Origin of the sequence: Pantoea sp. Morm (genome assembly GCF_016643525.1) — a bacterium.
GTDB classification, from domain to species: Bacteria; Pseudomonadota; Gammaproteobacteria; order Enterobacterales; family Enterobacteriaceae; genus Pantoea; species Pantoea dispersa.
The window spans coordinates 1-57,069 of the sequence record NZ_VOQX01000025.1 but is presented as its reverse complement, the minus strand read 5'-3'; the positions used below and the strand labels follow the sequence as shown (position 1 = coordinate 57,069).

The 57,069-nt window shown below is 55.4% G+C and carries 54 protein-coding genes, 2 tRNA genes and 2 pseudogenes (1 of these 58 only partly in view); 40 read left to right on the top strand and 18 right to left on the bottom strand.

Annotation, left to right across the window (positions count from 1 at the left end; translation table 11 throughout):
* A pseudogene (gene rnhA, locus FT726_RS11240) lies at window positions 1–62 on the bottom strand (ribonuclease HI) (it extends 506 nt beyond the left edge of the window).
* On the opposite strand from rnhA, the gene dnaQ reads away from it, so the two are divergent.
* Both dnaQ and FT726_RS11230 read left to right on the top strand, forming a co-directional pair.
* Complete coding sequence (gene dnaQ / locus FT726_RS11235) at window positions 16–747, top strand: DNA polymerase III subunit epsilon (protein WP_058776026.1); 732 nt, start codon at window positions 16–18, stop codon at window positions 745–747. The pseudogene rnhA and the gene dnaQ sit on opposite strands and share 47 nt — an antisense overlap.
* 134 nt (window positions 748–881) lie before the next feature.
* Window positions 882–958 (top strand) — tRNA-Asp (locus tag FT726_RS11230).
* Window positions 959–1,058: 100 nt separating this feature from the next.
* Here FT726_RS11230 and FT726_RS11225 read toward each other — a convergent pair.
* A complete protein-coding gene (locus tag FT726_RS11225) occupies window positions 1,059–2,552 on the bottom strand; it encodes an NCS1 family nucleobase:cation symporter-1 (protein ID WP_021507305.1) in 1,494 nt (497 codons plus the stop codon).
* A gap of 144 nt (window positions 2,553–2,696) precedes the next feature.
* Here FT726_RS11225 and FT726_RS11220 point away from each other — a divergent pair, with 144 nt between their 5' ends.
* From FT726_RS11220 to puuE, 3 genes are read left to right on the top strand one after another with little or no spacing between them, the layout of a single operon-like run.
* The gene (locus FT726_RS11220; protein ID WP_058758029.1) at window positions 2,697–3,419 is read left to right on the top strand and encodes a GntR family transcriptional regulator; all 723 of its coding nucleotides are present in this window, start codon (window positions 2,697–2,699) and stop codon (window positions 3,417–3,419) included.
* Window positions 3,416–4,147 (top strand): allantoin racemase, encoded by a 732-nt coding sequence (hpxA, locus tag FT726_RS11215; RefSeq protein ID WP_150058542.1) that lies wholly within the window; start codon window positions 3,416–3,418, stop codon window positions 4,145–4,147. Before FT726_RS11220 ends, hpxA begins: the two co-directional genes overlap by 4 nt.
* A gap of 35 nt (window positions 4,148–4,182) precedes the next feature.
* Entirely contained in the window at window positions 4,183–5,136 is a 954-nt protein-coding gene (puuE, locus tag FT726_RS11210; protein ID WP_021507302.1) for an allantoinase PuuE, read from the top strand.
* A gap of 74 nt (window positions 5,137–5,210) precedes the next feature.
* On the opposite strand, the gene hpxZ is transcribed toward puuE, so the two are convergent.
* Genes hpxZ through FT726_RS11190 form a run of 4 tightly spaced genes read right to left on the bottom strand, consistent with a single transcriptional unit; the run spans window position 5,211 to window position 8,774 of the window.
* Complete coding sequence (gene hpxZ / locus FT726_RS11205) at window positions 5,211–5,594, bottom strand: oxalurate catabolism protein HpxZ (RefSeq protein ID WP_058769325.1); 384 nt, start codon at window positions 5,592–5,594, stop codon at window positions 5,211–5,213.
* 2 nt (window positions 5,595–5,596) lie between these two features.
* Window positions 5,597–6,994, bottom strand: a complete 1,398-nt coding sequence (locus FT726_RS11200; protein ID WP_346302812.1) for an AtzE family amidohydrolase — start codon at window positions 6,992–6,994, stop codon at window positions 5,597–5,599.
* On the bottom strand, window positions 6,991–7,176 hold the full coding sequence (gene hpxX / locus FT726_RS11195; protein ID WP_058758026.1) for an oxalurate catabolism protein HpxX: 186 nt from the start codon (window positions 7,174–7,176) through the stop codon (window positions 6,991–6,993). The genes FT726_RS11200 and hpxX overlap by 4 nt, the downstream gene beginning before the upstream one ends.
* A gap of 11 nt (window positions 7,177–7,187) precedes the next feature.
* On the bottom strand, window positions 7,188–8,774 hold the full coding sequence (locus FT726_RS11190; protein WP_346302811.1) for a gamma-glutamyltransferase family protein: 1,587 nt from the start codon (window positions 8,772–8,774) through the stop codon (window positions 7,188–7,190).
* A 192-nt stretch (window positions 8,775–8,966) separates the two neighbouring features.
* On the opposite strand from FT726_RS11190, the gene hpxU reads away from it, so the two are divergent.
* From hpxU to katG, 10 genes are all read left to right on the top strand, one after another.
* Complete coding sequence (hpxU, locus tag FT726_RS11185; protein WP_021507298.1) at window positions 8,967–9,806, top strand: MurR/RpiR family transcriptional regulator HpxU; 840 nt, start codon at window positions 8,967–8,969, stop codon at window positions 9,804–9,806.
* 194 nt (window positions 9,807–10,000) lie between these two features.
* Window positions 10,001–10,786 (top strand): transporter substrate-binding domain-containing protein, encoded by a 786-nt coding sequence (locus FT726_RS11180; protein WP_282995761.1) that lies wholly within the window; start codon window positions 10,001–10,003, stop codon window positions 10,784–10,786.
* Window positions 10,787–10,798: 12 nt separating this feature from the next.
* Window positions 10,799–11,467 (top strand): amino acid ABC transporter permease, encoded by a 669-nt coding sequence (locus FT726_RS11175; RefSeq protein WP_021507296.1) that lies wholly within the window; start codon window positions 10,799–10,801, stop codon window positions 11,465–11,467.
* Window positions 11,464–12,120: an amino acid ABC transporter permease gene (locus FT726_RS11170; protein WP_141496656.1), complete on the top strand. Its 657-nt coding sequence runs from the start codon at window positions 11,464–11,466 to the stop codon at window positions 12,118–12,120. Before FT726_RS11175 ends, FT726_RS11170 begins: the two co-directional genes overlap by 4 nt.
* Window positions 12,101–12,832, top strand: a complete 732-nt coding sequence (locus tag FT726_RS11165; RefSeq protein WP_288421347.1) for an amino acid ABC transporter ATP-binding protein — start codon at window positions 12,101–12,103, stop codon at window positions 12,830–12,832. Before FT726_RS11170 ends, FT726_RS11165 begins: the two co-directional genes overlap by 20 nt.
* Window positions 12,833–12,853: 21 nt before the next feature.
* Window positions 12,854–14,089 carry an alanine--glyoxylate aminotransferase family protein gene (locus FT726_RS11160; protein ID WP_021507293.1) on the top strand — a complete coding sequence of 412 codons (1,236 nt, stop codon included), beginning with the start codon at window positions 12,854–12,856 and terminating at the stop codon, window positions 14,087–14,089.
* Window positions 14,086–15,345: an allantoate amidohydrolase gene (hpxK, locus tag FT726_RS11155; protein WP_132466329.1), complete on the top strand. Its 1,260-nt coding sequence runs from the start codon at window positions 14,086–14,088 to the stop codon at window positions 15,343–15,345. The genes FT726_RS11160 and hpxK overlap by 4 nt, the downstream gene beginning before the upstream one ends.
* Window positions 15,346–15,357: 12 nt before the next feature.
* On the top strand, window positions 15,358–15,852 hold the full coding sequence (uraD, locus tag FT726_RS11150; RefSeq protein ID WP_058758021.1) for a 2-oxo-4-hydroxy-4-carboxy-5-ureidoimidazoline decarboxylase: 495 nt from the start codon (window positions 15,358–15,360) through the stop codon (window positions 15,850–15,852).
* Window positions 15,849–16,184: a hydroxyisourate hydrolase gene (gene uraH, locus FT726_RS11145; RefSeq protein WP_058758020.1), complete on the top strand. Its 336-nt coding sequence runs from the start codon at window positions 15,849–15,851 to the stop codon at window positions 16,182–16,184. Before uraD ends, uraH begins: the two co-directional genes overlap by 4 nt.
* Window positions 16,185–16,478: 294 nt before the next feature.
* Window positions 16,479–18,677: a catalase/peroxidase HPI gene (gene katG, locus FT726_RS11140; RefSeq protein WP_282995764.1), complete on the top strand. Its 2,199-nt coding sequence runs from the start codon at window positions 16,479–16,481 to the stop codon at window positions 18,675–18,677.
* A gap of 41 nt (window positions 18,678–18,718) precedes the next feature.
* Here katG and FT726_RS11135 read toward each other — a convergent pair whose 3' ends face one another.
* The 5 genes from FT726_RS11135 to fadE form a co-directional block, all read right to left on the bottom strand.
* Entirely contained in the window at window positions 18,719–19,135 is a 417-nt protein-coding gene (locus tag FT726_RS11135; protein WP_288421352.1) for a type II toxin-antitoxin system HigA family antitoxin, read from the bottom strand.
* A complete protein-coding gene (locus FT726_RS11130; RefSeq protein WP_215480918.1) occupies window positions 19,132–19,443 on the bottom strand; it encodes a type II toxin-antitoxin system HigB family toxin in 312 nt (103 codons plus the stop codon). Before FT726_RS11130 ends, FT726_RS11135 begins: the two co-directional genes overlap by 4 nt.
* A 121-nt stretch (window positions 19,444–19,564) precedes the next feature.
* Window positions 19,565–20,335 (bottom strand): amidohydrolase, encoded by a 771-nt coding sequence (locus tag FT726_RS11125; RefSeq protein ID WP_166709622.1) that lies wholly within the window; start codon window positions 20,333–20,335, stop codon window positions 19,565–19,567.
* Complete coding sequence (locus FT726_RS11120; protein WP_346302810.1) at window positions 20,323–21,483, bottom strand: pyridoxal phosphate-dependent aminotransferase; 1,161 nt, start codon at window positions 21,481–21,483, stop codon at window positions 20,323–20,325. The genes FT726_RS11125 and FT726_RS11120 overlap by 13 nt, the downstream gene beginning before the upstream one ends.
* Before the next feature lie 184 nt (window positions 21,484–21,667).
* On the bottom strand, window positions 21,668–24,118 hold the full coding sequence (gene fadE / locus FT726_RS11115) for an acyl-CoA dehydrogenase FadE (protein ID WP_058776018.1): 2,451 nt from the start codon (window positions 24,116–24,118) through the stop codon (window positions 21,668–21,670).
* Between the two features lie 229 nt (window positions 24,119–24,347).
* Here fadE and lpcA point away from each other — a divergent pair, with 229 nt between their 5' ends.
* Together lpcA and FT726_RS11105 are read left to right on the top strand one after the other, a co-directional pair.
* Window positions 24,348–24,926 (top strand): D-sedoheptulose 7-phosphate isomerase, encoded by a 579-nt coding sequence (gene lpcA, locus FT726_RS11110; protein ID WP_021507284.1) that lies wholly within the window; start codon window positions 24,348–24,350, stop codon window positions 24,924–24,926.
* Between the two features lie 48 nt (window positions 24,927–24,974).
* Window positions 24,975–25,742, top strand: a complete 768-nt coding sequence (locus FT726_RS11105) for a class II glutamine amidotransferase (RefSeq protein ID WP_021507283.1) — start codon at window positions 24,975–24,977, stop codon at window positions 25,740–25,742.
* On the opposite strand, the gene dpaA is transcribed toward FT726_RS11105, so the two are convergent.
* The gene (gene dpaA / locus FT726_RS11100) at window positions 25,713–26,456 is read right to left on the bottom strand and encodes a peptidoglycan meso-diaminopimelic acid protein amidase (protein WP_021507282.1); all 744 of its coding nucleotides are present in this window, start codon (window positions 26,454–26,456) and stop codon (window positions 25,713–25,715) included. The genes FT726_RS11105 and dpaA overlap by 30 nt on opposite strands.
* Before the next feature lie 244 nt (window positions 26,457–26,700).
* Here dpaA and dinB point away from each other — a divergent pair, with 244 nt between their 5' ends.
* Entirely contained in the window at window positions 26,701–27,756 is a 1,056-nt protein-coding gene (gene dinB / locus FT726_RS11095) for a DNA polymerase IV (protein ID WP_058758014.1), read from the top strand.
* 100 nt (window positions 27,757–27,856) lie between these two features.
* Window positions 27,857–30,409 carry an Ig-like domain-containing protein gene (locus FT726_RS11090; protein ID WP_288421360.1) on the top strand — a complete coding sequence of 851 codons (2,553 nt, stop codon included), beginning with the start codon at window positions 27,857–27,859 and terminating at the stop codon, window positions 30,407–30,409.
* A 65-nt stretch (window positions 30,410–30,474) separates the two neighbouring features.
* Here FT726_RS11090 and pepD read toward each other — a convergent pair whose 3' ends face one another.
* On the bottom strand, window positions 30,475–31,935 hold the full coding sequence (gene pepD / locus FT726_RS11085; RefSeq protein WP_021507280.1) for a beta-Ala-His dipeptidase: 1,461 nt from the start codon (window positions 31,933–31,935) through the stop codon (window positions 30,475–30,477).
* Between the two features lie 254 nt (window positions 31,936–32,189).
* On the opposite strand from pepD, the gene gpt reads away from it, so the two are divergent.
* The 3 genes from gpt (at window position 32,190) to crl (ending at window position 34,527) form a co-directional block, all read left to right on the top strand.
* Window positions 32,190–32,648, top strand: coding sequence for a xanthine phosphoribosyltransferase (gpt, locus tag FT726_RS11080; protein WP_021507279.1), 459 nt, complete (start codon window positions 32,190–32,192; stop codon window positions 32,646–32,648).
* Between the two features lie 120 nt (window positions 32,649–32,768).
* Window positions 32,769–34,016, top strand: coding sequence for an esterase FrsA (gene frsA / locus FT726_RS11075; protein ID WP_058769336.1), 1,248 nt, complete (start codon window positions 32,769–32,771; stop codon window positions 34,014–34,016).
* A 109-nt stretch (window positions 34,017–34,125) separates the two neighbouring features.
* Window positions 34,126–34,527: a sigma factor-binding protein Crl gene (gene crl, locus FT726_RS11070; protein ID WP_288421365.1), complete on the top strand. Its 402-nt coding sequence runs from the start codon at window positions 34,126–34,128 to the stop codon at window positions 34,525–34,527.
* An 81-nt stretch (window positions 34,528–34,608) separates the two neighbouring features.
* Here crl and ompC read toward each other — a convergent pair whose 3' ends face one another.
* Window positions 34,609–35,691 (bottom strand): porin OmpC, encoded by a 1,083-nt coding sequence (ompC, locus tag FT726_RS11065; RefSeq protein ID WP_021507277.1) that lies wholly within the window; start codon window positions 35,689–35,691, stop codon window positions 34,609–34,611.
* Window positions 35,692–35,937: 246 nt separating this feature from the next.
* Here ompC and proB point away from each other — a divergent pair, with 246 nt between their 5' ends.
* The 17 genes and pseudogenes from proB to arsC all read left to right on the top strand — a co-directional run bounded on the left by proB (window position 35,938) and on the right by arsC (window position 50,609).
* Window positions 35,938–37,041 carry a glutamate 5-kinase gene (gene proB, locus FT726_RS11060; protein ID WP_058758012.1) on the top strand — a complete coding sequence of 368 codons (1,104 nt, stop codon included), beginning with the start codon at window positions 35,938–35,940 and terminating at the stop codon, window positions 37,039–37,041.
* A gap of 10 nt (window positions 37,042–37,051) precedes the next feature.
* Window positions 37,052–38,305 (top strand): glutamate-5-semialdehyde dehydrogenase, encoded by a 1,254-nt coding sequence (gene proA, locus FT726_RS11055; RefSeq protein WP_058769337.1) that lies wholly within the window; start codon window positions 37,052–37,054, stop codon window positions 38,303–38,305.
* A gap of 354 nt (window positions 38,306–38,659) precedes the next feature.
* Window positions 38,660–39,391 (top strand): S24 family peptidase, encoded by a 732-nt coding sequence (locus tag FT726_RS11050; RefSeq protein ID WP_031279669.1) that lies wholly within the window; start codon window positions 38,660–38,662, stop codon window positions 39,389–39,391.
* A gap of 413 nt (window positions 39,392–39,804) precedes the next feature.
* Window positions 39,805–40,083, top strand: coding sequence for a hypothetical protein (locus FT726_RS11045; RefSeq protein WP_021507273.1), 279 nt, complete (start codon window positions 39,805–39,807; stop codon window positions 40,081–40,083).
* A 178-nt stretch (window positions 40,084–40,261) separates the two neighbouring features.
* On the top strand, window positions 40,262–40,729 hold the full coding sequence (locus tag FT726_RS11040) for a glycoside hydrolase family protein (protein ID WP_059011010.1): 468 nt from the start codon (window positions 40,262–40,264) through the stop codon (window positions 40,727–40,729).
* 2 nt (window positions 40,730–40,731) lie between these two features.
* Window positions 40,732–41,076, top strand: coding sequence for a hypothetical protein (locus FT726_RS11035; RefSeq protein ID WP_190286078.1), 345 nt, complete (start codon window positions 40,732–40,734; stop codon window positions 41,074–41,076).
* Window positions 41,073–41,366 carry a hypothetical protein gene (locus FT726_RS11030; RefSeq protein WP_288421370.1) on the top strand — a complete coding sequence of 98 codons (294 nt, stop codon included), beginning with the start codon at window positions 41,073–41,075 and terminating at the stop codon, window positions 41,364–41,366. Before FT726_RS11035 ends, FT726_RS11030 begins: the two co-directional genes overlap by 4 nt.
* Window positions 41,314–41,517, top strand: coding sequence for a hypothetical protein (locus tag FT726_RS11025; RefSeq protein ID WP_336701382.1), 204 nt, complete (start codon window positions 41,314–41,316; stop codon window positions 41,515–41,517). The genes FT726_RS11030 and FT726_RS11025 overlap by 53 nt, the downstream gene beginning before the upstream one ends.
* 50 nt (window positions 41,518–41,567) lie before the next feature.
* Entirely contained in the window at window positions 41,568–43,313 is a 1,746-nt protein-coding gene (locus tag FT726_RS11020) for an amylovoran biosynthesis protein AsmF (RefSeq protein ID WP_021507268.1), read from the top strand.
* Window positions 43,314–43,511: 198 nt separating this feature from the next.
* A tRNA-Thr gene (locus FT726_RS11015) sits at window positions 43,512–43,587 on the top strand.
* 183 nt (window positions 43,588–43,770) lie between these two features.
* Window positions 43,771–44,934, top strand: a complete 1,164-nt coding sequence (locus FT726_RS11010; protein ID WP_346302816.1) for a phage integrase central domain-containing protein — start codon at window positions 43,771–43,773, stop codon at window positions 44,932–44,934.
* 224 nt (window positions 44,935–45,158) lie between these two features.
* Window positions 45,159–46,268 (top strand): hypothetical protein, encoded by a 1,110-nt coding sequence (locus FT726_RS11005; protein ID WP_288421373.1) that lies wholly within the window; start codon window positions 45,159–45,161, stop codon window positions 46,266–46,268.
* An 8-nt stretch (window positions 46,269–46,276) separates the two neighbouring features.
* Window positions 46,277–48,040 carry a hypothetical protein gene (locus FT726_RS11000; RefSeq protein WP_346302809.1) on the top strand — a complete coding sequence of 588 codons (1,764 nt, stop codon included), beginning with the start codon at window positions 46,277–46,279 and terminating at the stop codon, window positions 48,038–48,040.
* 130 nt (window positions 48,041–48,170) lie between these two features.
* Entirely contained in the window at window positions 48,171–48,521 is a 351-nt protein-coding gene (gene arsR / locus FT726_RS10995) for an As(III)-sensing metalloregulatory transcriptional repressor ArsR (RefSeq protein WP_112001143.1), read from the top strand.
* Between the two features lie 46 nt (window positions 48,522–48,567).
* A pseudogene (gene arsD, locus FT726_RS10990) lies at window positions 48,568–48,801 on the top strand (arsenite efflux transporter metallochaperone ArsD); the annotation flags it as partial.
* Window positions 48,802–48,881: 80 nt separating this feature from the next.
* Entirely contained in the window at window positions 48,882–50,171 is a 1,290-nt protein-coding gene (gene arsB, locus FT726_RS10985) for an arsenite efflux transporter membrane subunit ArsB (RefSeq protein ID WP_288421377.1), read from the top strand.
* Between the two features lie 12 nt (window positions 50,172–50,183).
* A complete protein-coding gene (gene arsC / locus FT726_RS10980) occupies window positions 50,184–50,609 on the top strand; it encodes a glutaredoxin-dependent arsenate reductase (protein ID WP_112001141.1) in 426 nt (141 codons plus the stop codon).
* A gap of 189 nt (window positions 50,610–50,798) precedes the next feature.
* Here the strand turns inward: arsC and FT726_RS10975 are convergent, their stop codons facing one another.
* The 4 genes from FT726_RS10975 to FT726_RS10960 are packed head-to-tail and all read right to left on the bottom strand — an operon-like array spanning window position 50,799 to window position 56,561.
* Window positions 50,799–53,321: a hypothetical protein gene (locus tag FT726_RS10975; RefSeq protein WP_288421378.1), complete on the bottom strand. Its 2,523-nt coding sequence runs from the start codon at window positions 53,319–53,321 to the stop codon at window positions 50,799–50,801.
* Between the two features lie 36 nt (window positions 53,322–53,357).
* The gene (locus FT726_RS10970; RefSeq protein WP_346302808.1) at window positions 53,358–54,803 is read right to left on the bottom strand and encodes a hypothetical protein; all 1,446 of its coding nucleotides are present in this window, start codon (window positions 54,801–54,803) and stop codon (window positions 53,358–53,360) included.
* The gene (locus tag FT726_RS10965; RefSeq protein ID WP_346302807.1) at window positions 54,803–55,648 is read right to left on the bottom strand and encodes a hypothetical protein; all 846 of its coding nucleotides are present in this window, start codon (window positions 55,646–55,648) and stop codon (window positions 54,803–54,805) included. Before FT726_RS10965 ends, FT726_RS10970 begins: the two co-directional genes overlap by 1 nt.
* Before the next feature lie 34 nt (window positions 55,649–55,682).
* The gene (locus FT726_RS10960) at window positions 55,683–56,561 is read right to left on the bottom strand and encodes a YafY family protein (RefSeq protein WP_288421381.1); all 879 of its coding nucleotides are present in this window, start codon (window positions 56,559–56,561) and stop codon (window positions 55,683–55,685) included.
* A 398-nt stretch (window positions 56,562–56,959) separates the two neighbouring features.
* Here FT726_RS10960 and FT726_RS10955 point away from each other — a divergent pair.
* Window positions 56,960–57,069 (top strand): transposase (locus FT726_RS10955; RefSeq protein ID WP_346302815.1); only part of this gene is annotated, 110 nt, incomplete at its 3' end.

The following is a 57,069-nucleotide window of genomic DNA, read 5'->3' as shown; positions in this document are numbered from 1 at the left end:
CATAAAACGAGTCCTATGAGCACTGCAAATAACCGCCAGATCGTCCTCGATACCGAAACCACCGGCATGAACATGATCGGGGTGCATTACGAAGGACATCGCATCATTGAAATCGGTGCGGTTGAGGTGATCAACCGTCGCCTGACCGGCAACAACTTCCATATGTATCTCAAGCCCGATCGGCTGGTGGATCCGGAAGCGTTCGGCGTACACGGTATTGCCGATGAATTCCTCGCCGATAAGCCGACCTTTGCGCAAATCGCCGACGAATTCCTCGATTACATTCGCGGCGCGGAGCTGGTGATCCATAACGCTTCGTTCGACATCGGCTTTATGGATTACGAATTTGCCATGCTGCAGCGTGACATCGGCAAGACAGAAACCTTCTGTCAGATCACCGATAGCCTGGCGATGGCGCGTAAAATGTTCCCGGGCAAGCGCAACAGCCTGGATGCGCTGTGTAACCGTTTCGAGATCGATAACAGCAAACGTACGTTGCACGGCGCTTTGCTTGATGCCGAGATTCTGGCCGAAGTGTTCCTCACCATGACCGGCGGCCAGACCTCGCTGGCGTTTTCAATGGAAGGCGAGCAGAGCAATCAGGTGGCAGGTGAGCATATACAGCGCATCGTTCGTCCGGGCGCCGGCCTGCGCGTGGTTAGCGCCAGCGATGAAGAGATAATGGCGCATGAGAGCCGGCTCGATCTGGTGCAAAAGAAGGGCGGCAGCTGCCTGTGGCGTGCCTGAAACCGCTGATTTTGCGTGGAAAAGCGTCGTTAAGCTGAAAAAACCGGCAAACGAGAGATTCCCCTGCAAAAAGCGTTGACGAGGGATGAGGCTGCCATTAATATGCGCCTCGTTCCCGACGGGGAACAAAGCGCGGAGCGGTAGTTCAGTTGGTTAGAATACCTGCCTGTCACGCAGGGGGTCGCGGGTTCGAGCCCCGTCCGTTCCGCCAATCTCTTTAAAGAAGCCGATGCAGCAATGCATCGGCTTTTTGCTTTTCTAAATCATACCCATCTGGCGTACGGTCGCCATTCATGGCGACCACCAGCACATTAATCCTTCTGTACCGCCACTTCCGCACGATAGGTGGCTTGCGGCACCTCACGTTCGGCGCGCGCCAGCCAGCGGTAGCAGCCAGCGCCCAGCGCCACGCCGATGAACCAGCTGAAGTTTGCCACCGCGTGCAGGGACGGAATAAAGCTAATCACCAGACAAATGCCAACGGAAGGCAGCAGTGCAGCAATCGCTTTCGGATTGAAACCGCCGCGATACCAGTAGCGGCCTTTTGGCGTATCGTTGAACAGGTCATCAACGTACACCTTGCTGCGTTTGATCAGGTAGAAATCGGCGATCAGAATGCCAAACAGTGGCCCGATAAACGATCCCAGCACATCCAGCGTGTAGTGAATCAGCTCCGGCGACTGGAACAGATTCCACGGCGTCAACAGCACTGAACCCACGGCGGCAATCATGCCACCGGCGCGGAAGCTGATCTTCTGCGGTGAGCAGTTAGAGAAATCAAATGCTGGCGAAACGAAGTTCGCCACGATATTGATGCCGATGGTGGCGGTAATCATAGTCAGCAGCCCGATAGCGACCGCCACATCGTTGCCTACCATGCTCACGGTTTCGATCGGGTCGGTGATCATTTTGCCAAACAGCGACTGAGTACCCGAGACAATGACCACGGTCACAATCGAAAACAGCAGGAAGTTGAACGGCAGGCCCCAGCGGTTGCCGCGGCGAATCTCACCCATGCTTTTGCCGTAGCGCGAGAAGTCACCAAAGTTGAGCAGCGGACCGGAGAAATAAGAGACCACCAACGCGGTCGCGGTAATCATCTGCCAGGTTTGCTCGCCCGCGCTCAGTGATTTACTGGCGAGGGTGAAGGAGATACCGTCAAAACCGGTTTTGTATACAATCCAGCCCGCCAGCGCCACCATCACCACGTATACCGCCGGACCGGCGATATCGATAAAGCGTTTAATCGCGCTCATGCCATGCCAGAATACCATCGCCTGCAGCAGCCACATTACGCCGAAACAGCACCAGCCAAGCTGCGACAGGCCGAGCCAGCTGCTCTGCGTCATGCTGCTTAACGACGGGTAGAACTTCAGCAGCACCAGCATCAGCGCATTCGCCGCCAGATAGGTCTGAATGCCGTACCAGGCGAAGGCGATCAGCCCGCGAATCACCGCCGGGATGTTGGCCCCGAACACGCCAAATGCCTGACGCGAAATCACCGCATAAGGCACGCCGGCCATCTGGCTCGGCTTTGCCACCAGGTTAGCGCACAGCTGCACGATGCAAATTCCCACCAGCAGACACAGCAGCACCTGCCAGCTGGCCAGACCGAGGGTGAAGAAGCTGGCCGCCACTACATAACCCCCCATGCTGTGCACGTCCGACATCCAGAACGAAAAAATGTTGTACCACGACCAGCTCTGGTTGCGGGTCGGCGCCAGGTCGTCGTTACACAGACGCGGGCTGTAATGGGCGTTGGCTTCAGAGGCCACCGCAGAGGTCACTTCAGAATGATTTGGCATGAAACCTGCTCCTCTTAACTTCATGGAAAAATAATGACAGCGTGAAACGGTATTGCAGGATCCAGGCCAGAATTGATTTCTTGTATACAAAAAATGAATTTCACGTATACGATGTCTGCATGCAGTCACTTGCCGGAGCGGGAAATGAAGAGTGAAACAGGCCAGAAAACGGCTGCCGATCTGAATGACAGAGACGAACCTATCTATCAGGCGTTGCTGAACGCCATCGTGGAGCACCAGCTGCCGCCGGGCAGCAAATTGCCGGAAGAGGCGCTGTCGGAGGTGTTTGGCGTCAGCCGCACCGGCATTCGTAAGGTGCTGCAGCGCCTCGCGGCGGTGCAAATGATCACCCTGTCGCCCAGACGTGGTGCACAGGTGGCGACGCCGGGCGTGGAGGAAGCGCGCGACATCTTCGCCACGCGCAGCCTGCTGGAGTGCGCCAACCTGCCGGCGGTGCTGGCGCATCTGCAGCCGCCGCATCTCGCCGCGCTAAGTGGCTTAATTGCCGACGAGCAGCAGGCGCACCAGCAGCATGACGGGGCCGCCGCCATCCGTCTGTCTGCGGCTTTTCATATCCAGCTGCAGGCGATTTCCGGCAACCAGGTGCTAACTGACATGGTGACGCGCCTGACGCAGCGCTCCTCGCTGGTGATCGCCGCTTACGGTGCACCGTGGCAGCGCGGCTGTCGTTGCGATCATCACGATCGGCTGGTGGATCTGCTGCGGCAAAACGATCTGCCGGCGTTAACCACGGCGCTGCAGCATCACTTCGAACATATCGTCGCCAGCCTGCACTTTGAACGCAGCGGCGAAACCCTGCCTGATTTCACCCGGTTATTTGCCGGTCATAAAGGAGCGGCATCATGAGCCTGATCCAGGTGATCAACCCGAATACCAGCGCCGCCATGACGGCGACCATCGGCGCAGCGGCGCGCGCCGTGGCCGCGCCTGGCACGGAGATTCTGGCGGTGTGCCCGAGCGAGGGCGTGCCCTCCATTGAAGGGCACTTTGATGAAGCGATTGCCGCGGTGGGCGTGCTGGAACAGGTAAAACGCGGCAAAGAGCAGGGCGTCAGCGGCCACATCATCGCCTGCTTTGGCGATCCGGGACTGCTGGCGGCGCGCGAACTGGCGAGCGGACCGGTGATTGGCATTGCCGAAGCGGCGATGCACACCGCGACGCTGGTGGCGACGCGCTTTTCGATTGTCACCACGCTGCCGCGCACGCTGGTGATCGCCCGCCATCTGCTGCAGCAATACGGATTCAGCCATCACTGTGCCGCGCTGCACGCCATTGACCTGCCGGTGCTGGCGCTTGAGGACGGCAGCGGCGTCGCGCAGGAGAAAGTGCGTGAGCGCTGTCTGCAGGCGAAACGTGAAGATGGCAGCGGCGCGATTGTGCTGGGCTGCGGCGGCATGGCGTCGCTGGCGCAGGACCTGACTAAAGAGCTGGGCCTGCCGGTGATTGATGGCGTCAGTGCGGCGGTGAAAATGGTCGAGTCATTACTGGCGCTGGGCTTTGGTACCAGCAAACACGGCGATCTGGCTTACCCGATTAAAAAACCGCTCAGTGCGGCATTTCAGCACCTAAACTAAGGGCTGGTTGAGGACTGATGACAGGAACTTGCAGAATGAGTGATGTATCTGAAAAGAAAGAGTACAGCTTCAACAAAAATTATCCGCGCGATCTGATTGGCTATGCGGGCCAGCCGCCGCACGCGCAGTGGCCGGGTGAGGCGCGGGTGGCGGTGCAGTTCGTGCTCAATTATGAAGAGGGCGCTGAAAACAATGTGCTGCACGGTGACGCGGGCTCTGAGCAGTTTCTCTCCGACATCATCGGTGCCGCCAGCTATGCCGATCGCCACATGTCGATGGATTCCCTGTATGAGTACGGCTCGCGTGCCGGTTTCTGGCGCATCCATCAGGAGTTTCAGCAGCGCGGCCTGCCGCTGACCATCTTTGGCGTCGCGATGGCGCTGGCGCGGCATCCGCAGATTGTCGAGGCCATCAAAGCCGCCGATTACGATGTGGTCAGCCACGGCTGGCGCTGGATTCACTATCAGGGGATGGATGCCAAAACCGAGCGTCAGCACATGCAGCAGGCAGTGGACGTGCTCACCGAGTTATTCGGTAAAGCCCCCACCGGCTGGTATACCGGGCGCGACAGCCCCAATACGCGGCGGCTGGTGGTCGAGCAGGGCGGCTTCAGCTACGACAGCGATTACTACGGTGACGATCTGCCGTTCTGGACGCAGGTTACCTGTCAGGACGGCACGGTGAAGCCGCATCTGATCATTCCCTACACGCTGGAGTGCAACGACATGCGCTTCGCCACGCCGCAGGGATTCAACACCGCCGAGCAGTTCTATACCTATCTGCGCGATACCTTTGATGTGCTGTATGAAGAGGGCGCGACGGCGCCGAAGATGATGTCGATTGGCATGCACTGCCGTCTGCTGGGGCGTCCGGGGAAATTCCGCGCGCTGCAGCGTTTCCTCGACCATATTCAGCAGCACGACAAGGTGTGGGTGTGCACGCGTCAGCAGATTGCCGATCACTGGATGAAGACGCATCCGGCTGCCTGAGCGGCCTTACCTTCCACGGATGTCAGGTCGTTTTTGCCCTCTCTTGTCAGGAGAGGGCAACACTCGCGCCCGCCTCAGCTCATCAAACTCACCTGCGCCGCCACGATGCGCCAGCCGCACGGCAGCCGTACCCAGGTCTGCTGCTGACGGCCGATCTTTTCTACGCCCTCGCGGGTGAACTCGGTGCTGCACACCGCATAGTCATCGCCAAAAGTGGTGATGACCGTATTGCGCAGCGTGCGATCGAGCCCCTTTGACGGACGCGCCGCGCGAAAGGCGCGAATCTCGTCAATCCCGTACAGATTCTCTCCGGCACCGAGTCGCACCGTACGCGCATCGTGCCAGAACAACTCGTCCAGCACCGCGACATCATTGCTCACCAGCGCCTGCTCGTAGCGGTAAAACGCGGCGGTGACTTCAGCCAGTATCGCCGGACGATCGATATGTTCAGGTGTCATCTTCAGGCATCCATAAAAGAGGTTTGTGGCAGCGTCACACCCTGCTGCTGCAGTACCCAGGCGGCGCGCAGCGCCAGCTGTTCGTTAAACGGCGCGGCAATCAGCTGCAGGCCAATCGGCAAACCGCTGGCGGTGAGCAGCGGTACGCTACACACCGGCAGGCCGAGGAACGAAATCGGCTGCGTCAACATGCCCATGCTGGCGCGTGTCGGCAAATCCTGACCGTTGATATGAATGGTTTCCTGGCCGATGGTGGTGGCGGTACAGGGCGTGGCCGGGGCGATCAGCACGTCATAATGGTCGAACAGCGGCAGCACCTGCTGCTGGAAGTGACGGCGAAAACGCTGGGCCTGCACATACCACGCGGCGGGCAGCATCGCGCCAGCCAGCAGGCGTTCGCGTGAATTCGGCTCAAAGCGTTCTGGCTGGGTGCGCAGCGCCGGCAGATAGTGATTGCCGCCTTCCGCGGCGGTCATGATAAACGCGGCCGAGCGCGCCAGTTCGGCCTGGAGCAGCGTCACTTCTTCTGTCGCGCCGAGCGCGCTGGCCGCTACCGCCACCGCCGCGCGCGCCTCATCGCTGCACCAGTCAGCAAAAAAGCCGCCCAGCACCACGCTGCGCAGCTTTTCGCTGCCTGCAGAGAGCCTGTCACTGACCGGTTCCGCAGGCCGCGCCGCCTGGAATGCATCGCTGGCGTCGCCGCCCTGCAGCGCATCGTAGACCAGACTCAAATCTTCCACCGAGCGGGCAAACGGACCGATGTGGTCGAGGCTGGCGACAAACGGATGGCTGCCGCTGCGCGACAGACGACCAAAGGTGGGTTTCAGGCCGAAAATGCCGCACAGCGAAGCAGGCACGCGAATCGAACCGTTGGTGTCAGTGCCGAGTGAAAAGTGCACCAGCCCGGCGGCGACGGCTGCCGCGGAACCGCCAGATGAGCCGCCGGCCACGCGCGACAGATCACGCGGGTTGCGGGTGGCACCATAATGGGTGTTCTCGGTGGTAAAGCCGTAAGCGTAGGCGTCCATATTCAGCATGCCGGAGAGCAGCGCGCCGCTCTGCTGCAACCTGGAGACCGCCCACGCATCCTGCTGTGCCACCGGCCGCTCGCTGAACAGGCTGGCACCGGCAAGCGTGCTGTGACCGGCGACGTCAAACAAGTTTTTTACCGCATAGGGAATGCCAGCCAGCGCCGGCAGCGGCTCGCCGCGCTGACGCTGCTGATCCAGCCGTTCGGCTTCCCGCAGCATGCGCTGCGCGGTGACGGCGGTCCAGGCGTTAATGGCCGGGTTATGCTGTTCAATGGCGGCCAGCGTCTGTTGTGCGATGTCGCGCGCGCTGAGATCGCCCTGCGCCAGTGCCTGCTGCAGCTGGCTAATCGATAAGGCTGCCAGCGTCATGGATGAAATACTCCCGCCACTTCCAGGCGATCGTCCAGCGGCAGCGCCATCAGCGGCTGCGCCATTGCGGCGATACGGTTAAACTGCGTCAGCAGCTCGGCGCGGCGCGTGTCGTCCAGCTCCAGCGCCAGAATCTGTTCCATTTGGGCGATATAGGCCGCCCAGTCCGGTTGTGCACTCATGATTGTCTCCGTTAAAAACCGGCAGCGCTGCCGTTGCTGCGCGGATCAAACGCGCCTTCCAGCATGCCATTGTTGTGTCTGACGATGGCGCCAGCGTGGCCCACCACTTCACTGTATTCAGCCAGCAGTTCGACCTCATGACCGAGCGCGCGCAGTTGCTGCACGGTTTCAGGCGCGATGCGCGCCTCCAGCTTGAGGGAGTCCGAGGATTGGCCCCACGTGCGGCCAAGCAGCCAGCGCGGTGCGCTGACCGCCTGCTGCAGCGGCTGGCTCTGAATGACATAGCGGGTAAAGATCGCTGCCTGGGTTTGCGGCTGGCCATCACCGCCCATTGAGCCGTACACCAGCGTGCGGCCATCCTTCAGGCGCGCCGCCGCTGGATTGAGCGTATGGAACGGCTGTTTGCCCGGTGCCAGCGTCAGCAGGTGATCCGGCTGCAGGCTGAACGCCGCGCCACGGTTTTGCCAGGTAATACCGGTGCCGGGCAGCACGACGCCGCTGCCAAATTCGTGGTAAATGCTCTGGATAAAGGAGACCGCCAGGCCGCTGCTGTCCATCACGCCCATCCACACGGTATCGCCCGGTCCGCGTCCGGTGCCCCAGGGCGCGGCGCGATCGTCCTGCACCTGCGCGGCCAGCGTGCCGAGATAATCGGCATTCAGCAGCGACTGCACATCAATCGCCATGTGACGCGGATCGGTGATGTGTTGATCGCGCAAGGCAAAGGCCTGTTTGGTGGCTTCAACGATGCGGTGCACCGTCTGCGCTTCACTGGCGTCGGCCATCGCCAGACGATCGGTGATCCCGAGGATCGCCAGCGATACCAGCCCCTGCGTTGGCGGCGTCATGTTCCAGATATCGCCTTCGCTGTGCGCGAGGTGCAGCGGCGTGCAGCGCCGGGCGCGCTGCCGGTGTAAATCGTCCAGCGTAATCGGCATGCCGAGCGCGCCCATTTCGCGTGCCAGATGGTGCGCCAGCTCACCGCGATAAAAGCTCTCCAGCCCTTGCTCGCTCAGCACGCTCAGCGTCTGCGCCAGCGCCGGCTGGGTAAAACGACTGCCGGCAGCGGGCGGTGCGCCATCAGGCAGAAAGGTGGCAGCAAAACCGGGCTGATGTTGCAGCTCATGCTGTTTTGCCGCCGTCGCTGCCGCCTGCGAGGCGGTGACCGGAATGCCATCGGCTGCATAGCGAATCGCATCGCGCAGCAAACGGCTCAGCGGCAGCGGCGTCGCGCCCAGTTCGTGCGCCAGCGCCAGCGCTTCCTGCCAGCCGCTGACGGTGCCGGCAACCGTCAGTGCCGCTTTAGGGCCGCGATGCGGAATGTGGCTCTCACCGTGATAGAAGTCGGGGTGCGCCAGCGAACCGGCGGCGCCGCTGGCATCGATAGCAATCGGATCGCCACCCGGCGGCACTACCAGCCAGAAGCCGTCGCCGCCGAGGCCATTCATGTGCGGATAGACCACCGCAATGGTCGCCGCGGCGGCCACCATCGCTTCCAGCGCGTTGCCGCCTTCACGCAGAACCGCCAGTGCGCTTTCGCTGGCAAGGTGATGTGGCGTCACCGCCATGCCCATCGGGGCCATATTGCTCTGAATCATAGTGAACTGTTCCCGGATTATTCTTTTGTAGCGGCGCGATTTGGCGCGCTGGATAGGGAAAACAAGCGCAACAAATTGCGCCACTACCAGTCTGTACCAATGGTAAAGCAAGAGCCGTTCCAGTTTTGGTGTTACGCCAGCCTGGATCGATTTATGCTAGCTTGTGATGAAACGAAAGTTACAGGACCGATGATGAAACAGCTCGATGAACGCCTTCGCAGTCACTATCCGCAACTGTCGCCGCAGGAGCAGCGCATTGCTGACTTTGTGTTTGACCATTTTGATGATCTGATTAGCTATAACAGCGCTGAGCTGGCGCGGCTCAGCGGCGTATCAAAGGCCACGGTGAGCCGGCTGTTCAAACGCCTCGGCTATGAAAAATACAAAGACATGCGTGACGAGCTGCGCACCCTGCGCCAGAGCGGAATGCCGCTGACCGATAACCGCGACGCGGTGCAGGGCAACACGCTGCTGTCGCGCCATTACAAGCAGGAGATGGCGAACCTGACGCAGTGGGTCAACAGCATTGACGCCCGGCAGTTTAGCGAGGTGATTGCCGCGCTGGGCGCCGCACGGCGGGTGTTTATCATTGGGATGCGCAACGCGTATCCGGTGGCGCTGCACCTGCGTCAGCAGCTGCTACAGGCGCGCGCCCAGGTGCAGGTGTTGCCACAGCCAGGCCAGACGCTGGGCGAAGAGCTGGTGGACATGACGCCAGAAGATGTGGTGGTGGTGATGGCGTTTCGCCGCCGGCCACGCATCATTCGTCCACTGATGCAGCAGCTACAGCAGAGCGGCATTCCGGTGCTGGTGCTGTGCGAACCGCAGGCGCAGGGCATTCTCACCCTGGCGCGCTGGCAGCTGTGCGCACCGCTCGACAGCGTTTCCGCCTTTGACAGCTACGCCTCGGCAATGAGCCTGATCAACCTGCTGGCCAACGCGCTGCTGCACGAAATGCTGTCGCAGGGGCGTCAGCGCATCCATCAGATTGCCGATCTTTACCAGCAGCTCGACGAGCTGGAACACCGCTAAAGGGCACCGTTTTGGTGCTTTGCACCTTTTTTGATCGCGTCTGCTAACGGGGTGCTCCCCGTTAAGATGCGCCCCTAATCGCCTTAAATCCTCCGCTTAGCCGCTGCGTTTGCTGCCCGTTGTGGTTGGCACATTAGTTGCAAATCAATTTATCAAGAATCTTTTGTTTCACCATTAACTCACCGGGGTGCATAATGAACAAAGTTTTACTGGCAGTAGCAGGTGCAGCATTACTGATAGCGCAGGCTGGCAGCGCGATGGCCGATCAGCTGCAGGATATCCAGAAGCGCGGCGTGATTCGCGTGGCGGTGCCGCAGGACTTCCCGCCGTTTGGCTCGGTCGGTACCGATTTGCAGCCGCAGGGCTATGACATCGACATGGCGAAATACCTCGCGAAGCAGATGAAACTGAAGTTGCAGCTGGTGCCGGTGACCAGCGCTAACCGCGTACCGTATCTGCAGACCGATAAAGTCGACCTGGTGATCTCCAGCATGGGCAAAAACGCCGAGCGCGAAAAAGTGATCGACTTCAGCCGCGCCTACGCACCGTTCTTCCTCGGCGTGTTCGGCCCGAAAGGCGAGACGCTGAAAGATGCGGCGGCGCTGAGCGGTAAATCGATTGGCGTGACGCGCGGTGCGGTAGAGGACATGGTACTGAGTGATGTTGCTCCGAAAGATGCTCAGGTGAAGCGCTACGAAGATAACAACACCACGCTGTCCGCCTATCTCTCCGGTCAGGTGCAGTATGTCGCTACCGGTAACCTGGTGGTCGCGGCGATTGCGCGCCAGAACGCGGAAAAAGCCCCGGTGCCGCAGTTTATGCTGAAAGATTCACCGTGCTTTATCGGCCTGAAAAAGAATGAGCCAGCGCTGAAAGAGAAAGTGAACGCACTGATTGAGCAGGGTATTAAAGACGGCACGCTGAACAAGCTGTCGGAAGAGTGGCTGAAAGCGCCGCTGCCTGCCAACCTCGGCGCATAACAGGAACGGCCAATGATTGGGCAACTTAACTTTGCAGATCTCTGGCCGCACTGGCCAGAGCTGCTGGCCGGACTGTGGGTCACGGTGCAGCTTACGGTGCTGGCAACGGTGGGCGGTGTCGGACTGGGTATTCTCGGCGCGGCGCTGCGCAGCGGCAAACCGGGCTGGGCCAGCCGCCTGTGGGGCATCTACGTCGAGCTGATTCGCAACACGCCGTTCGTGGTACAGCTGTTTTTTATCGTGTTTGGTCTGCCTAATCTCGGGCTGAAACTGACGGCCGGTGAAGCGGCGCTGCTGGCGATGCTGATTAACCTTGGCGCCTATAGCACTGAAATCATCCGTGCCGGTATCCAGGTCACGCCGCGCGGGCAGTGGGAAGCGGGGCGCGTGCTCGGACTGAGCCGCACGCAAACCTTCATCCGCGTGGTGCTGCCGCCCTCGCTGCAGCGCATTTATCCGGCGCTGGTCAGCCAGTGCATTATTGTGATGCTCGGTTCGTCGGTGGTGTCGCAGGTCTCGTATGAAGAGCTGACGTTTGCCGCCAACCTGATTCAGTCGCGCACCTTTTTGAGTTTTGAAGTTTATCTGGTGACCACGCTGATCTATCTGGCGTTGTCGATTGCCATGCGTCAGCTGCTGCTGGCGCTGGGTCGCAAATGGTTTGGAGCGCAGCCGGCATGACGATGTTTACTGACTGGGACATCCTGCGCAACCTGCTACTGGCGGCGCGCTGGACGATTTTGCTGTCGCTGGTGGCCTTTTTCGGCGGCACGCTGGTGACACTGCCGCTGCTGTTTCTGCGTCTGCTGCAGCGGCGCTGGCTCACCCGCCTGATTCGCTGTTATACCGAGCTGTTTCAGGGCACGCCGCTGCTGATGCAGCTGTTTCTCGCCTTCTTCGGCGTTGGCCTGTTCGGCATCGACGTCGCGCCCTGGACGGCGGCGTCGCTGGCGCTGACGCTGTATACCAGCGCGTTTTTACTGGATATCTGGTACGGCAGCATTCGCGCGCTGCCAAAAGGGCAGTGGGAAGCGTCGCGCTGCCTCGGCCTGAACTTTGGCCAGACGCTGTATCGCGTGGTGGCACCGCAGGCGATCCGCATCGCCATCGCGCCGACCGTTGGCTTTGCCGTGCAGGTGATCAAGGGCACCGCGCTGGCGTCGATTATCGGCTTTGTCGAGCTGACCAAAGCCGGCACCATTCTCAACAATGTGACGTATCAGCCCTTCAAGGTGTTTGGCCTGGTGGCGCTCGGTTACTTCCTGATGTGTTATCCGCTGTCGCGTTACAGCCAGTACCTGGAGAAAAAATTCAATGCCGCTCATCACCATTAATCAGGTCCAGAAGTACTACGGTGATAACCACGTACTGAAAGGGGTCGATCTGGATATCGACAACGGCGAAGTGATTTCCATTATTGGCCGCAGCGGCTCCGGTAAAAGTACCCTGCTGCGCTGCATGAACGGGCTGGAAGGCTATCAGGAAGGCAGCATTAAACTGGGTGGCATGACGATTACCGATCGTGAATCGCAGGCGCGTGAAATCAGCCGCTCGGTGGGCATGGTGTTTCAGAACTTTAACCTGTTTCCGCACATGACCGCGCTGGAAAACGTGATGCTGGCACCGCGCCGCGTGCTGAAAAAGAGCGAGGCGGAGTGCCGCACGCTGGCTAAGCAGATGCTGGAAAAAGTCGGGCTCGGCGAACGCCTCAATTACTACCCGGCCAATCTGTCGGGCGGTCAGCAGCAGCGCGTGGCGATTGCCCGTGCGCTGGCGATGCAGCCAAAAGTTTTACTCTGTGACGAAATCACCTCGGCGCTCGATCCGGAGCTGGTGGGTGAAGTACTGAAAGTGCTGGAGCAGCTGGCCGCCGAAGGCATGACGCTGATTCTCGTCACCCATGAAATGAACTTCGCCCGCGACGTGGGCGACCGCGTGGTGTTTATGCATCAGGGACGCGTGTGGGAGCAGGGCGACAGCAAAACGCTGTTTGCAAATCCACAAACCGCCGAGCTGAAGCAGTTTATTTCGACCGTGCGTCTGTAACCGAACAATAAGGAACCCCTCATGGATATCAGCCAGTTCTCGCAAATCAATCCGCCACAGCGTCTGCTGATGGGACCGGGCCCGATCAACGCCGACCCGCGCGTGCTGCGCGCCATGTCGAGCCAGCTGCTTGGGCAGTACGATCCGGCGATGACGCACTATATGAACGAGGTGATGGCGCTGTACCGTGGCGTATTCCGCACTGAAAACCGCTGGACCCTGCTGATTGATGGCACCTCACGCGCCGGTATCGAAGCCATCCTGCTGTCGGCGATTCGTCCGGGCGATAAAGTGCTGGTGCCGGTGTTCGGCCGCTTCGGCCATCTGCTGTGCGAAATTGCCCGTCGCTGCCGCGCGGAAGTCCATACCATTGAGGTGCCGTGGGGCGAGGTATTTACCCCGGATCAGATCGAAGATGCGATCAAAAAAGTCAAACCGCGCCTGCTGCTGACGGTGCAGGGCGATACCTCAACCACCATGCTGCAACCGCTGGAGCAGCTCGGCGCCATTTGTCGCCAGTACGGCGTGCTGTTGTACACCGATGCCACCGCATCGCTGGGCGGCAATCCGCTGGAAACCGATGCCTGGGGGCTGGATGCGGTCTCTGCCGGGATGCAGAAATGCCTCGGCGGTCCGTCCGGCACCTCGCCGATCACCCTGAGCCCGCAAATGGAAGCGGTGATCCGCCAGCGTAAGTGCGTGGAGCAGGGCATCCGCACCGACGCACATCAGGATGGCGACGACGAGATGATCTACTCCAACTACTTCGATCTCGGCATGATCATGGATTACTGGGGACCGGAGCGGCTCAACCATCATACCGAAGCCACCTCGGCGCTGTTTGGCGCACGCGAATGTGCCCGTCTGATCCTGCAGGAAGGGCTGGATAACGGCATCGCGCGTCACAAGCTGCACGGTGATGCGCTGCTGAAAGGTATTCAGGGCATGGGGCTGGAAACCTTTGGCGATCTCAGACATAAGATGAATAACGTGCTTGGCGTGGTGATCCCGCAGGGCATCAACGGCGACCAGGTACGCAAATTGATGCTGGACGATTTCGGCATTGAGATTGGCACCTCGTTCGGTCCGCTGCACGGCAAAGTGTGGCGCATCGGCACCATGGGCTACAACGCGCGCAAAGATTGCGTGATGCTAACGCTGAGCGCGCTGGAGTCCGTGCTGAATCACGTCGGTTTCCGCACCACTCAGGGCGCGGCGCTGCAGGCTGCCTGGGACCACTACGGGAGCCACGCATGAGTCATAGCCTGATGAGCGCCGGTGAGGCGCAGTCAGCGGCGGCGCGGGTGATGGCGCGCTGTGACGCGCTGGCAGCAATCAGTGAGAGCGAAGAGGGGCTGACCCGCGTCTATCTGTCGCCGGAGCAGGTGCGCGCCAACGCGCGCGTTGCTGAGTGGATGCAGGCGGCAGGTATGCACACCTGGCAGGATGCGGTCGGCAATATCTGCGGTCGCTATGAAGCGGCGGAGCCGGGCGCACCGGCGCTGCTGCTCGGCTCGCACCTCGATACCGTGCGCAACGCCGGACGTTACGACGGCATGCTGGGCGTGCTCAGCGCCATCGAAACCGTGCAGTGGCTGCACGACCATCAGCAGCGCCTGCCGCTGGCGATTGAAATTGTCGGCTTCGGCGATGAAGAGGGCACGCGCTTTGGCATCACGCTGCTTGGCAGCCGCGGCCTCACCGGCAGCTGGCCGGAGAGCTGGGTGTCACATCCGGACGGTAACGGTATTACGGTGGCGCAGGCGATGCAGGACCTCGGCCTGGACGCGGCGCTGATCCCGCAGGCGGCACGTGAGGTGAGCGACATTGTGGCTTATCTCGAACTGCACATTGAGCAGGGACCGTGCCTGGAACAGGACGATCTGGCGCTTGGTGTCGTGACGGCGATTAACGGCGCGCGCCGTCTTAACTGCCGCTTTGTCGGGGAGGCCGGTCATGCCGGCACGGTGCCGATGACGCACCGCAAAGACGCGCTGGCAGCAGCGGCAGAGTGGATGGTGTTTGTTGAACAGGCCACGCAGGATCAGGATCCGCAGCTGGTGGCCACAGTGGGCACGCTGAGCTGTCTGCCGGGCGCCGTTAACGTTATCCCCGGCGAGGTGCAGCTGTCGCTGGACGTGCGCGGACCGCAGGATGAACCGCTGGAACGTCTGCTCTCCAGCCTGCTGACCCAGGCGGAAGCCATCGCGTTGCGGCGCGGGCTCAGCTTCAGCGCTAACGAGTACTATCGCATCGCGGCCACCGCCTGTGATACGCGGCTGCAGCAGGCGCTAAGCCATGCGGTAGAAACCGTACAGGGGCGCAGTCTGGCGCTGCCGAGCGGAGCCGGTCACGACGCGATCGCGATGGCTGAGCGCTGGCCGGTGGGCATGCTGTTTGTGCGCAACCATCGCGGTATCAGCCATCATCCGGCGGAATCGGTGCAGGTGGCCGATGTGGCGCTCGGTGTGCAGGCCTATCTGCAGGCGGTGTGCGATCTGGCGCGCAGCTAAAGGAGCCGCGAAATGGATCTGAACGATTTTAATCAGGCAAGCACCGCGCAGGCGCAGGCGGCGATTGCCCACTGCGTAGCGATTCCCGCCTGGCAGCAGGCGCTGGTGGCGGCGCGGCCGTTCGCCAGCCTGACGGCGCTGTACACCACGGCGCAACAGCTGGCGCTGGCGTGGCAGGGCGACGCCTTGCGACAGGCGCTGAGCGCCCATCCGCGCATCGGCGAAAAAGCGCAGGGCGCGGGTAAAGAGGCCGCGCTGTCGCAGCAGGAACAGGCGGCGATGCAGCAGGCTAACGGCGCGCTGCAACTGGCGATGCTGGCCGGTAATGAGCGCTATGAGCAGCGCTTCGGCCGGGTGTTTCTGATTCGCGCCAAAGGGCGCAGCGGCGAGCAGATGCTGGCGGAATTACAGCGCAGGCTCAACAATGATGAAGAGACTGAGCAGCAGGAAGCACTGGCGCAGCTGCGGGAAATTACCCTGTTACGGCTTAAGGAGAGCATCACATGAGCACTATCACTACCCATATTCTCGACACCGCGCTGGGCAAACCGGCGATTGGCGTCGCGATGTCGCTGGAGCAGAACAGCCCTGAGGGATGGCTGCCAGTGGCCGAGGGCGAAACCGACAGCGACGGGCGCATCAAAGATCTCACGCCTGAACCGCTGGCGCCGGGCCACTATCGCTTAACCGCGGAGATCGGTGACTATTTCGCCGCCGACGGGCGTGATGCGCTGTACGTCAGCGCGCAGATTGATTTTGTGATTGGCACCGCCGGCAGCCATTATCACCTGCCGTTCCTCATTTCCCCGTGGTCGTGGTCGACCTACCGCGGGAGTTGATCCAGGTCGCCATAAATGGCGCAATGCTTGTCTGTTAAATTGTAAATCCGCTTAACAACGGTTGCGTTTTGGTAGCGGCGCAATTTATTGCGCGATAAATCGCGCCGCTACGAATCTTGTGCGACTTGCAGTACCGGCTTCATACCATCTCAGGCCCGCTGAAATTCGTGCTCTCTATCACAAACCTCGCGCTTGAAAGCCAGTAACTATCAAAACCTTCGGTCCATCCAAATATATTCTGCAACACGGTGCGGTTATCTTAACCGGACAACGTGAAGCCAATGGAGCCGAGAAATGAGCACGCCCGAAAATAATGATAATGCAGCCGCCTCAGGAAAATGCCCCTTTCATCATGGAGCATCGGAAGAGAAAAGCGTTTTAGCGCGTGGCGCCGGAAGCGGGACCACCAACCGCGACTGGTGGCCAAACATGCTGCGCGTCGATCTGTTAAACCAGCATTCCAGCCGTTCTAACCCCCTCAGTGACAATTTCAACTACCGTGAAGAGTTCAGCAAGCTGGATTACGCCGCGCTGAAAGCCGATATTCGTGCGCTGCTGACCGACTCGCAATCCTGGTGGCCAGCCGACTGGGGCAGCTACATCGGCTTGTTTATCCGTATGGCATGGCACAGCGCCGGCACCTACCGCACCATCGACGGTCGCGGCGGCTCCGGACGTGGCCAGCAGCGCTTTGCGCCGCTCAACTCCTGGCCGGATAACGTCAGCCTCGACAAAGCGCGTCGTCTGCTGTGGCCGGTGAAACAGAAGTATGGCCAGAAAATCTCCTGGGCCGATCTCTACATTCTTGCCGGTAACGTGTCGCTGGAAAACGCCGGCTTCCGTACCTTTGGCTTTGGTGCCGGTCGTGAAGATGTCTGGGAACCGGACATGGACGTGGACTGGGGACATGAGACCGAATGGCTGGCGCACCGCCATCCGGAAAGCCTGGCAAACGCGCCGCTCGGTGCGACGGAAATGGGCCTGATCTACGTGAACCCGGAAGGTCCGGAAGCCAGCGGCGATCCGCGCTCGGCGGCCCCGGCGATTCGCGCTACCTTCGGCAACATGGGCATGAACGACGAAGAGATCGTCGCGCTGATTGCCGGCGGTCACACGCTGGGTAAAACGCACGGTGCCGCTGCGGCCAGCCACGTGGGCGTCGATCCGGAAGCCTCGCCGCTGGAAGCGCAGGGTCTGGGCTGGCACAGCAGCTACGGCAGCGGTGCCGGTGCAGATGCCATCACTTCCGGTCTGGAAGTGGTATGGACGCAAACCCCAACGCAGTGGAGCAACTACTTCTTCGAGAACCTGTTCAAATATGAGTGGGTACAAACGCACAGCCCGGCGGGCGCTATTCAGTTCGAAGCGGTTGATGCCGAAGCGATTATCCCGGATCCGTTCGATCCAGAGAAAAAACGCAAGCCGACCATGCTGGTCACCGACCTGACGCTGCGCTTCGATCCGGAGTTCGAGAAGATTTCGCGTCGTTTCCTCAACGATCCGCAGGCGTTCAACGAAGCCTTCGCCCGTGCCTGGTTCAAACTGACGCACCGCGATATGGGGCCAAAAGCGCGTTACCTCGGTCCGGAAGTGCCGAAGGAAGATCTGCTGTGGCAGGATCCGTTACCGCAGGCCACGCATCAGCCGACGCCGGATGACATCACCGATCTGAAAGCGAAAATTGCCGCTTCGGGTCTGAGCGTCAGCCAGCTGGTCTCTGCGGCCTGGGCGTCCGCTTCCACCTTCCGTGGCGGCGATAAACGCGGCGGTGCGAACGGTGCCCGTCTGGCGCTGGCACCGCAGAACGGCTGGGCGGTCAACGCCAGCGTCTCCCGCGATGTGCTGCCGGTGCTGCAGAAGATTCAGCAGGAGTCAGGTAAAGCATCGCTGGCGGATGTGATTGTGCTGGCGGGCAGCGTCGGGATTGAGCAGGCGGCAGCAGCGGCAGGTGTCGCGGTGCAGGTGCCGTTCACGCCGGGCCGCGTGGATGCGCGTCAGGACCAGACGGATGTCGAGTCATTCAACGTACTGCAGCCGCTGGCCGATGGTTTCCGTAACTATCGCCGCGTACAGGGCGGTTCTTCCACCGAAACCCTGCTGCTGGACAAAGCGCAACAGCTGACGCTGAGCGCGCCAGAGCTGACGGTACTGCTGGGTGGTCTGCGCGTGCTGGGTACCAACTTCGACGGCAGCGCGCACGGCGTGTTTACCGATCGCGTGGGCGTGCTGAGCAACGACTTCTTCATCAATCTGCTGGATATGCGCACCGCATGGCGCGCCACTGATGAGAGCGCTGAGCTGTTCGAAGGCCGCGATCGTCAGAGCGGAGAAGTGAAGTACAGCGCCACTCGCGCCGATCTGGTGTTTGGTTCTAACGCCATCCTGCGCGCGCTGGCGGAAGTTTACGCCAGCAGCGATGCGAAGCAGAAGTTCGTTAACGACTTCGTGGCCGCCTGGACCAAAGTGATGAACCTCGACCGGTTCGATCTGTAATCCCCTGAGCCGCAGCGTCATGCGCTGCGGCTTATTCCTGCTTATACCTCACGAAATGCCTCAAACGGCAGATTAAAGCGTCGCGCCAGCGCCGCCTTATGCTTGTCCGTCAATCTGCGCTCGCCTTTCAGAATGCGATTCACATACGAACGCTGACCGATTTCTGCCACGAAAGAGGATTGATTCAGACCGTGCTGATCCATCAGCACCCGCAGCAGCGCTACGCCGCCCGGCAGCGCCTGAGTGCGTGCATTAAACGCGGCAAATTCCGCTGCGGTTTCTTCATACTTCGCGACTTTAACGGCCAGCATCTCGATCAGCGGATGCCCCGGCTGATGCTCAACTAGGTATTCCACCAGTTCAAGCGCCTGTTCATAATCGGCTCTGGACTGACTCCCGCCCAGCAGCGGCACGGCTTTAATCAGATTGTTGGAGGCCTGAATCGCTTCGCTAATCATTCTTTGTTCTCCCGGTAATGCTTAACCAGCTTGTCATACTCAGCATGCGTCACGATATGCTTTACGAAGACTCTTTTTGCCACAAAATCCGCAAAGAACATCAGCCGGAGATTGTTGCCGCCGACATTAATTACCCACCATTTTGCCCGATACTTCATGCGATCCAGGCTGGGAAACCAGGCTTTTAACGCCTGTGGATCGGCAAAATCATGGCCGCTTAATAGTCGGTAAGTGGCATCCAGCGCTGCGGCATCATTAGGAAATCTCTGTGTCGCTTCGTTAAACACTTTCCTTGAGATAATGTGCATCATTCCCTCGAACTGTTCCAGGGTGGAAACATTGTAACGCACAACATAGAATGTTTCCACACGGGAAACAACAGGGCGGGAGGAAATATGGAAGCCGCATCGCAGGGATGCGGCTAAAAGATTACTTCAGCGTATATTCATCCGCGTCGCGCCAGGCCGGGAAGCGTTCGCGATAGTCCTGCAGCGCCTCCAGTGATAACTCGGCGTCGAGGCGCGCGCGGGCGAAGGGTTCAGCGGCCGCGAGGATCTCACCCTGCGGCGAGATGATCCGGCTGTCGCCGCTGTATTGATGCTGATTGCCGTCACTGCCGACGCGGTTACACCCGGCTACATAGGCCTGATTCTCAATAGCGCGCGCCAGCAGCAGCGCCTGCCAGTGCAGCGCGCGCGGTGCCGGCCAGTTGGCGACGTACAGCGCCAGATCGTAATCATTCTGGTTGCGCGAAAACACCGGGAAGCGCAGGTCGTAGCAAATCTGCGGCAGAATACGCCAGCCGCGCCAGTGGAACACCTCGCGCGTTTCACCGGGCACATAGTGCTGGTGCTCACTGGCCATGCGGAACAGATGGCGTTTGTCGTACTGGTGCAGCGTGCCGTCGGGCTCCACCAGCAGGAAACGGTTTACCGCGCCCTGGTCGCTCTGAATCGCCGCGCTGCCGCCGACCAGCGCATTCAGGGCTTTGGCATGACCGTGCAGCCACGCCACTACCTGATCCTGCGGCAGCGAACTGGCCGCCGCCTCCATGGCGAAGCCGGTGGTAAACATCTCTGGCAGCAGGATGACATCGCGGCCCGTCATGCCCTGCAATACCTCATCAAAATGGCGCAGGTTGGCCGCGCCATCCATCCAGCTCAGGGTTTCCTGTAATACGGTAAGTTTTAAAGCTGACATAAACGCTCCGCAGCGGCGTCGAGCGTCGCTTCCTGTTTAGCAAAGCACAGGCGAATGAGCTTGTGCGGGAAAGGGTCCGCGCAGAACACTGACAGCGGAATCGCCGCCACGCCCACTTCGCGGGTTAACCACTGGCAGAAACTGACATCATCCAAATCGGAAATGGCGCTGTAATCCACCAGCAGGAAATAGGTGCCGGCACAGGGCAGCACCTTAAACCGGCTGGCGGCCAGCGCCTGCGTCAGGCGGTCACGCCGGGCGCGATAGAATGCCGGCAGCGCATCAATATGTTCCGGCTGCTGGCGCAGCATATCGGCAATCGCCAGCTGCGCCGGGGTATTCACTGAAAAAGTGAGATACTGATGCACTTTGCGGATTTCGGCGCTGATCGCCGCCGGAGCGATGCAGTAACCCACTTTCCAGCCGGTCATATGAAAGGTTTTGCCGAAGGATGAGACTGCGATGGCGCGCTGACGCAGGTCGGCATGTGCCAGCACGCTGGCATGGCCCTGCTCATCAAAACAGATGTGCTCATAGACTTCATCGCTGAGCACATAAATTTCCTGTCCGGCAATCGCCTGCCACAGCGCGGCGTAGTCGCTGGCGTGCCACACGGTGGCGGACGGATTATGCGGCGTGTTGACGATCACCAGCCGGGTGCGCGCGCTGAGCAGGCTGCTGAAGGCCAGCCAGTCGACCTGAAAAGCGGGCGGCTGCAGCGCGATGCGTTTCAGCACGCCGCCGGCCAGCTGAACCGCCGGCGCATAGCTGTCGTAGCTGGGATCGAAGCAGATCACCTCGTCGCCCGGCCGCACCAGCGCGGTGATCGCGGCATACAGCGCTTCGGTTGCGCCCGCCGTCACGGTGATGTCGCTGTTGATATCCGGCCGATAACCGTACATGTCTGCGGTTTTATCGGCGATTGCCTCGCGCAGCGGCAGGGTGCCAATCATCGGCGCGTACTGGTTAGCGCCTTCGCTGACGTGATGTGCCAGCCGCTGCTGCAAATAGCGCGGGCCGTCAAAATCGGGAAAGCCCTGTGACAGGTTGATGGCGTTGTGCTGGGCGGCGAGGGCGCTCATTTGGGTAAAAATGGTGGTGCCGAGCGCCGGTAGTTTGCTCTCGGGGATCAGGTTGGGCTGCGTCATTATCGGGTGCCTTAAGCGCGAATGTCGTTGCGGAGTAACCTTGTGCAGCAGCCACTATAAACAGGATGTTAACACTTGGCAATCGAGACGCTTAGACGTCTAAACGCGAATGGCGCAGGCGCTGAGCGTGCTTATCCGCTGCCGCAGGCCATAAAAAAAGCCTCCGGCTGGAGGCTTTTTACGGTTACGCCGCTTCGCTGGGGCGGGCGCTCGGTTTGGGTTTGCTGTCCGGTTTGGCCACCGCCAGCGCCTCGGGCGCAAAATCATCCACGTTGATGGCCTTCAGCCGGCTGGCTTCGGCCCGCGTCAGCACCTTCGCTTCACTCTCGTCAATCCAGCCTTCTTTCAGCGCGCGCTGGGCCAGCGCATCCAGCCGGGTGAAGGAGAAGTGTTTTTTCTGCTGCTGACACAGACGATCGTGAATCACTTCCGCCGCCATCACATCCTGCAGCGCCTGCTCCAGCTGACCGGCCGGGTTGTGCTCACTCGGCGTCAGATACTGGCCGCGGCCCAGACGGGTGCGGGTTGCGGACGGCAGCTGCAGCATTTTGGCCAGCTTATGATCCAGTTTATCGGACGGTGCCGGGCAGTGTTTGCCGCCGGCGAAAATCACCAGCCGCAGCGCACCCGCAACCAGGCGATTCGGGAAGTTGCGCAGCAGATCGTCCATCGCCACTTCCGCCTGATGCAGCGCATCCTGCACGCCCCAGTGCACCAGCGGCAGGTCCGCCTCGTTGCGGCCTTCATCGTCATAGCGTTTCAGCGTGGCGGATGCCAGATACATCTGACTCAGCACATCGCCGAGGCGTGCCGAAATACGTTCGCGACGTTTCAGGCTACCGCCCAGCACCGCCATCGACACATCTGACAGCAGCGCAAGGTTGGCGCTCAGGCGGTTCAGCTGCTGATAGTAGCGGCGGGTCGCGTCACGGGTTGGCGTAGCGCTGGTGCGGCCGCCGGTCAGGCCAAGCCACAGGCTGCGCACTTTGTTGCTGCCGACGTGGCCGATATGGCTGAACAGCGCGCGGTCAAAGGCGACGAGATCGTTCTTCGCGGCGGCGTTCATCTCTTCCAGCACCCACGGGTGGCAGCGGATTGCGCCCTGGCCAAAGATAATCATGCTGCGCGTCAGGATGTTCGCGCCCTCAACGGTGATGGCGATCGGGGCGCCCTGATAGGCACGCGCCAGGAAGTTGTTCTCACCAAGCATGATGCCTTTACCGCCGGCGATATCCATTGCATCAATGATGGCGCGCTGGCCGCGATGGGTGCAGTGGTATTTAACAATCGCTGACAGCACCGCCGGTTTTTCGCCCAGCATAATGCCGCTGGTGATCAGCGTCGCCGCCGCGTCCATCACGTAAGCGTTACCGGCGATGCGCGCCAGCGGCTCCTCAATCCCTTCCATTTTACCGATAGAGACTTTGAACTGGCGGCGAATGTGCGCGTAGGCACCGGTCGCCAGCGCCAGGCTTTTCAGGCTGCCGGTGGCGTTAGACGGCAGGGTAATGCCGCGTCCTACCGACAGGCACTCAACCAGCATACGCCAGCCCTGACCGGCCATCGCCGGACCGCCGATGATGTAATCGATCGGCACAAAGATATCTTTGCCGCGCGTCGGCCCGTTCTGGAACGGCACGTTCAGCGGGAAGTGACGTCTGCCAATCTCAACGCCTGGCGTATGGGTCGGGATCAGCGCACAGGTAATGCCCAGCTCTTCGGTTTCGCCCAGCAGATGATCGGGATCGGAGAGCTTAAAGGCGAGGCCGAGCACGGTGGCAATCGGCGCCAGGGTAATGTAGCGCTTGTTCCAGGTCAGGCGCATGCCCAGCACCTGCTGGCCCTGCCAGTCGCCCATGCACACCACGCCGGTATCCGGAATGGCACCGGCGTCGGAGCCCGCTTCCGGGCTGGTCAGCGCAAAGCAGGGGATTTCATCGCCGCGCGCGAGGCGTGGCAGGTAGTGATCTTTCTGCTCATCGGTACCGTAATGCTGCAGCAGTTCACCCGGACCCAGCGAGTTCGGCACGCCGACGGTGATCGCCAGGATCCCGGACACGCCTGCCAGTTTTTGCAGCACACGCGCCTGCGCGTAAGCGGAAAACTCCAGACCGCCGTACTCTTTTTTGATGATCATGGCAAAGAAGCGGTGCTGCTTGAGGTAAGCCCACAGCTCCGGCGGCAGATCGGCCATTTCATGGGTGATTTCGAAGTCGTTAGCCATGCGGCAGGCTTCTTCTACCGGGCCATCCAGAAACGCCTGTTCCTCTTCGGTCAGGCGCGGCTGCGGGTAGTTGTGCAGTTTCTGCCAGTCCGGTTTGCCGCGAAACAGATCGCCTTCCCACCAGGTGGTACCGGCGTCGATCGCCTCTTTTTCGGTGCGCGACATCGGCGGCATCACCTTCTGGAAGCTGTGCAGAGCCGGCTTAGAGAACATGCTGCGGCGCATCGCCGGCAGGTTGAAAGGCAGCAGAATAATGGCCAGCGGCAGCAGCAGCCACGGCGTCCACAGGCCGGTGGCGGCCAGTGCCGCGGTCCACAGCAGCACAATCGCACTGCTGAGCCGCAGTGAAACCTGATGGTAGAAGAGGGCGCTAATTAACACCAGCGTCGCGATGATCGAGGCAAGCAACATAATGAACCGCTCCGTAAGTTGTAAGAGGTCTGACCTGTTAGTGATAAGGTTTAGAGCAGCGCACGAAATTTATCAATCTGTTTACATCGCAATTACAACCGAACTCACAAAATCGCGCCGGCAATTAAACGTCAGCGCGGCGTCGCGCTTTTCCCTGCTGCGGGCGCTTTGCGGCTCTGGCCCATTCCGTTAAACTTGCTGGGTCAATTTTCCTCTAAAGGACATCCCTATGTATCAGGACATTATTCGCTCAGAACTCAATGAAGCCGCCGATACGCTCAATAAGTTCCTGAGTGATGAAGCCAACATTCACGCCATTCAGCGCGCAGCCGTGCTGCTGGCCGACAGCTTCAAAGCCGGTGGCAAAGTGCTCTCCTGCGGCAACGGCGGCTCGCACTGCGATGCCATGCACTTCGCTGAGGAGCTGACCGGGCGCTACCGCGAAAATCGTCCTGGCTATCCGGCCATCGCCATTTCGGATGTCAGCCATCTCTCCTGCGTCAGCAACGATTTTGGCTACGACTATGTGTTCTCCCGCTACATCGAGGCGGTCGGGCGCGAGGGCGATGTGCTGCTGGGGCTGTCCACTTCGGGTAACTCGGCCAACATCATCAAAGCCGTAGAAGCCGCGCGCGCCAAAGGCATGAAAGTGATTACCCTGACCGGCAAAGACGGTGGCAAAATGGCCGGTACGGCCGATATCGAAATTCGCGTGCCGCACTTTGGATATGCCGATCGCATTCAGGAGATTCACATCAAAGTGATCCACATCCTGATGCTGTTAATCGAAAAAGAGATGGTTAAGTGATGACGTGCTCCTCCCGCGCCCGCGGGAGGTTCTGATAAGGCGGTTGCTATGTGCGAATTGCTCGGGATGAGCGCCAATGTCCCCACGGATATCTGTTTCAGTTTTACCGGTCTGGTGCAGCGTGGCGGTGCAACCGGGCCGCACAAAGATGGCTGGGGCATCACCTTTTACGAAGATAAAGGCTGCCGCACCTTTAAAGATCCGCTGCCGAGCTACAACTCGCCGATTGCCCGCCTGGTGCAGGAGTATCCGATCAAGTCGCACTCGGTGGTGGCACATATTCGTCAGGCCAATCGCGGCCAGGTGTCACTGGAAAATACCCATCCGTTTACCCGCGAACTGTGGGGCCGCAACTGGACTTACGCGCATAACGGCCAGCTAAAGGGCTATCGCCAGCTGGAGACCGGGCATTTCCGTCCGGTAGGCGAAACCGACAGCGAAAAGGCGTTTTGCTGGATTCTGCATAAGCTGGCTGAGCGCTATCCGCGCACGCCGGGCAACTGGCCGGCGGTGTTTCGCTATGTGGCGGAACTGGCGACGGAGCTGCGCCAGAAGGGCGTATTCAATATGCTGCTGTCTGACGGACGCTATTTAATGGCCTTCTGCTCAACCAATCTGTACTGGATTACGCGCCGCGCGCCGTTTGGCAAAGCGAAGCTGCTCGATCAGGATGTGGAGATTGATTTTCTGCAGCAGACCACGCCGAAAGACGTGGTGACGGTGATTGCGACGCAGCCGCTGACCGGTAATGAAACCTGGCACCGCATCGTGCCAGGCGAGTGGGCATTATTTTACCTGGGTGAGCGCCAGGAATGATTTCGACGCCGCTTCCGGCGTGGTCATGACCGGCGTGTTGTTCACCGCATACTGACCGGTTGCCGTCACGTTGACCGTTGGCGGCACGTGGTATTTGGCGAAGTAAGCATAGCCCGGCTGCAGTTCACGCCAGAAGCTGATGTAAGTAGAGTAACGATGACGCTGCATGTTGCTGTCGGTCATGCGGAACGGGAAGATGTTGACCTGCACATCCTGCTGACCGTTACGCAGCGCGGCGTTCACGTAAGTGAAGATCTCATCCATCGATGCGTTGGTCATGGCATAGCATCCCACGGACACGCAATCGCCGTGAATCATCAGGTAGTTACCGTTATAGCCTTTGGCGCGATCGTACTGATTCGGGAATCCGGTATTGATGGCGCGATAAAAACGGCTGTCCGGCTTAAGCTGATTCATCTTCACGTTATAAAAGCCTTCCGGACTTTTAAAATCGCCCTGACGACGTTTCGGCCCGAGGCCGCCGGAGAAGTTACAGATGCGATAGCTGTCCAGCAGACGATATTCATTACCGATTTTGCCGTACAGTTCCAGCGTACGCTCTTCCTTGAAGATCTGAATAAATACCGGTGTACCCAGTAATTGTTTCTTTAACTCTTTGCTCACCGGAGCCAGCGGCTGCATTGGCTCAGGCGTCATTGCCCAGCTCAGGAGCGGCATAAGAATCATCGCAAACAATAATGCGATTCTGCCCATTCTGTGTGTACCTTGAAGTGAAGAGGAACGCTGACGCAGTGCGTCACTGTATTGCATTATCGGAAATATCCGCTACCGCAGCGCAACATTATCATTGTCTGGCGTTTAATCAAGCCGGAGTCCGAGAAAATGGTGCAATCCTAAAGGGAATACGACCACAAATTTGTAAACTTTAATCGCACGCGCCACAAATATTGCCGTTGTTTTTCTCTGCTGTATACTTATCCAGTATCCGGAGGGGCGTATGCGCAAAATCATTCATGTCGATATGGACTGCTTTTTCGCGGCAGTAGAAATGCGCGACGATCCTTCATTACGTGATATCCCGATTGCCATCGGTGGCAGCCGCGTGCAGCGTGGGGTGATCAGCACCGCCAACTATCCGGCGCGGAAATACGGCGTGCGCAGCGCGATGCCGACCGCCACGGCGCTGCGCCTCTGTCCCCATCTGAAACTGCTGCCCGGCCGCTTTGATGCCTATAAAGAAGCCTCGCAGCAGATTCGCGCCATCTTTACCCGCTATACGCCACTGATTGAGCCATTGTCGCTGGATGAAGCCTACCTGGATGTCACCGACAGTGAACACTGCCAGGGATCGGCCACGCTGATGGCGCAGGCGATTCGCGCCGATATCCTGCGCGAAACCGGCCTGACCGCGTCCGCCGGCATTGCGCCGATCAAGTTTCTCGCCAAAATCGCCTCAGACATGAACAAGCCAGATGGCCAGTATGTGATTACGCCGCAGGCGATGCCGGACTTTCTGCTGACGCTGCCGCTGAGCAAGATTCCCGGCGTTGGCAAAGTGGCCACCAAAAAGCTCGAAGAGATGGGGCTGCGCACCTGCGCTGACGTACAGCAGGCCGATCTGGCGCAGCTGCTGAAGCGCTTTGGAAAATTTGGCCGCGTGCTGTGGGAGCGCAGCAACGGCATCGACGATCGTGACGTAGTGGTGGAGCGCGAGCGCAAATCGCTGGGCGTCGAGCGTACGCTGGGCGAGGACATCCATCACTGGGAGCAGTGCCTGGAGATTATTGATTTTCTCTATGCCGAGCTCGATCGCCGTCTCAGCGCGATCCGCCCGGATAAGCAGATTGCACGCCAGGGCGTAAAGCTGAAGTTCAACGATTTCCAGCTCACCACCCAGGAGCATGTCTGGCCGGTGCTGAATAAAGACGACATGATCGCCGTGGCGCGTCAGGCCTGGGACGAACGTCGCGCCGGGCGCGGTGTGCGGCTGGTGGGGCTGCACGTCACGCTGGTAAATCCGCAGCTGGAACGCCAGCTGGTGCTGGGACTGTAACGCCGCGCCCGCTTCAACTCTCTTCGGGACGTTTCGTACATCGTTCCACTAATGAATCGCCAACAATGCACGCTTTTACACTCCTCACTCAAGGTGCAACATGGCAAATTATTACTCAACCCGCCCGACCATTACGTCAATCTATGATGATGTTGGCGAGACCGGCGTCGTTTCACGCGGCGGGTTCACTGACGACGTGCGTCCACGCATTACCGGTAAAGCGAATCCGGGCGCGATGATTTACCTCTATGACAACAATCGGGTTATTTACCAGTTTCAGGCCGGGCGCGACGGGACCTTTGACGTGACCCTTGGCTATGACTTACCGCAGGGAGCACACAGTTTCCGGTTATCCAGTCAGGGCCAGTACAGCGAGCCTTATGCGATCAACATCTCTTCAGTCAACGTAGAGTCGCCGAAAATCCTCTCACTGTACGATAACGTGGGTGAAACCGGTAATGTGCTGCACGGTGACAAGACCGACGATCGCCGCCCGCTGATCAAAGGCAGCGGCACGCCGGGGGCCACCGTAACGCTGCTGGATAACGGCACGGTAATCGGCCAGACCCGCGTTGATGCCAAAGGCAACTGGAGCCTGCAGCCGTCGCGCGATTTTGCGTTAGGTGAACATAACCTGACGGTGCAGAGCCAGGGCATGACCAGCAGCGGCTTTAAGGTCGAGGTGGTGCCGGTGAAAACCATCAAACCAGAAATTCTGGAAATCTTTGACCGCGTGGATGAAACCGGCCTGCTGAAGCCTGGAGATGATACCGACGACCGTCGTCCGCTGCTGAAAGGCGTGGGCACGCCGGGTGCGGTGGTGTGGCTGATGGATAATGGCCGCGGCATTACTTATACCGTGGTGGATAAGCAGGGCAACTGGACGCTGCAGCCGTCTAACGATTTGGCATTGGGTAAACACCACCTCGCGGTTTACATCAATGGCGTGGTCAGTGAACCGGTTGAACTCAACGTGGTGATCCGTGAAGGGTCTGAGCCGGTGATCGTGGCTATTCATGACAATGTGAATGAAGTGGGGGTGGTTGAGCCAGGTAAAGACAGCGACGATCGCCGTCCGATTGTCAGCGGCACCGCGCTGCCGCACACCACCATCTGGCTGCTGGATTCCGGCGGTATCCTCGGCAGCGCGCGTTCGGATGCGCAAGGTAACTGGAGCATCAAGCCGGATATCGAATTACGTTATGGTCTGAATAAGCTCTGGGTCAGCAACGGCGACTCGGTAAGCGACATCTATCCGATTAACATTGTGCCCATGCAGGGTCAGGCACCGGAGATCCACGCGGTGTATGACGATGCGGGCTACCATGCTGGTAATGTTGCCAACGGCAGCAAAACCGACGATGCACGGCCAACCCTGAGCGGCAAAGGCATTCCGGGCGAAACCGTCACGCTGCTGGCCAACGGGATTCAGGTGGCGAACACCCTTGTTGATGCGCACGGTAACTGGACGATGGAGCCTTACCGCGATCTGGATCCGGGCAGCTACAGTCTGGTGGTCGACAGCAACGGTAAGAAGAGCGCGCCGTGGAAGATTGACGTGGTGGCGGAAAACCGCATTCTGAATCTGTACGATGATGTCGGGATGGAAGGAACCATCGGCAATAATGGCGTCACCGATGATACGCGTCCCAAAGTAAGCGGCATGGGCCAGCCGGGCAGCCTGGTTAAACTGATTGTGGGCGGTACGGTATTAGGCAGTGCCATCGTCAATGAGAATGGGCTGTGGCAGATTGAGCCGGTGCGCGACTTACCGGTGGGTTCACATAAACTGATGGTGGTGAGCGACGGTTTTTACAGCCAGCCTTTCTATGTTGAGATCGTGGCCGCAATGGAAGACGCGCCGGAGATCCTGTGGCTGGACGATAACGTGCGCAACGTTGATTACATCTCTGAAAACGGCAACTTCTACGATCGTCGTCCGGTCATTACCGGCCAGGGGCGCGCTGGCGCGCTGGTGGAAATTTTCGATAACGGCGTGTCGATCGGTAGCGTGAAGATCCAGCCGGATGGCATGTGGCAATTCCAGCCGCACAGCGATCTCGCGGTGGGTGATCATGATCTGGTGGCGAAAGTCGCGGGTACAGCCGGCAACACCATGCCGATCACTGTCGTTGAGCTGAAAATTACTCAGGTGCTGGATGATGTCAACGAGCCGGCGCTGTTGCAGCCAGGCGATATCACCGATGACAGCAAGCCGCAGTTTAAAGGCACTGGCCTGCCGGGCGAATTCATTTATCTGCTGGATAACGGCGAGAAAGTCGGTTCCGCTAAGGTAAACAGCAAAGGCGAGTGGACGCTGGAACCCAAATGGCACCTTGAGCCGGGTGAACATAACTTTGAAATTCAGGGGCGTCATCTGAAGACCGAAGCGTTCAGCCTGGTAGTTGAGGAGCCGGTTGAAGAGGACTTCACGATGCTGGCGCTGGATGAAAGCTCGCTGACGCTGACGTCGCTGCTAAGCGATGCCGCGCCGCAGCTGTTCAGCGAGTCGCCGCAGCCTGCCTCTCCCGCCACGCTCAGCCTGGATAACCTCGATCTGCGCGTCGAGAGCGGCGTTCAGCTGGCACGCAGTGAGACGCTGCCGTCACTGGAAATGCTGCCGCTGGAAGAGAGCTACAGCGCGGTCGCCTGACGCGGCACCGTTACCGTAAATAAAAAATCCTGCCCGGGGGCAGGATTTTTTTTATCGCAACGGCGTTACGCTTTTTCCGGTACTACGTTCAGCAGCGCGGTCAGCAGTTTCCAGTACAGACCGACGCTGTCGATGTGCACCTGCTCGTCCGGCGAGTGCGGACCGGTGATGGTTGGCCCAATCGATACCATGTCCATGTCCGGATACGGTTTTTTGAACAGACCGCACTCCAGACCGGCGTGAATCACCTGAATGTTTGGCGTCTTACCAAACAGCGCTTCATAGGTCTTACGCGTCAGCGCCATGATGGGCGAGTCGGCATCCGGCTGCCAGCCCGGGTAACCGCCTTTCGGCGCGGTTTTCGCCCCGGCCAGCGCACCCAGCGAAGTCAGGGTTTCGACCACCCAATCTTTACCGGTGTCGATCAGCGAGCGGATCAGGCAGATGATCTCGGCGCTGTCCTGCTCCATCGTGACCACGCCGACGTTAAGCGAAGTTTCCACCACGCCTTTCGCCACGTCCGAGTTGCGAATCACACCGTTTGGCGTGCTGTTCAGCAGGTTGATGAAGCGATCGCGGCTGTCTGCGGTCAGCGCCTGGCCCTGATGCGCCAGCGGCTCGCTCAGCACGGCGACGTTCTTTTCTTTACTGCCCAGCTCATTCTGCAGCGTGGCCTGGAAATGGGCGGCAGCAGACTTCAGCGCATCTACTTTATGGCTGTCGATGGCCAGCGTAGCGAACGCCTCGCGCGGAATCGCATTGCGCAGCGTACCGCCGGTGAACTCAATCAGACGGATATCCAGCTCAGCCGCGTGCACGGCAAGGAAGCGCGCCAGCAGCTTGTTGGCGTTGCCGAGACCAAGATGAATGTCCGCGCCGGAGTGGCCGCCTTTCAAACCTTTCAGCGTCAGCTTCAGGGTTTCGAAACCGGCAGGCACGGCCTCGCGGCTCAGCGGCAGGGTAGTGATAAAGTCGATACCCCCGGCGCAGCCCATATAGATCTCACCTTCCTCTTCCGAGTCGGTGTTGATCAGGATGTCCGCCTGCAGCCAGTTTGGTTGCAGACCAAAGGCACCGTCCATGCCCGACTCTTCGGTCATGGTCAGCAGCACTTCCAGCGGACCGTGGGTCAGGCTGTTGTCCGCCAGCACCGCCAGCGCAGAGGCCATACCGATACCGTTATCCGCACCCAGCGTGGTGCCGCGCGCTTTCACCCACTCGCCATCAACGTACGGCTGAATCGGGTCTTTGGTGAAGTCGTGTACCGTGTCATTGTTCTTCTGCGGCACCATATCGAGGTGCGCCTGCAGCGCCACCGGAGTACGGTTTTCCATGCCTGCGGTAGCAGGTTTACGAATCAGGATATTGCCGACCTGATCGCGTTCAACCCAGAAACCTTGCTCTTTAGCCCAGCCAACAACGTATTCGGCCAGCGCTTCTTCATGGTAAGAAGGGTGCGGAATCGAGCAGATTTTTGCGAAGATATCCCACAGCGGCTGCGGGGAAAGTTGAGACAATTCAGACACAACGCGTCTCCTGTGTCAGCGCGGCGGACATACCGCTCGCACGCGGGTTTCCAGTGAAAGATCGCCGTCAGCACATCTGACGTGATGGGCCAGAGAATATCACTGTTTCCTGCCGGGTGCGCCATCGGGCGCGCTAAAAACCTGCAACCGATGTGACGGGTGCTGGTTTTTAACGCGTCAGATCCTTATAATCTCGCGCAACCTTTTCCCCCTTGCATATTTTTAAGCCAATCTCATTGGCCGGGATTCCTTTTATGAGCGAAAAATACGTCGTTACCTGGGACATGCTGCAGATTCATGCCCGTAAACTGGCCCAGCGCCTGCTTCCTGTGGAACAGTGGAAAGGCATCATCGCGGTCAGCCGCGGTGGTCTGGTTCCGGCATCGCTGCTGGCGCGTGAACTGGGGATTCGCTACGTCGATACCGTGTGCATCTCCAGCTACGATCACGATCACCAGCGTGAAATGAAAGTGCTGAAGCGCGCAGAAGGCGACGGTGAAGGTTTTGTGGTCATCGACGATCTGGTGGATACCGGCGGTACCGCGCAGGCGATTCGTGATATGTATCCAAAAGCGCGTTTCTGCACCATCTTCGCCAAGCCGGCTGGCCGCGCGCTGGTGGACGACTACATTGTCGATATTCCGCAGAACACCTGGATCGAGCAGCCGTGGGACATGGGCGTGGTGTACATTCCGCCGATTGTAAAAAGCTGATTGATGCAACGCAAACAACGCCCGGTTATGCCGGGCGTTGTGCTTTCTGCGCCTCGCGCCCGTGCGGCGGGTGCAGTACACTCTTAGCCATCTATGCGACTGCCGCAGGAGAAGCTTAAGATGGCCGAGAAAAATCTCAGCGAAGAACTGTTCAAACCCCGCTTCAAACACCCGGAAACCTCCTCGCTGGTGCATCGCCAGCACCACCCGACGGCGCAGGTGCACAATGCCCTGGAAGGCGATACCCAGCGCGGCTGGTATCGCATGCTGAATAAGCTGCTGTGGACGTGGCGCGGCCTGGCGCCGCAGGAGATCAGCGAAGTGCTGGCGCGCATTGCCGTCAGTAAGTTTGAACACACCGACGAAACGCTGCTGGACACGGTGATTGGCTATCGCGGCGGCAACTGGAACTATGAGTGGTCGAAGCAGGCGGCGCTGTGGCAGCAGCGCGCGATGCAGAACGCCGATCACGATGAAGCCGGCCAGCAGTGGCTGCATGCCGCCAGTCTCTACAGCCTGGCCGCGTATCCGTACATTAAAGGTGATGAGCTGGCGGATCAGGCGCAGGTGCTGGCGAATCGCGCTTATGAAGAAGCCACCCAGCGCCTGCCCGGCGAGCTGAAATCCCTGACCTTTCCCATCAGCGGCGGCAGTCCGGTCACCGGCTTCCTGCATATGCCGGCGCAGGCCAGCGCGCCGTATCCCACCGTGCTGCTGTGCGGCGGTCTCGACTCGCTGCAGAGCGACCATTACCGGCTGTTTCATGATTATCTGGCACCGCGCGGCATCGCCATGCTGACGCTGGATATGCCGTCGGTGGGTTTCAGCAGCAAATGGACGCTCAATCAGGACACCAGCCAGCTGCATCAGCAGGTGCTGCGCGAGCTGAGCAATGTGCCGTGGATTGACCACACGCGCGTGGCGCTGTTCGGTTACCGCTTTGGCGCCAACGTGGCAACGCGGCTGGCTTACCTTGAGGTGCCGCGTCTGCGCGCGGTGGCGTCGCTCGGGCCGATGGTGCATCACGTGTTTGTCGATGCGCAGCGCCAGCAGCAGCTGCCAGATATGTATATGGACATGCTGGCCAGCCGGCTGGGTATGTCGTCGACCTCCGACAGCAATCTGCGCATCGAGCTCAACCGCTATTCGCTCAAAGTGCAGGGCCTGCTGGGTCGCCGGACGCCGGTGCCGATGCTGGCCGCTTACTGGCCCAACGATCTGTTCAGCCCGGAAGAGGAGGCGCAGCTGATCGTCAACTCCTCGGCGCAGGGCAAGGCGCTGGCGATTCCCGCCACGCCAGTGTTTGCCAGCTTTGATAAGGCGCTCAATCAAATTTGCGACTGGCTGGCAAAACAGTTGCAGCGCTAACTGGCGAAATACGCAGACTCTGCTACAACTTATCTTCGGGAAAATACGTGCGGTGGCGTTTTGCCGCCGCGCTACGTTTTATACGGTTTATTTGAGGGAGAGAGTTAGCATGACGTTACCGAGTGGTCACCCCCGTAGTCGCCTGCTTAAGCGCTTCACCGAATTGGGGCCGTACATCCGTGAAGGACAGTGTGAAGAGACGCGTTTCTTCTTTGATTGCCTGGCAGCGTGCGTCAACGTCAAACCGGCGCCGGAAAGCCGCGAGTTCTGGGGCTGGTGGATGACGCTGAACGCCTATGAAGATCACTTCACCTACGAATACCACTTCGGCCTGTTTGATAAAGACGGCGACTGGAGCGTGGCCGCGATCAAGGGCAAAGAGAACAATGAGAAAGTGGAGAGCACGCTGCGTAATTTCCACGAGCGCCTGAAAGCCACGCTGCATGAGTTTAAGCTTGAGCTCAGGCCCGCGGCGGGGTTCAAAGAAGAGCCGGTTAAACTCAGCGCCTGAACCTGAGTCAGACCAGAATAAGAAAGAGCCGGTGATGAGCCGGCTCTTTTTTTACAGACACAGACAGGGTAATGCTGACGCTTAGAACTGGTAGGTCAGACCGACCGCCACCACGTCATCGCTGTTGATGCCCAGCGGGTTGTTGTCATCCAGCTGGTTGATTTTGTAGTCAACCATGGCCGACATGTTTTTGTTGAAGTAGTACGTCATCGCCACGTCGACATATTTCACGATGTCCGCATCGCCAATGCCTTCAATGTCTTTGCCTTTGCTCTGCACGTAGCCCAGCGATGGACGCAGACCGAAGTCGAACTGATACTGCGCAACCACTTCAAAGTTCTGCGTTTTATTCGCCACGCCGCCCGTGATTGGCGTCATGTTACGGGTTTCAGAGTAGGTCGATGCCAGGTAGATGCTGTTCGCGTCATATTTGATGCCCGCGCCCCAGGCTTCCGCTTTGTCACCACGGCCCAGACGGGTCGCCACGTCCTGCGAGTTGGTCCGATCAGCAGAGGAGATCGCACTCATCAGGCTGACACCGCTATCGCCGAGGGTGTAACCCAGTGACGCACCGTAACCGTCGCCGTTCTGCTTAGGAATCTCTGAACGGCCGTTGGCGCTGGTGGAATCGTTCTTGCCCTGATACTGCACCGCGAAACGCAGGCCATCCACCAGACCGAAGAAATTGCTGTTGCGGTAAGTGGCGACGCCAGAAGTACGGCCCAGCATGTAGGTGTCGGTGTAGGCGCTGTCGCCACCGAATTCTGGCAGCACGTCGGTCCATGCCAGCACATCGTAAACCACGCCGTAGTTACGACCGTAATCAACAGAGCCGTAGTTACCAAACTTCAGACCGGCAAAGCCCAGACGGGTTTTGTTACCGATGTTAGCGTCGGTGTTGGTTTCTGCGCGGTTACCCTGGAACTGATATTCCCACTGACCGTAGCCGGTCATCAGGTCGTTAATCTGCGTCTGCCCTTTGAAGCCCAGACGGATGTAAGTTTTGTCGCCGTCAGCGGCTGCGTTGTCGCTGAAGTAGTGCATGCCTTTCACACGACCGTACAGATCCAGTTTGTTACCGTCTTTGTTATAAACTTCTGCGGCTTGTGCGGTTGAGGCCAGAGCCAGCGCGGAAACGATGAGTGCCAGTGTGCTTTTCTTCATTTTGCTATCAATCCCAATGAGTAAAATTTGTTGTACCCGTGAAAAGGTTTGTAAAACACGGGACGTTTTACCGACTGGCAATGAAGGTTTTATGACATTTTTTCTGATTTCTTGTTAATCGCGAACTTTTGGTCTACCCGCTTGTCAGGCGTTTTTTGTGCTTTTCCCCTTGCCGCTGTTGGCTTCCTTGCTGACTCCTGTTAAAACGTCCCTTCGCAGATTTTTTTCTTACATGGCAGGAAAAACATGAGTGGCAGTCAGACCCTGGTGGTCAAATTGGGTACCAGCGTCCTCACCGGCGGATCGCGCCGGCTGAACCGGGCGCATATGGTGGAGCTGGTTCGGCAGTGTGCACAACTGCACGCCGCCGGTCATCGCATTATCATCGTCACCTCAGGCGCGATTGCCGCCGGTCGCGAACACCTTGGTTACCCGGAACTGCCACCGACCATCGCCTCAAAGCAGCTGCTGGCTGCGGTGGGGCAGAGCCGTTTAATCCAGCTATGGGAGCAGCTGTTCTCCATCTACGGTATCCATATCGGGCAGATGCTGCTGACGCGCGCCGACATGGAAGACCGTGAACGTTTCCTCTACGCGCGCGATATGCTGCGCGCGCTGCTCGACAACCATATCGTGCCGGTCATTAACGAGAACGACGCGGTGGCAACCGCGGAAATCAAGGTTGGCGACAATGACAACCTGTCCGCGCTGGCGGCGATGCTTGGCGGTGCCGATAAACTGCTGCTGCTGACCGATCAGCCGGGCCTGTTTACCGCCGATCCGCGCACCAATCCCGAAGCAGAGTTGATCAGCGATGTGCATCAGATTGATGATGCGCTGCGCACGCTGGCTGGCGGCAGCGTCTCCGGTCTGGGCACCGGCGGCATGGCCACCAAACTGCAGGCGGCGGATGTCGCCTGCCGCGCCGGCATTGACGTCATCATTGCGGCCGGCAGCCGCCCTGATGTCATCGGGGATGTGCTGCACGGTAAACCGGTCGGGACGCGTTTCCACGCGCAGCAGTCGCCGCTGGAAAACCGCAAGCGCTGGATCTTCGGCGCGCCACCGGCGGGCGAGATCACTATTGACGACGGCGCGCTGGCGGCGGTGCTGGAGCGCGGCAGCTCGCTGTTGCCGAAAGGCGTCCGCGAGGTGCAGGGCAATTTCTCACGCGGCGAAGTGATCCGCATTCGTAACCTGCAGGGGCGCGACATCGCCCACGGCGTCACGCGCTATAACAGCGATGCGATGCGCATGATCGCCGGTCATCACAGTCAGGAGATTGGTGAGATCCTCGGTTACGAATATGGCCCGGTTGCGGTGCACCGCGACGATATGATCGTCAGTTAAGGAGCGGATGATGTTAGAACAGATGGGTAAAGCGGCGCGTGAAGCGTCGTATAAACTGGCGGAGCTCTCCACCGAACAAAAAAATCAGGTACTGCTGACCATCGCCGATCGGCTGGAAGCGGAAAGCGCCGACATTCTGGCGGCTAACCAGCAGGATCTGGCCGATGCGCGTACTAACGGCATGAGTGCGGCGCTGCTCGATCGTCTGACGCTCAACCCGCAGCGCCTGAAAGGCATCGCGGACGACGTGCGCCAGGTGTGCCGTCTGGCCGATCCGGTTGGCCAGCTGATCGACGGCGGGCTGCTCGACAGCGGCCTGCGCATTGAACGACGTCGCGTGCCGCTCGGCGTGATCGGGGTGATCTACGAAGCGCGCCCAAACGTCACGGTCGATGTGGCGTCACTGTGTCTGAAAACCGGCAACGCGGCGATTCTGCGCGGCGGCAAAGAGACCTGGCGCACCAACGCCGCCACGGTGCAGGTGATCCAGAACGCGCTCATTGAACATGGTTTACCGGCAGCAGCGGTGCAGGCGATTGAGAATCCGGATCGCGAACTGGTGAATCAGCTGCTTAAGCTCGATCGCTACGTTGACATGCTGATCCCGCGTGGCGGCGCCGGGCTGCACAAGCTGTGTCGCGAAAATTCCACCATTCCGGTGATCACCGGCGGTATCGGCGTGTGCCATCTCTATCTTGACGAAACCATGGAGACGGACGCCGCGCTGGAGGTGATTGTTAACGCCAAGAAGCAGCGTCCCAGCGCCTGTAACTCGCTGGAAACCCTGCTGATTCATCGCGATCAGGCTGAGCGTTTCATTCCGGCGTTTCTGCAGCGTATGGCGCAGGAGAACATTGCGCTGCACGCCGATGAAAACGTGCTGGCGCGGCTACAGCAGGGCCCGGCCAGCGTGGTGGCGGTGCAGATGCACCAATACGACGATGAGTGGCTGTCGAACGATCTGAACGTCAAGCTGGTGGCGGACCTCGATGAAGCGGTCGCGCACATCCGCGCGCACGGCACCCAGCACTCCGACGGCATTCTGACGCGCAGTATTGGCAACGCCAATCGCTTCGTGAATCAGGTCGACTCATCGGCAGTGTACGTCAACGCCAGCACCCGCTTTACCGACGGCGGCCAGTTTGGTCTCGGCGCTGAAGTGGCGGTCAGTACGCAGAAACTGCATGCGCGCGGTCCGATGGGCCTCGAAGCGCTCACCACCTACAAATGGATTGGCTGGGGCGACGATACCCTGCGCCGTTAGTTTTTCTCTCCGGCATCATAATGGGCACCTGACGCGGTGCCCTTTTTGATCGCTTTCGATCCAGTTATTTCCAGAGCTTTTCGTTTTATTCCTGTCATCTGTGGCGCGCCTGCGGCTTTTCGCCCATTTTTTGCTGTGGGTGCTGGTCTCAGCGTTACAGAACAATCCTGAAAACCCCTGTCAGAACAAGCTGTCAGAGATTCATTACTGGTTTCCACCAGGGCGAAGAGGATAATGATCGTCCAGCTTTATTGATAAAAGCGGTTGGGTAGTAAACTAGCGGTAATATAAAATGAACTGGTAGCAAAAATGAAAATAACATTCAGTCTTTTACTGATGGCAGACTATTAACTGATGGTTAAAAAAGAGAGTACGAGACAAGCTTTTACTGCCAGGCTGATTGCCGCATGCGAGAGCGCGGGAATTGTCGGACATGGACGGAACAAACAGGTCGCTCAGGCACTGCAACAACGGGGATGCAGGATCTCAACTCCAGGGGTCTGGAAATGGTTTAACGCGCAATCCATTCCGGATGACAGTAATCTGCTGGCGCTCAGCCAGCTGTTAGGCGTGCGCGTGGAGTGGCTGCAGTTCGGCATGGAAAAACCGGATGTGGCGCTTGCCCGTCAGCGCCTGATCGATCCGCAGCACATGTTCCGCGTCGAAAGCCTGGACATCGGGCAACGCAGCGCACAGGGTATTGTCGCGCGCGACGAACTGGTCGAGACCATTCAGGCGATTGAATATGGTCTGGATGAGGCGCGCGTGCTGTTTAACGGCCGCCCGGCCGAAAATATCCGGCTGATTGCCCTGAACAGTGACTCCATGGCCGGGACTTTTGCTCCGCGCGATCAGCTGTTCGTTGATATCAGCGTGCACCGCTTCGACGGTGACGGCATCTATCTGTTCAATCTCGATAACCAGCTCTACCTCAAGCGGCTGCAGTTACAGCACAAGAAGGTGGCGGTGATCTCCGATAACAAACGCTACGAGACCTGGTATCTGACGCTGGACGAAGCGGCGTCGCTGCAGGTGATTGCCCGCGTCATCATGAGCCAGGCGCGTGACTATCAGATTCTGGGCTGAGCAGCAGTGCGTTAACCGGCAAAAAAAATAATCCGGCTGAAATCAAAAATTTAACTGTCGGTAAATAAAAAATTAACTGTCAGTGTTTGCCAATGCATTAGAACCTGTTAATAATTTGACCATAGATGGACGACATCTCTGCTCCCGGACGAGCCCGCTCTTAAACAATTGAGGCGCTGCACAAGCGCGAGACAACCCACCCAAAGTCAGTGAATTTTGGGATGGGGTGGATACGCACTTAGCAGCGTCGTCAGTTGTCCTCTGCTTTCACTCTCCTCTGCTTACGCCTGGCCGTTTTTTACGGCCGGGCAAGCCAGTTGCGGGTGATTGCAGAGGGGCCACGGACGTCCCGGTCTGTGCCGAATCGCCGTGCTCACCACCCCATCGCCAAAGACTCATTCACAGGAGGAGTTATGGCGATTATTCAATATGGCAAATCAGTCTTTAGCGGAAACGCGCGCACCCGTCGCCACCGGCGGCGTCAGCCGCTCAGCCGCCTGAAGCGCAGCATCGACAGTGCCCTGGGCCTGGAGTGTGATGAGATCACCCTGCGCACCGCCGAGCGCATCTGCCAGCGGGAAATCCGCTCCCGGGTAGACCGCGCAGTACTGGCGCCCACGCGGCCCTGCAACGACAACCCCAGCTTTGATAACTGCTGTTTGCCCCACGTTCATTTGTACGCCGTGCGTTAATTCTCTGCTGTTTTCCCAGTTCTGAACGGAACGTTTCACCTTTCCTCACTGTTTAGTTGCGCTTGAGCGTTGCGCTTAACGGCTGCCTGTCGCCCGGCGCAACCGATCAGCGAGGTTTATGTGTTGTGGTTATTTGCGCAGCTTTTCATGCCGTTGCGCCCGTCAAAGAGGAACCGTTATGAGCCAAATCATTGCCATTTTGAATTTCGAAGAGGGATACCGCGAAGCGCCTTACCTCGACACCCAGGGGTTTCCCACCGTTGCGGGCGGTATTCGCATCGGGCCGAAAGGCGCGTCGCTCAGCCACTATATCTTCCGCGTGCCGCGCCGCGTTGGTGACGTGTGGAAGCAGTGCATCGTTGAGGGCAAGGTGCAGGAGATGCAGCAGCGCGCGCTGCTGCAGCAGGCACTGAGTCAATGCAATGAAGCGCGCAGCGATGTGCTGATCAGCATGGCCTACCAGATGGGCGTCGACGGTCTGGCGCTGTTTCGCGGCATGCTCACCGCGGTGACGCAACGTGATTTCGACGCGGCGGCGAACGCCATGCTCGATAGCCTGTGGGCGCGGCAAACTGCGGGGCGCGCCCGGCGTCATGCCGAAGTGATGCGCACGGGCACCTACGACATCTACAGGGGGCTGTTATGAACATGCGCTGGCTGTTGTTCATTATCGCCGTGCTGGCGGCCATCATCCTGCTGCTGTTGCTGCAGCGCTTCACCACGCTGGAGTTTGTTAAACACGCGCGCCTGCTGTTTAAAACCTGGTCGGTGTGGCTGGCGTCGCTGGGTTCAATGCTCAGCGCCTGGGTGCAGTCGTTTCCCTCGTCAGCGCTGGATGCGTGGAATGCGCTGCCGGCGGATATCAAAGAGATTCTGCCGCACAACTATCTCGGCCTGATCGGCGCCTTCATGGTGGCGATGGGCGTACTGGCGCAGTTCGTGCGTCAGAAGAACCTGGTGGAGCAGAGAAAAACGCTGGAGGACAAACCATGAGCTTTCTTCTTTCTCAGCTTGCCGTCAGCTGGCACTGGCTGGCGGCGATTGGCGGCGTGATTGCCGCGCTGATTGCCAGCTACGCCGGCGGCAAAAAAATCGGCAAGGTGCAGCAGCAGGCGAAAGCTGATGTTGCGCAGGCCGAAAAGACCGCCGCGCAGGCGGTTGAAGTTAATCAGCAGCAGCAACAGCTGCGTGAGGAGGCCAGACGTGTGGAAACCCGTAACGGTAATCTTGATGACGCTGCTGCTCGTGACAAGCTGCAGCAGTCGAAATACCACCAACCCTGAGGCGCCCGTCGTTATCGACTCCGCCTGTTCGTTATTTTCCCCGATTTATACCCACGGCAGTGACGCCGAACGCATGGACATTCGCACCGTGCGCGCCATCAACAACCACAACGATCTCTGGGACCAGCACTGCCGCCCGGCGGCGCACTGACGCTGTTCTCTCGCTTTGTTTTGCAAACCTGAAATGCCGAGGAGGCTAAGATGATCGAAGTTAACTCTTTTGCTGAACTGCGTACCACTGTGCCGGCCAAAAACGGCGATCTGGCGTTCCTGCGCCGCTATAACCCGGACTCCACCTTCCGTGGCGGCGGTGATTTCACCGGCTTTATCGGCACCACTACGGCCGCCGATGACGGCGGTACGCTGGCGGTCGGCAATGGCTTTTACTGGAAACGCGTGATCAACGATCCGGCCGACGTCAACGTCTACCACTTCGGCGCGAAAGGGGACGGTTACGCTAACGATACCGACGCCTTTAACCGCATGCTGGCGTGGACGCAGGGCTACAGCGGTAATATCCGTGACCTGCCGGTGCGTTTCCCGGGCGGTAAATTCCTGATTAACCCGATCGACATCAGCGCTACCGAGATCGCCTTTTTTGGTCTGCAGGGGGATGACGTGGAGCTGGGTTCGCTGCCGCGCACCACCATCATCTCCGACAAAAGTGCCAACACGGTGTTCAAAGTGAAGGCACGGCGGACCGCGATCAAAGGCATCACCTGGCACGGTCAGGCATCGGCCGACGTCACCACCAACAAAGGTACCATTACCGCCGAGATGTGTACCAACGTGCAGCCGTTCTTCGAAAACACCTGCATCGAAGGCACCACGTTAAATATTTACTGTTTCCGCGCGCAAAACAGCGGCGGCACGGTGATTAAAGCGCTGGATACGCTCGACAGTAAATTTGACCAGATCTACACGCTGTGGACCTATGGCCGGGTGTTTGATATTGGCTGGTCGAACTCGCCAAACGGCAAGTGGGACCACTCAACGGCTATCGAGATCTGCAACTGTAACTTCCAGACCGGCTACGGCGACGCCACGCTGTACATGCCGCGCGTGACGCAGGGCATCATGCGTAACGTGTGGATTGAGCACACGCGTAATCCGGGCGATCTGTCGGACGGTGCCTGGAGCATTGATACGCTGAACATTGAGGATTGCGGCACGCCGTTCAATCTCAATAATGCGCGCGTCATCATGCGCCAGATTGGCCTGCAGTCCGGAGCGAAGATCTCGAACGATATGGCCGGCACGCGCTGGCTGTCGACTTTTGACTATGGCTATCGTCGCGAAGAGCATCACGGCACGCTGATCACCGGCTCATTCCGCGCGGGCTACTACAGCGGCCACAAAGTCACCAACAATACCGACACCGATAACTGGTATCGCCTCGGCCAGTTGTTCTTCCCGACGGCGAATCAGCAGTGGGTGATGGAGCTGATTGGTAAAGCCGACGCCACCCAGCCAACCGGAACGGCCGCCTCGCCGGTCAATCTGGCGGGCACCGGGAAAACGTGGATTAACCTGCAGCGGCTGGAAACGGTATGGGCGGATGCCTGCCATATGGGACAGCCGGCGGTGCTGGATATTCGCTACAGCCGCGTCGGCACCACCTATGCCGTGGTGTGGGTGAAGCTGCGCGCCAACAGCGGCGACACGCTGATTAACCTGAAGACCACCGGTCCGACGCGTTTTGAAGCTGGCTCCTGCTCGCTGTTCCAGCCTGACTTCTCGGTGGTGACGGATACCACCAAAATGGGCACCCTTAAACCGGCGGCGCGCTTTGGCCTGCACAATGGCGTCGCGGGTATTGGGGCTAACGAGAAAGGCGTGCTTACCGTCGCGACGGCAGCAGGTACGCCGACCAATAAAACCACGCCGACGGGCTTTGTGCTGGTCAATATCAACGGTGTCGATCGTAAGCTTCCTTATTACGATTGAGGCCAGCACCTTTTGGCGAGGCTGCAGCCTCGCCTTTTTTTGAGCCTGGCGCGAGAGGGCGCTGTTCGCGGCGGTTTTTCCGCGTCAAAATCGTAAGGTCAGCCCGGCTGATGCTGAAAAACGCAGCACTTAACCGGCGCCATCTTGACTCATCCCCCCGATTTTTCTATGTTTACTCCCCGTAGTTCCCGCCTCAATGCCGGTATAGCTCAGTTGGTAGAGCAGCGCATTCGTAATGCGAAGGTCGCAGGTTCGACTCCTGTTTCCGGCACCATTTCAAACATTTCCTAGGTCTACCGAAATCAACTTAAAGCCCGTGTACTGCGGCTTCAAGCCCGTATCTTGTCTCCTGTTATCAACTGGACTCAACAGGAATCAAGTTATAGCTGGGGGCATTAGTGGGGGATTCTGTGTTCGGCCCAGGGATATGTCCCTAATGAAGCTAAACGCATGACAGATAGACACTGCTAATCCCGTAGAGAAAGCCTATAAGCTGGCAGATGTTGCTGGTTTGTATCTTGAGGTTGTTCCTTCTGGTTCCAGATATTGGCGGATGAAGTATCGCTACAATGGAAAAGAGAAGCATATGGCTTTTGGTGTCTATCAGGCAGTGTCCCTTGCACAAGCGAGGGCACTACGTGATGAAGCCAAGAAAAAACTGGCCGAAGGTATCGATCCATCGTTTGTTAAGAAAGAAGAAAAGTTGGTTCGCGATGTGCAGCTCAATAATACGTTTCAGGCTGTGGCATTTGAATGGCACGGAACGAAGGTGAGCCGATGGTCAGAAGGTTATGCTTCTGACATTCTGGAGGCCTTTAATAAAGATATTTTCCCATATATCGGTCAGCAGCAAGCCAACGAAATTAAGCCTCTTGTTCTGCTGAATGTACTGCGTCGAATGGAAAGCCGTGTTGCGACAGAGAAGGCCAAGAAGGTTCGCCAGCGCTGCCGCGAAGTCTTTCGCTACGCCATAGTTACCGGTCGTGTGGAATACAATCCGACTGCGGATCTAACCAGCGCAATGTCAGGGCATGAATCGAAGCATTATCCCTTCCTTACTGTTGAAAAGTTACCAGACTTCTTTAAAGCTCTCACAGGCTATAAAGGAAGCCCGTTAGTTGTTCTTGCCGCTCATCTGCTGATCCTTACCGGAGTTCGCACCGGTGAGCTCGGAGGTGCTTTCTGGAGTGAATTTGATCTTGAGAAAGCGGTGTGGGGAATTCCTGCCGACCGAATGAAGATGAAACGGCCTCACCTTGTCCCCCTCTCTACCCAAGCACTAGAGATCGTACAGCAGCTCAAAGTGATGTCTGGGCAATATCCTCTGGTGTTTCCTGGGAGGAATGATCCCCGCAAAGCAATGAGCGAAGCGAGTATTAATCAGGTATTTAAGCGGATTGGATACACGGGGAAGGTAACGGGGCATGGTTTCCGCCACACGATGAGTACGATTTTGCACGAGGAAGGGTTCAATACGGCATGGATTGAAACCCAACTTGCGCATGTCGATAAGAACGCGATACGCGGAACGTATAACCATGCGTTGTATCTGGAAGGAAGGAGGGAGATGATGCAGTGGTATGCGGATTATATTGAAGCATCTTTAACTAAGGTTATATAAGCCTGTAAATAGGGAAAACAAGTTTTTAAAGTTTTCCCTAGAGGTGCTATCTTTTAACTGTATAAAAAAACAGTATATAAAACAGTGCATTAGATCACTAAAAATGATCTTACAAATTTATTTTTTTTGATTTTCGTGATACACATCGCCTTAAATGGTTTAATTTGCATCCGCATCCATCACTGGATGACGATGGAAATTTTTAGCTGTTGTAGGAGAGCAGGGTGGCTAAAAATAAAGCGGCAAACGCCGGGGTTGATGCGTTAACAGGTTTTGAGTTTCAAAGAAACTGTGCATTGTATCTTTTGTTAGATAATTTCAATTCTTTTATCAATAAAGAGTTCTTTATTTGTATCGAACATCACGATGATTTTCTATTTTGTTATAAAACTGATTGCTTAAGTTATATAAACGAGATACATGCCTATCAAGCAAAGAAACTTAGCGGGAAAATATGGACTATCGACTCTAGGTTTTCTGAGATGGTATCTAAAATACTATTGGTGGGCGAAAACTTAAGAAATGATGCTTTTGAAAAAAGTGAAGATTATAAACACCAGCTAACATTTATATCAAATACAGAAATAGAATTGAAATACTCACCGTCAAAGGCGTTAAAAAAAGAAGGTATTACTGAGCAGATATTAAGGATTAATGAGCAAAACTCTATCTGTGCTTATGATGAGTTACATAAAAACATTCAGAATAAAATTGAAAATAAAGTTACAGATATTTGTAATGAAGAATCTTCTGTTTTCCATCGTAAAGAACTAAGTAACCTAAAAATTCAGTGGGTAGATTTTCCAAGAACGGCTGCAAAACAAAAAGAATCGCTTATTGGGCTTATGTCTAGAAAGTTTTCTCATATAGCTGACTCGAAAGCAGCCATCGAGGTAATACTTGCTCTATTTAGGAATGTGGAAACTGTATATAATCAAGGACAGGAAATATGTCTACTCGATCCAACAAAAAGGGTTGAAGGCGAAGAAGTTAAGAAAGTTATGAATATAATTGATTCACAGCAAAAGGCATTCGACTATTGGCGTGCCGAAGCACAGCAATTCTCAATGAAATTCAGAATACCACTTAGCATACAGAAAAATCATGAAAACTATATACTTAACTCTTTTGAACTACTCAAGGATATGAGTAATTACGATTATCAAATTATTAAAGACTTTGTTAGAAATAATGATTACACAACTCAATATTTTTCTCTTCAAGACGCATTAACTGCATATGTTGATAATGTTAGAAAATCTCATTCTATAAACCTAGATAATATTGATACATTTTTTGCAGTTCTGTGTTCATACGTTGAGTGCTACGATTAAGGTAAACCATGAAGACAATTATAAAGTTTGATAGATTGTTTGTTGTCTCTGAAAGTCATAATTTATATTTCGACCAAAAGTTTTCAAATAAAATAAACATAATAAGTGGGTGTAATACCTCAGGTAAAAGTACTTTAATACAGAGTATTTTATTTACCTTTGGAATTAACGATGTTAAAGATGGCTTGAACGAAATTATTCGATACAACCCTACGTTCAGATTGGATTTCAGCATCACTAAAGGAGGCGTAGATAAAAAATATATAATAGTAAGAGAGCTTGGTAGCATATATTTAAAAGAGGATGGGGGAAATGTTTTTAGTTTTCATGGAATTGACTCTGATGGTCGAGTTGAACATGTGAAGCTTAAGGAGATGTTATCACAATTATTTGATTTTAACATGCTTTTAGAACAGAAGGGCGAGCTAAAAAAAGCATCGATAGAATGCATGTTCCTGCCTTATTATATTTCTCAATCTGTAGGGTGGGTTTATTTAAGAGAGTCATTCTCTAATCTTGGTTTTTATAAAGACTTTAAAGACACGTATCTTGATTATTATCTTGGTATAGAAAATTCTTTTGATAAAGAATATTTTTTGAAATTAACAAAAGAGCGGGCACAACTTCAGTCGAAGATCTCCTCATTGAATAAATATAGTGCCGAGCCTCACTTTGTTGTTTCTAAATTACTGGATGAAGAGTTCGGTGATGAGGCTCAGAAGTATATAGATGGTTATATAAAATTAGTAGCATCATTAGACGAAGAACGTGATGTATATACTAGTTTGTGTAATAAGTTATCCTTAACTAAAAATCATGTCAAGATACTAAGAAGAACTAAAAGAAATATTAAAAACCAAAACTATAACAATATTGATCGTTGTCCTGCATGTACGCAAATACTTCCTTATTCCTTAGAAGGGTTATATGGTTATTATCAAAACATCAATGATACTGATAAACTATCGGAGCAAATAAATAATAAAATACAAAAAATACAGTCTGATATTAATAGTTCACTTGCGAAGATTAAAAAGTTAGAAATTGATATATCTTCAAAGTATTCATATTTTCTTGAGAAAAAATCACAAAATTTATCTGTTAACACATGGATCGATAATAAAGCAAACATACGTCTGTTAGGCAATATTCATGAAGAGATAGAAGAACATACAAAAAGGTCTGATGAAATTAAAGGATTAATTGATGGGATGGGAGAGGAGCAGTCTCTTTTTGTCGAGCGGTTTAACAAAGAAAAAGATTTCAAGGATATATTTAAAAAATATCTTAATGATATGCAGTTGTTCAATGTAACAGAACCTAGATATACAGATCTTTATAAAATAAATTCATTTCCTTTTCAAGGGGTTGAGCTTCATAAAACTGTAATGTCATATCATTTTGCATTAAATTCTGTAATAAGAAAAACAGACAATATACATCGACTTCCATTTATGCTTGACGCAATTCTTAAGGAAGATATCGATGACAGAAATTTTGATCTCATACTGTCGTTTGTGGGAAAAAATCTTCCGACTGATACTCAATCATTTATATCAATGTCTGAGTATGCTGAAGATAACCTCTTGAAAGATGGTAAAGAGATAAGTGCATTCCGAAGAGCCAAGGTTAAAGATATTAAAAATCGATACTTCCCTGATGGTACGAATTTATTCTTTATTGGTGATGGGAAGCATGAGAGAGCATTTTTATCAAAACCTTTGGATTTAAACCTCGATATTTTTGTCGATACTTGTCGGCTTACTGAATGATTCCTTTAGTTAATAGCGAACGCACAAACTTGTGCGTTCGCTATTGATGCTATACATTTGATTTACCGTATATGATCTTGCAAGGAATCTTTCGCCGAGTATCATAGAGCCAGATAGGTGGGGAACGACTATGATTTTTACAGCATTACAACTCTTCAAAAACCTCTCCGATGAAACCCGTTTGGGCATCGTGTTGCTGCTTAGAGAGATGGGAGAGTTGTGCGTGTGTGACCTTTGCACTGCGCTAGAACAGTCACAGCCCAAGATCTCCCGCCATCTGGCAATGCTTCGGGAAAGTGGCCTATTGCTGGATCGCAAGCAGGGGAAATGGGTTCATTACCGCTTATCTCCGCATATTCCTTCCTGGGCTGCTCAGGTGATTGAGCAGGCCTGGTTAAGCCAACAGGACGACGTACAAGCCATCGCCCGAAAGCTGGCATCAGCCAACTGCACTGGCAGAGGTAAGGCTGTTTGTATCTAAAAATTTGCCTGTACATATATGTTTTTACGAATGTGATGTGTTAAAGATGAAAACGTTAACGGTGTTTGATCCGGCGATGTGCTGCAGTACCGGCGTTTGTGGTTCAGATGTCGATCAGGTTCTGGTCGATTTTTCTGCTGATGTGCAATGGCTGAAAGGACGTGGCGTACAGGTTGAATGTTACAACCTTGCGCAGCAGCCCATGAGCTTTGTTCAGAACGCGAAAGCGAAAGCATTCCTCGAAGCATCTGGAGCAGAAGGGCTTCCGCTACCCGTACTGGCATCGAGAAACTAATAGAGCTGGCCGTTTAATATTTTTTGTATACACAGGGCGACAAAGTCGCCCTGTCAGGAGGTTTTATGTTACTGGCAGGCGCTATTTTTGTCCTGACCATTGTTTTGGTTATCTGGCAACCGAAGGGATTAGGGATCGGCTGGAGTGCAATGCTAGGCGCGGGCCTGGCTCTGATATCTGGCGTTGTGCATGTGGGCGATATTCCGGTGGTGTGGAATATCGTTTGGAACGCGACGGCAACATTTATTGCCGTGATTATTATCAGCCTGCTGCTCGATGAATCCGGCTTTTTCGAATGGGCGGCGCTGCACGTTTCCCGTTGGGGTAATGGTCGTGGACGTTTGCTCTTTACCTGGATCGTCTTGCTCGGCGCAGCGGTGGCGGCACTGTTTGCCAACGATGGTGCGGCACTTATTTTGACGCCGATAGTCATTGCCATGCTACTGGCATTAGGGTTCAGCAAAGGCACGACTCTTGCGTTCGTTATGGCAGCCGGGTTTATTGCCGATACGGCCAGTCTGCCGCTTATCGTGTCCAACCTGGTTAACATCGTTTCTGTAGACTTCTTTGGGCTGGGTTTCACTGAGTATGCGTCGGTAATGGTGCCGGTGGATATCGCAGCCATTATCGCCACGCTGGTGATGCTGCATCTGTTCTTCCGCAAAGAAATTCCACCGACTTACGACCTAGCTCTCCTGAAAGTACCTGCAAAAGCGATTAAAGATCTGGCAACCTTCAGAACCGGATGGATAGTGTTGATCCTTCTTCTGGTTGGCTTTTTCGTCCTTGAGCCGTTGGGTATCCCGGTCAGCGCGATTGCTGCTGTAGGGGCTGTCATTCTGTTTGCGGTGGCGAAACGAGGCCATGCCATTAACACTGGCAAAGTGCTTCGCGGTGCGCCATGGCAGATCGTCATCTTCTCATTGGGGATGTATCTGGTGGTCTACGGTCTGCGCAACGCTGGGCTAACCGAATACCTTTCAGGTGTGCTGAACGTACTGGCAGATAAAGGACTTTGGGCCGCGACGCTGGGTACTGGCTTCCTGACGGCTTTCCTATCTTCCATCATGAATAACATGCCTACCGTGCTGGTTGGCGCTCTCTCTATTGATGGCAGCACTGCAACCGGTGTTATTAAAGAGGCGATGATCTACGCCAACGTGATTGGCTGCGATCTGGGGCCGAAAATTACACCTATTGGTAGCCTGGCAACGCTACTCTGGCTGCATGTCCTTTCACAGAAGAACATGACCATCACCTGGGGATACTATTTCCGCACCGGGATCATCATGACTCTGCCTGTGCTGTTTGTAACGCTGGCCGCGCTGGCGCTACGTCTCTCGTTCACTTTGTAATGAGATATTGATATGAGCAACATCACTATTTATCACAACCCAGCCTGCGGCACGTCGCGTAATACGCTGGAGATGATCCGCAACAGCGGTACTGAACCGAACGTTATTCTTTACCTTGAAAATCCACCTTCACGCGATGAGGTGCTCAAACTCATTGCAGATATGGGGATAACGGTACGGGTACTATTGCGTAAAAATATTGAACCTTATGAAGAACTGGGGCTTGCGGAAGATAAGTTTACTGACGATCAGTTAATCGATTTTATGCTTCAGTATCCGATCCTGATTAACCGCCCGATTGTGGTGACACCATTGGGAACACGTCTGTGCCGTCCTTCCGAAGTGGTACTGGATATTCTTCCGGATGCGCAAAAAGGCGCATTTGCTAAGGAAGACGGCGAGAAAGTCGTTGATGATGCAGGTAAACGACTGAAATAAAGATGAAGGGGGCAAATGCCCCCTTATTTGTTAATTCTCCATACTCTTCCGCAAGTCTGTTCGAACCAGTTCATTATGATGATTACCATTGTTTTTTTGGATTTTACAATAGTATCATGGGGTTAATGGTATTTAAGTTTGCTTCGTCTGAAGCACCATATCACGATGGTAATGAATTTATACCTTTCATTATGCAACAGCAGATAATGAAACCGATGTATCAAGCTGATCGACCATTTCGCAGATTTGCGATTGTTCATAGCTCAGGACCGGTCGTTGCTTAACCACACTTACTACAAGTGGTTTAATCAGCATATTGGCCGTTGCTCGGTCTTGCTCTTTTGCGGCGAAGATAACCTCCAGGGTTTTTTGGTCAATTACTGTTGCCAGATTCGCGTTCAGGTTTTCAAGTTCGTGTTCTGTAAGCATGAAACTTGTTGCAAGCCATGTAACCTGTTCCTGGATGAGAGCCAGCACTTTTACTCGGTCGTCTTCAACCAGTGCACCCGCTATTTTTTTGGAAATCGCTGTGGCAATCATACCGCCTAACAAGCCACCAGCTGCGCGTCCTGCTAAAGCACCGAAAGGACCTAATGGACTAAGCATCATTCCGCCAGCAATAGAACCAATTGCACCCCCAGCCACACCAGATGAAGTAACTGCCAGATTTTTTATAAACTGTGCCCCAGAAATACGACCTCGCACCATTTTGATCATATCCGGACCAGTGGTCACGGCGACCAGTGCGAAAGAGGTAATCAGTGTGCCACGCATCATCTTGTTAAGGGAGTTGAGATTGTTAGCTCCGACTCCCTGTTGAAGCGCATTACGAACTGTCGGGCTGGCAGCGGCAAAATCAATATTTTTAAGTAACCCCTGAACGGCACTGATACGGTGTAATTGCTGTACCGTCACATAAACTGTCAGTGTGCGGGTAAATGTTTTACCTGCCTGTATTGCTGCCGTTTGCAACGCAGCCTTACGATCGCCGGTATTGAGGTAGAAAATAGAAGCTGTCAGACCGAAGCTGATACCTCCAGCTGCGAGGCTGATGATAGATCCTTCCGCAATGTCGTAAGTGATAGATTCGAACGTGCCAAACTTAGTGATGTTTTGTGCCTGGCTATAAGTCAGGTGTCCCTGACGTACAAGTTTTGTGGCTTCTGCAGGATCGGTAACGCCGGGGACTTTGCCATCGCGAATTTTGTTCTCCATCGTTTCAAGCGCTTTCGAATACTGGTCTTTCGGAACCTCTAACTGCATTGGGGTTCCGTTACTGTCATAATAGCGATAATTACCGTTTTGTCCGTCAAAACCAGCACCGACGCTACGTGCAGCGGTTGCACAGTATTTGGTCTGAATCTCTGAACCGTTAACCAGCCTGTCTGCACCATTTTTCGCATTATCATCACCGAGAATATGTGCATCTTTTAGTTGGATTTTGTCAGTAAGATGATTTCCCCGTTCGGCTGCAAAACCATGTCCTTGTCCTCCCACTGCAAACATTTTTTCGTTAGTATTCCAGGCCTCCGGGAGTGTCATGAGAATCAGACCGTTTGTTGCTGCACTGGAAATAAATTCAGCCTGTGGTCGCTTGTGAATTTCAATGCAGAGTTTTTCCGTTTCCCGGCAAATATCAGAGCAATACCATTCCTGGCTCCCACCACCGCCCTGGTGTTTTGCGTTTTTAATCTCGCTCAAACCGCATGAAGTGCAGGTACAAAGCTCGTCGACATAGTGAAACGAGACAAATTTTCGACCATCCGAAAAAGAATAATAGTTCCCACCATCAAGATAACGGTTCAGGAGATCATCATTCGCAGCAGAGGGTAAATTCAGCCTATTACCAAAAAGGCTTCTTAGCTCATCTGATGAGTGTACAATTTTACTGTTTAACTGCTCATTAAATTCAGCCATTTTTCTTACATACCAGGCATCATTTAAAAGCCAGTTTTCACCAGCCAGATCCTGCTCTCGAGTATCGCCCTGAAAAATATGCTGTGAGACCAACTTGAGATAGATAGTCTCTACGAATTCTGCTGAGAGGTTACTTCCTTCTTTTAGTTCCGTCAGCCAAAGTTGGTTATTTATCGCTTTTTGCTCATTTAACCCTGTATTGATGGCATTAGTTAACTTCTTGAGTTCCTGAATTTGGTTTGCCGCATAGAACTGTGTCAGTAAGGCTGCTATCCAGTATAGCAATCCTGTCCACCACATCAGTGAAGATGAGATATTATATTGCCAGGCTATAAACGGTGTAGCCGCAGAGCAGGCCATCAAAAAGTAAGACGTATAAAAACAGCAATAATACTCTTTAAGTTTGGCATTGATATCGGCTGGTATAAGCCCGTTTTGTAGAATAGCCTTGGTTTGTACAGGTACTGCAAGCAGGCCACTGGCAAATGCAGCGGTTAAAATAAACTTCATTGAATCAAATGAATAAGCTTCGTAGGCAATATGTTTACCATCAAGTCCCCACATAAAGCTAATCACCATTCCTGCTATGGCAAGAGGTACACCCAGCAGCCAACGTGAGTGAAGCGCATAGGTTACGCGCTCTACAATATAGCCCGCCAATAAAGGTGGGCCTGCAACAATCAATGCACCCAATCCTAATATCACACCTAGAATATTGAGAGATGCCTTAAGCAACGCTTTTAAAATAACAAAACCGATTACCAGTAAAATTAACGCACCAATTATCTGTAGCATTGTGGTTTTATCCTTGCTGTAATTTTTATTCGAGTGCTACGCCATCATAAATGTGTCAAGATTATCCGCATTTTTGATTATCTTCGCCTCTTCAACACCGTGGGTCTGGGCAAGCGTGATGCTTGCTTCCAGCAACCGGCGATTGTTTTCCACGCTAAATGCAGCTGCGGTAAGCTCACCCAGCGCCGCGAACTCGTTCAAAATTCGGTTGAGTGCTTTCTGCTCAATCTCACTTAAGCGACATGTAAATTGCTCCATTTTTTTCGCCAGCAATTGGCGTGCTTTACTGTCCAGATTTTTAGCTACGGTAACCATAAACTTCCCTGAGATAGAACCAACCAATGCCCCCAAAACAGGCACAGGGATGATTGCCTGACCTGCGACAGACATTGCGCCAACGATGGCCGATTCCGCGCAGATGATAAGGCCAAGATCGGTAAATTCATCAGCATTAATCTCACCGCGCTGATAGGAGAGAACAAGATTGCTTACACCTTTAGCGGCAGTGACCAGCGCGCTGGCGAACGGTGCTCCCAGATAGGCATAATTGGTCAGGGTATAAATTGCTCCGGCGGATACACCGCCAATAGCGGCACCTTTCAATGTATCTAAGCCGACATCCTGCCAGTCCTGTCTGTTGAAATCTCCACGAAATATATTTTTACCGTCACGGTATTTGCTATATATACCTGTTACAAGAGCAAAGGTTCCACCGAAAGCGGCTCCCATTGCGGTTGCACGCATGCCTTCACTTAGGGAGGGTTGGTGATCGTCAATAATTTCTGATTTTTTTGCCTCGTTCTGTTCCGCTAATTCCTGATCATGTTTATCAAGCGTTTCGTCAATTTTTCCCCACTGAACATCTTTGTAATCAGAAACTCCAGGACGCACGACATCATTAAAGGATCTTCCCGTTGTACTTTCAATTTCTGCAACTTTATCCCTGATAGCTTGTATTGTTTTTTCGCTCAAGCCCTCCACCGGCTTCCCATCAATAACATCCTGAATCGTTTGCCAGGAGTCTTTGGGGATATGGTAAAAGGATTCTCCCTGGGTAAAATTGGGATAGGTTTCCATGTGCTGAAGGACATGGTTCAGGTTATTATTAACTCCGTTGATAAACTTTGACTGCACGTCAACGCCATCTATCATATAATCCGCCGGAGCGGTTCGACCCACTCCGTCAAACGTGGCGCTAAGATCAGAGGCATCCTGAACCCTTTCTTCTATTGCCTGGCGAGCATTGCGCACGCCAACTTCTACCTGCTCAGCAATTTCACCGTGTTTGGTGCTCATTGAGCCCAGGATGTTACCCGGTGACGCGATGAAATCACGCACCTTTTGCATTTGTTCGCCAGCCAACTCAAATGCACGATCCTGCTGCGATAGTTTTAACAGTTCACTATCAATGCGGGTCTGATTAATGGCGTTAACCGCGCTGCCGATAAGCTGGTCGCCAACTGTATTATGGTTAATGCTCATTACTGGATTTTCTTGTTGATCAGTTTTGATAATGCATTGATATGGTTAATCAATGCCCCTAATTGATCTTTCTGATGGGTATTAAACTGGCAATAGTCTTGAGGCGCAGCCTTTTCCAGCACATCAATAATGCTTTCAGTACCATGATAGTGCTCGGATGTGAGCATCTTGAGTTCTTGCGCACCACGTTCCATCACGCGAAGTTCGCTGGTTTTTGCGCGAACCTGGCGCTCTTCCTGTTGTGCTTCATCAATGATTTTACCGTTTTTGCGACGGGCTAGTAAGGTTCCGCCAGCGATGCCTACAGCACCAATCCCCCAGCCTATTGGACCCGCCAGAGCCAGTAGTGCGCTTCCTGCTGACATGCCACCGCCACCCGCAGCCAGTGCGCCGCCGCCGAGCCATGCCAGGGCTGCATTTGTTGCGGCAGCTCCGCTTAACGTAGCAATAGCGGTACCCGTGGATGCTGTACCAAAAGTTGTTGCGACCGCCAGCGCAGCCGTAGGGGCAAATGCGGCGACCCCCGCCCCAACGGCAACCCCCGCAGCAGCCGTTCCTTTACCAATATGTGATGCGCGGTATTCTTCTTCCAGTTTTTCCACCACGTTATCAAATTCAGCGATTTCCGCTTTCAATTCGCTCCAGGATTTATCAAACTCTTTCGGTGTATTCGCCAGTCGATTAACAAAATTTTCACCACGGACAATCAGGTCCTTACTGCATTTCTGGCGTAACAGAAAGAGGGCAGTGATCTCATCCTGGGTGTCTTTAGCCTGTACTTCATAACGGTAAGTTGCACTTTTGAGACTGGCTAATGCTTCTTTTCTTTCTGAACCACGTAACATTTTTTACTCCTGCTGTATGTTGTCAAAAATAATTTCACTGCAATGGGTTTTTCATTTCTATTATCTGCTGGTTGAGCTTCTGATAAAAACGTTGTTGTAGGCTAACCGGGGAAATAATAGTGAGATTTGGTAACCAATAACGTAATAATGGAAATAGCTGGTTTTCGTGTGCCATTTTGGTTTGCACGATCAAGTCGCCATTAGGTTCCTGACGAATTAACTTTTGGGCAGGCAGAACATTTCGACGTTTAAAAAAATGGCTTACGTCGGCTGAAATTTTAAGGAGTACAATCTGCTTATCCAAAGAAAACCAGACATCATCTTCTTCAGCAAAGTATTGTGTGATATGGGGTTGTGGTGTGAAGTGCTCTGATTTAAATTTCAGCCAATGAATTTTGGTGAGCTGGAATCCTTTAACCTTTTCATTCTCTACCGCACCGAGATACCAGACGCTCTTTATGTTAATAAGCTTATAAGGCGCGACGGTCCGATGCTTCCCTTTATAATGAAATTCACAAAGGATATTTTCACGAATCGCTTTATCGAACACACTATAGTTATTCTCAAGTACGCGTTTCGCTTCTGGATCTCCGGGCAGTGATCTGATGATCAGTGAAGTCATGTCAGGCTGGGAGAAGATTTTTTTTACAGGGAATAACTCTGCCATCCCTAGGGCATTGATGAGACTTTGTTGTTCTTTTAGAGCCTGAGGTTTAGCGTAAGCGGGAGCCAGCCTGTAAATACCATCACCATCGGGGACGATTCTGTCGCCCAGACGATTAAGATCACGATACAAAGTACGCTCACTGATGTTGAATTCGTCCATCATCTTCTTACGTGATACAAAACCGTACTGGTAAAGTTCTGCAATAATAGCGGTTATTCTTTGTACCATTACCTCATGCCCGCTCATGCGCGTTCTCCTTGTAATTTTTCCTTGAGATTACCAGTCGCTACTGACAGGGCATGTCAGTAGCGACTGGGGGATCATGTTTTCATATCGGCAAATTTCTCACATAATTTAAGGAGATTAAGTCGAAAAGTCAGTTAATGGCTTTTGCGGTCAATAACATAATCAGTCTCCTGCAGGCAGTCGCGAGTAGCCACTCAGAGGTGAAAGAACAACTGACGTGTCAAGGCTTCAAAAGCGGAGTATGCTGAGATTCAGTCGATTAGAGCCAGGCTGAAAAAATCTTTATAGACTTAGTTTGTTTTGCCTCAGGACTGGCTGCAGCCAAATGAGCGTTCTGAATCGCCACGGGTTTAACAGACACTTCGGAGTCATTTAAGATGACTTAAAGAGAGGTGCCCATGAGCGGTAAACGTTATCCCGAAGAGTTTAAAATTGAAGCAGTCAAACAGGTTATTGGTCGCGGTCATTCTGTTTCCAGCGTTGCAACACGTCTCGATATCACCACCCA

Bases quoted from the DNA above. Each gene is read 5' to 3' on its own strand.
- arsB (WP_288421377.1), top strand. From the start codon at position 48,882: ATGTTACTGGCAGGCGCTATTTTTGTCCTGACCATTGTTTTGGTTATC.
- FT726_RS11000 (WP_346302809.1), top strand. From the start codon at position 46,277: ATGAAGACAATTATAAAGTTTGATAGATTGTTTGTTGTCTCTGAAAGT.
- FT726_RS11175 (WP_021507296.1), top strand. From the start codon at position 10,799: ATGATTGGGCAACTTAACTTTGCAGATCTCTGGCCGCACTGGCCAGAG.
- puuE (WP_021507302.1), top strand. From the start codon at position 4,183: ATGAGTGATGTATCTGAAAAGAAAGAGTACAGCTTCAACAAAAATTAT.
- ompC (WP_021507277.1), bottom strand. From the start codon at position 35,691: ATGAAGAAAAGCACACTGGCACTCATCGTTTCCGCGCTGGCTCTGGCC.
- dnaQ (WP_058776026.1), top strand. From the start codon at position 16: ATGAGCACTGCAAATAACCGCCAGATCGTCCTCGATACCGAAACCACC.
- katG (WP_282995764.1), top strand. From the start codon at position 16,479: ATGAGCACGCCCGAAAATAATGATAATGCAGCCGCCTCAGGAAAATGC.
- uraH (WP_058758020.1), top strand. From the start codon at position 15,849: ATGAGCACTATCACTACCCATATTCTCGACACCGCGCTGGGCAAACCG.
- FT726_RS11020 (WP_021507268.1), top strand. From the start codon at position 41,568: ATGATCGAAGTTAACTCTTTTGCTGAACTGCGTACCACTGTGCCGGCC.
- lpcA (WP_021507284.1), top strand. From the start codon at position 24,348: ATGTATCAGGACATTATTCGCTCAGAACTCAATGAAGCCGCCGATACG.
- hpxU (WP_021507298.1), top strand. From the start codon at position 8,967: ATGAAACAGCTCGATGAACGCCTTCGCAGTCACTATCCGCAACTGTCG.
- FT726_RS11130 (WP_215480918.1), bottom strand. From the start codon at position 19,443: ATGCACATTATCTCAAGGAAAGTGTTTAACGAAGCGACACAGAGATTT.
- uraD (WP_058758021.1), top strand. From the start codon at position 15,358: ATGGATCTGAACGATTTTAATCAGGCAAGCACCGCGCAGGCGCAGGCG.
- FT726_RS11035 (WP_190286078.1), top strand. From the start codon at position 40,732: ATGCGCTGGCTGTTGTTCATTATCGCCGTGCTGGCGGCCATCATCCTG.
- FT726_RS11025 (WP_336701382.1), top strand. From the start codon at position 41,314: ATGACGCTGCTGCTCGTGACAAGCTGCAGCAGTCGAAATACCACCAAC.
- FT726_RS11045 (WP_021507273.1), top strand. From the start codon at position 39,805: ATGGCGATTATTCAATATGGCAAATCAGTCTTTAGCGGAAACGCGCGC.
- proB (WP_058758012.1), top strand. From the start codon at position 35,938: ATGAGTGGCAGTCAGACCCTGGTGGTCAAATTGGGTACCAGCGTCCTC.
- arsR (WP_112001143.1), top strand. From the start codon at position 48,171: ATGATTTTTACAGCATTACAACTCTTCAAAAACCTCTCCGATGAAACC.
- arsC (WP_112001141.1), top strand. From the start codon at position 50,184: ATGAGCAACATCACTATTTATCACAACCCAGCCTGCGGCACGTCGCGT.
- hpxK (WP_132466329.1), top strand. From the start codon at position 14,086: ATGAGTCATAGCCTGATGAGCGCCGGTGAGGCGCAGTCAGCGGCGGCG.
- FT726_RS11040 (WP_059011010.1), top strand. From the start codon at position 40,262: ATGAGCCAAATCATTGCCATTTTGAATTTCGAAGAGGGATACCGCGAA.
- FT726_RS11170 (WP_141496656.1), top strand. From the start codon at position 11,464: ATGACGATGTTTACTGACTGGGACATCCTGCGCAACCTGCTACTGGCG.
- gpt (WP_021507279.1), top strand. From the start codon at position 32,190: ATGAGCGAAAAATACGTCGTTACCTGGGACATGCTGCAGATTCATGCC.
- FT726_RS11030 (WP_288421370.1), top strand. From the start codon at position 41,073: ATGAGCTTTCTTCTTTCTCAGCTTGCCGTCAGCTGGCACTGGCTGGCG.
- FT726_RS11135 (WP_288421352.1), bottom strand. From the start codon at position 19,135: ATGATTAGCGAAGCGATTCAGGCCTCCAACAATCTGATTAAAGCCGTG.
- hpxA (WP_150058542.1), top strand. From the start codon at position 3,416: ATGAGCCTGATCCAGGTGATCAACCCGAATACCAGCGCCGCCATGACG.
- FT726_RS11220 (WP_058758029.1), top strand. From the start codon at position 2,697: ATGAAGAGTGAAACAGGCCAGAAAACGGCTGCCGATCTGAATGACAGA.
- FT726_RS11125 (WP_166709622.1), bottom strand. From the start codon at position 20,335: ATGTCAGCTTTAAAACTTACCGTATTACAGGAAACCCTGAGCTGGATG.
- FT726_RS11180 (WP_282995761.1), top strand. From the start codon at position 10,001: ATGAACAAAGTTTTACTGGCAGTAGCAGGTGCAGCATTACTGATAGCG.
- crl (WP_288421365.1), top strand. From the start codon at position 34,126: ATGACGTTACCGAGTGGTCACCCCCGTAGTCGCCTGCTTAAGCGCTTC.
- FT726_RS11160 (WP_021507293.1), top strand. From the start codon at position 12,854: ATGGATATCAGCCAGTTCTCGCAAATCAATCCGCCACAGCGTCTGCTG.
- FT726_RS10970 (WP_346302808.1), bottom strand. From the start codon at position 54,803: ATGAGCATTAACCATAATACAGTTGGCGACCAGCTTATCGGCAGCGCG.
- FT726_RS11190 (WP_346302811.1), bottom strand. From the start codon at position 8,774: ATGATTCAGAGCAATATGGCCCCGATGGGCATGGCGGTGACGCCACAT.
- FT726_RS10975 (WP_288421378.1), bottom strand. From the start codon at position 53,321: ATGCTACAGATAATTGGTGCGTTAATTTTACTGGTAATCGGTTTTGTT.
- FT726_RS11165 (WP_288421347.1), top strand. From the start codon at position 12,101: ATGCCGCTCATCACCATTAATCAGGTCCAGAAGTACTACGGTGATAAC.
- dinB (WP_058758014.1), top strand. From the start codon at position 26,701: ATGCGCAAAATCATTCATGTCGATATGGACTGCTTTTTCGCGGCAGTA.
- hpxZ (WP_058769325.1), bottom strand. From the start codon at position 5,594: ATGACACCTGAACATATCGATCGTCCGGCGATACTGGCTGAAGTCACC.
- FT726_RS11090 (WP_288421360.1), top strand. From the start codon at position 27,857: ATGGCAAATTATTACTCAACCCGCCCGACCATTACGTCAATCTATGAT.
- frsA (WP_058769336.1), top strand. From the start codon at position 32,769: ATGGCCGAGAAAAATCTCAGCGAAGAACTGTTCAAACCCCGCTTCAAA.
- FT726_RS10965 (WP_346302807.1), bottom strand. From the start codon at position 55,648: ATGTTACGTGGTTCAGAAAGAAAAGAAGCATTAGCCAGTCTCAAAAGT.
- FT726_RS11050 (WP_031279669.1), top strand. From the start codon at position 38,660: ATGGTTAAAAAAGAGAGTACGAGACAAGCTTTTACTGCCAGGCTGATT.
- fadE (WP_058776018.1), bottom strand. From the start codon at position 24,118: ATGTTGCTTGCCTCGATCATCGCGACGCTGGTGTTAATTAGCGCCCTC.
- FT726_RS11200 (WP_346302812.1), bottom strand. From the start codon at position 6,994: ATGACGCTGGCAGCCTTATCGATTAGCCAGCTGCAGCAGGCACTGGCG.
- proA (WP_058769337.1), top strand. From the start codon at position 37,052: ATGTTAGAACAGATGGGTAAAGCGGCGCGTGAAGCGTCGTATAAACTG.
- FT726_RS10960 (WP_288421381.1), bottom strand. From the start codon at position 56,561: ATGAGCGGGCATGAGGTAATGGTACAAAGAATAACCGCTATTATTGCA.
- dpaA (WP_021507282.1), bottom strand. From the start codon at position 26,456: ATGGGCAGAATCGCATTATTGTTTGCGATGATTCTTATGCCGCTCCTG.
- FT726_RS11225 (WP_021507305.1), bottom strand. From the start codon at position 2,552: ATGCCAAATCATTCTGAAGTGACCTCTGCGGTGGCCTCTGAAGCCAAC.
- FT726_RS11105 (WP_021507283.1), top strand. From the start codon at position 24,975: ATGTGCGAATTGCTCGGGATGAGCGCCAATGTCCCCACGGATATCTGT.
- FT726_RS11120 (WP_346302810.1), bottom strand. From the start codon at position 21,483: ATGACGCAGCCCAACCTGATCCCCGAGAGCAAACTACCGGCGCTCGGC.
- hpxX (WP_058758026.1), bottom strand. From the start codon at position 7,176: ATGAGTGCACAACCGGACTGGGCGGCCTATATCGCCCAAATGGAACAG.